The sequence below is a fragment of the Burkholderia sp. BCC1996 genome (assembly GCF_905339955.1).
Lineage (GTDB): Bacteria > Pseudomonadota > Gammaproteobacteria > Burkholderiales > Burkholderiaceae > Burkholderia.
In genome coordinates this window covers 56,484-112,880 of sequence record NZ_CAJPHM010000018.1, presented here as the reverse complement: position 1 = coordinate 112,880, position 56,397 = coordinate 56,484, and the positions used below count along the sequence as shown (strand labels likewise).

The window sequence follows — 56,397 nt, the reverse complement described above, 5'->3', positions numbered from 1 at the left end:
GCGCGCGCGGCATCTGCTGCAGGCGTGCCTGATCGCCGGCATCGCGGTGCCGGAACAGGTCGCGATCATCGGCATCGACAACGATCCGCTCACGCGCACGCTGACGCGCATTCCGCTGTCGTCGGTGATCCAGGGCAGCGAGGAAATGGGCCGCACCGCCGCGCACCTGCTGCACCGGATGCTGCGCGGCGCGCGTTTTCCCGGACAGCGCATCCTCGTGCCGCCGGTCGGCATCAACGTGCTCGAATCGACACGCCACCAGCCGCTCGCGAGCCCGCACGTGATGCGCGCGCGGCATTTCATCCGGCAGTACGCGTGCCAGGGGATCAAGACCGAACAGGTCGCCGACTATGTCGGCGTGTCGCGCTCGCTGCTCGAAGAACACTTCCGGCGCGAACTGCAGCGCACCGTGCACCAGGAAATCCTGCGTCACAAGCTCGAGGCCGCGCAGGCGCTGCTCGCGAGCCGCAACGCGTCGAGCGCGGAAGTCGCGATCCGCTGCGGCTTCACGTCGTTGCAATACATGTACGCGGTATTCCGCCGCGAACTCGGCTGCACCCCGCGCGAATACCAGGAGCGCACCGCGCCCGCCCACTGAATTCACCGCTCACGAGCGAACCCACTCATGCATATCGACACCGACTCTCCCCGCCCGGCATCCGACGTGGGCCGCATTCCGTCCGAACCGTGGGGCACGCTGCCCGGCGGCGATCCGGTGCGGCGCTACACGCTGCGCAACGCGCACGGGATGCGCGTCGTCGTCAGCGATCTCGGCGCGACCGTCGTGTCGTGGCTCGCCCCCGACCGCACCGGGCGCTTCGCCGATATCGTGCTGGCGCACGACACGCCGGCCGATTACGTCGAGTCGGGCGCCTACCTCGGCGCGACGGTCGGCCGCTGGGCGAACCGGATCGCGAATGCGCGCTTCGCGCTCGACGGCGTCGACCACACGCTCGACCGCAACGAGAACGGCAACCTGCTGCACGGCGGCGCGAGCGGCTTTCACCGCGCGCGCTGGGACGTCGTCGACGACCGTGGCGGGCTGACACTGCGGCTCGATTCGCCGGAAGGCGATGCGGGATTTCCGGGTAACGTGACGGTGCAGGTGCGTTATACGCTCGACGACGACGGCACGCTGACGATCGACTACGCGGGCGTGTCCGATGCGCCGACGCCGCTGAACCTGACCAATCACAGCTACTTCAACCTGAGCGGGCGCGCGGGCAGCGACGTGCGCGGCCATCTGCTGCAGATCGACGCCGACGCGTTCGTCGAAGTGGACGATGCGCTGATCCCGACCGGCACCGCCGACGTGACGGGTAGCGCGTTCGATTTCCGGCAGAGCGCGCCGATCGGCGCGCGCCTCGACTGGCCGCATGCGCAGCTCGCGCGCGGGCGCGGCTTCGACCATTGTTATGTGCTGCGCGAGCCTGGGCGCGGCGTGCGGCCCGTCGCATCGATCTACGATCCGGAAAGCGGCCGGGAGCTTGCCGTGTCGACGGACCAGCGCGGGCTGCAGCTCTATACGGGCAACTATCTGGACGGCGTGCGCGTGAGCGGCGGCGTGGCGTGCCGGCGGCACGCGGCGCTGTGCGTCGAAGCCGGGTTCTTTCCGAACCAGGTCAACATGGACGCGTTGTGCGACGAAACCATTCTTCATCCGGGTCGGACCTATCGCCAGACGACGCGGTATCGGGTCGGCGTTCGCGGGTAGCGGTAGCGGACGCGTCGGGCCCGGTCGCATGCGGACGCGTCAGTCCGCAAACCGCCAAGTACACCGGTCGGCATGCCCGCTCCGAAACCACTGGGTCAATCACGTCAACCGGGATACCGAATCCGTCCAGGCAGCGGCCGCCTGAGGTTTATCGTTTATCCGCCGCGATGCGGTCCCACGAGGATGCGGATCCGTCGCTGAACATGCGCGAGACGCGCCAGGCTGGCGCGTCGCGCGAAAGCATCGCCAGCACGCAAACCTGTGTCAGACTCCCATGTGCGATCGAGCGTCCGTGCGCAGTCGGCCGGCGCCGGATTTCATTCAACTCTTGCGGGTTCCTTACGGATGTCTGAAGAATACGAAGTTCATGGCCCTCACGACCATGCGGTGGAACATCATGCGGCTCACGGCGGCGATCAAGGTACGTCGCGCATCGCCGTGCTGACGGCCGTGCTTGCCTGCTTCGGTGCGATATCGGCCTACCAGAGCGGTGCCGACGAAAGCCTCGCGCTACTGTACAAGAATGACGCCGCGATCCGGAAAACCGAGGCTGCGAACCAGTGGGCCTACTATCAGGCGAAGGGCAACAAGCAGAACCTCGCCGAACTCGGCGCGGCGTTGAGCCCGGACGCGTCGCCGCAGCGCAAGCGGTTCGAGGCGGACGCCGCACGATACCGCGCCGACAAGGAACCGATCCGGGCGCAAGCCGAGGCGCTCGAAAAGGAAGTCGAGAAGAACAACGCGGCCAGCGAGGCGCGGATGCACCGACACCATCGGTGGTCGCAGGCGACGACCGTCATCCAGATCTCGATCGCGCTGGCGGCGATCACGATCCTCACGCGCCGTTCATGGATGCAGGGCCTTTCCATTGGCGTGGCCGCAGTCGGCATCGTGATCGCGGGGTTGGCGTTCTTTGGGGTTTGATTGACAGCGAGGCCGTCGCAGTCCGGTCGTATCTCGACCGTGCCGTGTTGTATACGTGAAGCCACGCGCGCATCGTGCCCAACGTGCTCCCGGCGCGGCGATCATCGTCGTGGTCAGCGTGGCTTCATGCAGTCAGACGGCTCAGGATTCGCCACGAACGGCACCTGAAAAAAGCACGACTCTGCACCGGGCGCAAGATTGACCCGCCTGTCTCTCCTCACCGTCCCCACGCCTGTCGCCAGATAGTAGGCAACGCACGCGTTCTTTGCGTTGGCATCGGCGGCTGCGCTACGCTCGATCCGGCCTCTCATCGAGGCCGAAATTTAAGCGCTTAAACCGATGAAGCCCGCGATCCTGCGATCGATCGACCGGGCCCAATACTGGAGGATGACGATGAACAGACGATCGATGTTGCGCTGGAGTGTCTCGACCGCGGCGCTCGCGTGCGTCGACCTGGCCGGCGCGTTGCCGGCCGTCGCGCAAGGCGTCGCGCGCGCCGCAGGCAGCGCGGGTATCCCGTTCGCGATGGGCGCCGACGTGTCGACGCTGCCGGAACTCGAGGCGCACGGTGCACGGTACTTCGACCGCGGGCAGCCGCGCGACTGCCTGAAGATCCTGCATGCGCATGGCGTCGATTCGATCCGCATCAAGGTATGGAACGATCCCGGCAATCCGGATTTCTTCCCCGCGAACCAGAGCGATGCGGCCGGCTACAACGACGCGGCCCATGTCGTGGCGCTCGCGAAGCGCGCGGCCGCGCTCGGCATGCGCATCCTGATCGACTTCCACTACAGCGACTGGTGGGCCGACCCCGGCAAGCAATACCCGCCGCATGCATGGGCCGGCAAGAATCTCGCCGACACGTGCGCACTGCTGTCGGCCTATACGACCGACGTGCTGCGCCAGCTTCAGCGCGCCGGCGTGCGGCCCGAGTGGGTGCAGATCGGCAACGAGATCACGCGCGGCATGCTGTGGCCGCTCGGCCGCTACGACCAGTGGGACAACCTCGCGCAACTGCTGAAGACGGGCCACGATGCGGTGAAGGCCGTCGATCCGCGCATCAAGGTGATGCTGCACATCGACAGCGGCGGCGACAACGCGAAAAGCCGCTGGTGGTTCGACAGCGCGACGCAACGCGGTGTCGCGTTCGACGTGATCGGCCTGTCGTATTACCCGCAGTGGCAAGGCGCGCTCGACGACCTGCGCAACAACGCGAACGATCTCGCCGTACGCTACGACAAGGAGCTGATCGTCGTCGAGACCGCGTATCCGTGGACCACCAGCGACGGCGACTCGGAGCCGAATGCGATGACGAACACCGGCTCGACCGCGTTCCCGCCGTCGCCGGCCGGCCAGGCGCAGTTCCTCGCGGCGGTCGTCGACACCGTGAATGGCGTGCCGGGCAATCGCGGCAAGGGCGTGTTCTGGTGGGAACCGGAATGGATCCCGACACCGGGCGTCGGCTGGAAGCTGGGCGCGGGCGATCAGTGGGACAACAATACGCTGTTCGACTTCCACGGCAATGCGCTGGCGTCGCTCGACGCGTATCGCAAGCGTTGACGCTTCACGGCATCGCCGATTCACCGCACCGGCGCATCGTGCGTCAGTGCGGTGGGTTGAAGCGGTGTCGTGCGGGCGGTGTGGTGTCGCTTGTGTCGCTTGTGTCGCTTGTGTCGCTTGTGTCGCTCATACCGCTCGCTGCGCCGTTCCGCTCACACCGCCCCGCTCGCCGCGCGCATCCAGCGCGAGCAGCACGCACGCCACGAGTGCGAGCCCGCAGCACCCTGTGAACGTCGCGCGATAGCCGAACAGGTCGACGCACGCCCCCGACAGCACACCCGACGCGATCGAGCCGACGCGCGCGGTGCTGAAGAACATCGCGGTCGCGGTACCGGGGCGCGTGGGCATCAGGTCGCATACGCGCGTCATCCCGAGGCACGACGTGATCGCGACCACGCAGGCGCTCAACAACTGCAGCGGCAGGATCAGGTCGACTCGCGTCACCGCCACGAGCCCGATGAAATACGCCGCATGCACGACCGCGCATGCGGTCAGCCAGCGTGCCTTGTCGAGCCGCGTCGAGCGGATGCCGAGCCACAGCATCATCGGAATCTCGAGCAACGCGGCCAGACCCAGCGCAGCCGACACGTTCGCCGGCGTGCCGCCGAGCCCGCGCACGATGTACAGCGGCAGCACGATCATCGTCGCGTTCGCCGCGAGCCCCATCAGCGTGAGCGCGACGAGGGTCCGCAGCACGCGTGCGCGCGGCGCGACGACGACCGACGCAGCATCGCCCGACGACGCCGGAGCGTAGTCGACCGCGCGCACGTGAACGGCGGCTGGACGCCGCGCAGGCTCCGGAATCCGAGCGACGATCGCCGCGCACGCGACAAAGCCCGCCGAAGCCGCGAGAAAGAGCCCGGTGAAACCCGTCTGCGCGAGGATCAGCGCGCCGAGCGCGGGCCCGAACACCCACGCGACCGACAGCATCGTGCGCAGCGCGGCCGACGCGAGCTCGCGCTGTGCGTCGTCATCGACCGGCAGCACCGCGCGCGCGAACGCGAAGATCTGCGACAACGACACGGCCCCCGCGCCGAGCAGGATCGTGCCGGCCGCGATCACCGGCCCGTGCGCGCGCAGCACGCACAGCAGCGCGAAGCCGAGCGCGGCAGCGGCGAGCGATACGACGAGCAACGGCCGGTGGCGGTCGCGGCGATCGGACCAGCGTCCGGCCCACGTGCTGGCGACGACACCGCTCGCCGCGATCAGCGTCATGAATACGCCGGCCAGTGACGGCGACATTGCTGCCGCCTGCACGCCGAACAGCGACAGGTACGGCGCCGTAAACGACATCGCGACGCCGAGCATCAGCGCCGCCGCGGACAGTGGCACGAAATGCGCGATCCCGGCGAGGCGCGCGATACGTGACCGCAGCGACGGCAACGACTGCATCGCGTCAGTCCGGCTCGACCCATGCGGCGACGTCGACCGCGCCGAGTTCGCGGCCGCCGAGCACGAAACGCGCACCGTCCGGCGCGGGCAGCGTGCACGTTGCGTCGCCGTAGTTGAACGCGAACACGACGCGCCCGCGCCGGCGCAAGCGGACGCCGTCCGGCAATGCACGCACCGGCAGTCCGGCGTCGCGCGCGCAGCGGCCGACGATCGCACGCAACAGCGTGCGATCGAAGCAGGCGGTCGCCATCGTCACGTGGCCGCGCCGCACGAGTGCGGGCACGCCGTCGTCGCAGGCCGCGAGCACGTCGACACCGGTGACCGATTCCATATCGACGTGATCGCGCCATTTCAGCGCGTGGCCGTCGATGCCGTCGAACGCGACGCGCGGGGCGAGCGACGGCCGCAGCGATTCGACCTGGCCGATCCGCACCGGCAGCACGTCACGCAGCTTGCCGGGTGCGAGGCCCGGCGCGATGGCGAATGCCGCCGTACGCGAACCCGTGCGCGGCCCGAACAACCAGTGCGCGGTCCCGCGCGCGGCCTGCTCGACGATGCGATCCGTGACGACCGGCAGCGTCGGCGCGACGACGAACGCATAACGCGACACGTCCGCACCGGCCGCGACGATATCGACGTCGATCCCGAGTTCGCGCAGCGCGCGATACCAGTCGAACGCATGTTGCTGATAGTCGAAGTCGGCGCCATGCGGCTGGATCCGGATCATCCAGTCCGCCTCGTAGTCGAACAGCAGCGCGACGCGCGCCGGACGCTCCGAACCCGCGAAGCACCCGGGATCCAGCGCAGCCAGTTCACGCGCGACGCGCGCCACTTCATGACCGCCCGGCGACAGGCGGTCGTCCGGCGCGTTGAGCCCCGAATGCAGTTGCTCCTGCGCATGCGGATACTGCCGCCAGCGGAAATACGATACGAGTTCCGCGCCATGCGCGAACGCTTCCCACGTCCACAGCCGCACGGCGCCGGCGTGCGGCACCGGGTTGTACGGCCCCCAGTTGACGGGCCCCGCCTGTTGCTCCATCACCCACATCCGGCCGTTGCCGACGCCGCGATACAGGTCGTGCGAGAACGCCGACACGTCCGGGTGCCCGGTGCGGGCCCAGCGCCGCTTGTCGGATTCGTCGAGCGGCAGCACTTCGGTGCGCGGCACCGGGTAGCTGTCCCACGCGGCCACGTCGAGGCCGCCGCGCGCGAACGCATAGTGATCGAACTCGGTGAAAAAGCCCATGAAGTTGTGCAGCACGTCGCGGCCCGGCGCGTGCGGGCGGATCGCATCGACCTGCACGGCATGGAACCGCGCGACCTCGTCCGACTGATAGCGGCGGAAGTCGAGCAGATGGGCCGGATTCGCATCGGTCGGCGTATGGCGCGGCAGTTCGATCTCGTCGAAGCCGCGATACTCCATGCTCCAGAACACGTTGCCCCACGCGCGGTTCAGCGCGCCGATATCGCCGTAGCGCACCGCGAGCCACGCGCGAAAACCTTCGAGCGCCGCACGCGTATAGCTCGGCAGCGTGTTGTGACAGCCGATCTCGTTGTCGGTCTGCCATGCGATCACCGCCGGATGCGCGCCGTAGCGCCGCGCCATCGCGTCCACGATGCGCACGCAGTGCTCGCGATACACGGGGCTCGCGATATCGTAGTGGCGACGCGAGCCGAACTGCCACACCGCGCCGTCCGCGCCGATCGGCAGGATCTCCGGATGACGATCGACGAGCCATTTCGGCGGCGCGGCGGTCGGCGTGCCGAGCACGATCTTCAGTTGCTGGCCGGAGAGCGTGTCGATCGCTTCGTCGAGCCACGCCCAGTCGTAGCGGCCGGGTTCCGGCTCCATCCGGCTCCACGCGAATTCGGCGATCCGCACGCGGGTCAGGCCGAGTTCGGCCATCCGCTTCGCGTCGCGGTCCCATTGTTCGCGCGGCCAATGTTCGGGGTAGTAGCAAACGCCGAGGTGCATCGTGGATTCCTTGCAGATGAAAGAGGATGGGACGGGTCAGCCCTTGGTCGCGCCGAACGTGAGCCCGGTGACGAAGTGCTTCTGCATCGCGAAGAACATCAGCACCGACGGCAGCGCCGCGAGCACCGAGCCGGCCGACACGATGTTCCAGGCGGTCGTCCACTGCCCCTTGAGCGCGGCGACGCCGACGGTGATCGGCGCCGCGTCGTCGCCTTGCGTGAGGCACAGCGCCCAGAAGTAGTCGTTCCACACGAACGTAAATACGAGGATCGCGAGTGCCGCGAGCGCCGGCCGCACGAGCGGCAGCACGACGCGCCAGTAGATCGCCCATTCGGACGCGCCTTCGACGCGCGCGGCCTCGATCAGCTCGAACGGCAACTCGCGGATGAAGTTGCGCAGGAACAGCGTGCAGAAGCCGGTCTGGAACGCGGTATGGAACAGCACGAGCGCCCACACGGTGTTGTACAGGCCGACGCCGAGCATGATCTGCCGCACCGGGATCATCAGGATCTGGATCGGCACGAAGTTGCCGGCCACGAACAGCCCGAGCAGCACGAGATTGCCGCGGAACCGGTAGTTCGCGAGCGCGTGCCCCGCGAGCGACGCGAGCAGGATCGATGCCGCGACCGACGGCACCGTGATCAGGATGCTGTCCGCGAAGTAATGCAGCATCGGCGTCTGCGTGAGCGCGGTGCCGTAGTTGTCGAGCAGCGCGAACTGCTTCGGCCAGTCCCAGTAATGGCCGGCCATGATCTCGTCGGTCGAGCGGACCGACGTGACGAGCACCGCGAGCAGCGGCACGAGCCACAGCGCGAGCGCGCACGGCAGCGACAGGCGGTACAGCAGGCGGGCGGGACGTCCCCAGCGGGACACGGGCATCGGATACATGTTGGTTATCCTTACGACTCGACGCGCACCAGCTTGCGCAGTTGCCACACGATATAGACGAGCATGATCGCGAACAGCACGACCGCGATCGCGGCCGAATAGCCTTCCCGGTAGTACTTGATCGCCTGGTCGACCATGAAGTACGCGAGCACGGTCGAGCTGTCGAACGGGCCGCCTCCCGTCATCACGGAGATCAGGTCGAAGCTGCGCAGCGCGCCGATCACGGTCAGCACCACCGCCATGAAGGTCGCCGGCCGCAATTGCGGCAGGATCACGTGCCACAGCAGCGTGAAGCCGCGTGCGCCTTCCATCCTCGCCGCTTCGACGATCTCGCCGTTGATGCCGGTGAGCCCGGTCAGGTAGAGGATCATGCAGAACGGAATCTGCGGCCACAGCGCGGCGACGATCACGCCGTAGGTCGCATAGCGCGGATCGCCGAGCACCGGGATCCCGTGTCCGACGATCAGCTTCAGCAGTCCGAACGTCGGATCGTAGAACCACGAGAACACCAGGCCCACGACGACGCCGGGCAACACGAATGGTGCGAAGAACAGCGACTTCACGAGCCGGATGCCGAACACGTTCTGGTTCAGGTACAGCGCGAGCGCGAGGCCGAGCGGCGGCGCGGCGAGGAACAGCGCGAGCCACAGCACGTTGTTCTTCAGCGCGACGTAGAACGTATCGGACTGCAGCAGCTCGCGATAGTTGTCGAGCCCGGCATACGTCATCGGCGTCATCCCGTCCCAGTGATGGAAGCTCAGCCAGATGCTGCTGACGATCGGATACAGCACGAACACGGTGAAAAGCGCGAATCCCGGCAGCACGAACCACAGGGCCGCGCGGTTGCGCCGGCGCGCGAGCGACGCGCGCGCATGCCGCTGCGGGCCGGCTTCGCGGCGCACGGCGCTTTCGGACAGGCTGGTTGACATGAGGTGACCTTCGACGAAACGAACCAAACGAACCCAACGAACGAGACGGTGACAACGACGCACCGGACCGGCATGCGCCGGCCCGGCCGCGCGGTGCGTTATTTCCGGTAGATGCGCTTGCGAGTCTGCTCGAGGCGCTGCAGGATCGCATCGAGCTGCGTCGGGTCGGACAGGAACTGCTGCATCGCCTTCATCCCCTCGTCCGCCATTTCCTTCGTCATGTCGCGATCGTAGAACTGCGCGATGCCGCCCGGCGTTGTCGCGAGCGTGCGGAAGCCGATCTTCGAGATCGGGTCCTGCGGCTCGGGCGCCTTGTTGTTCGACGGCAACTGCCCCATTCCCTTCGCGAACTCGCCGCTCACCGCCGGTTGCCCCATGAACGCGAGGAAGCGACGCGCGTCCGTCTTGTTGTGCGCCTTCGCCGGCACGATCAGCACGTTGACCGGGCCATCTTCCGCAAGCGGCACCGACGCATCGATCACCGGGAAGCGGAAGAAGCCGATCGGGTTGCGCGCCGCACTCAGCAGGCCCGCCGAATACCAGGTGCCCATCAGCGTCATCGCGGCCTGGCCGTTGACGATCAGCGGGCTCAGCGAATCGACGTCGTAGGACAGCGCGTTGTCGATGAAATACTTGTCGTCGATCAGCTTCTTCCATGCCGCGTACACGGCCCGCACGCGCGGATCGGTATACGCGACGTCGCCGGCCATCAGCTTCTGGTGGAATGCATAGCCGTTGATCCGCAGGTCGAGATAGTCGAACCACGCGGCGAGCGTCCACGCATCGCGCGCGGCCACCGCGACCGGCGCGATGCCGGCCGCCTTCAGCTTGCGGCACGCGTCGAGAAACTGCGCCCAGTCGGCCGGCTCGCCGTGAATGCCGGCCTTCTCGAACATGTCCTTGCGGTAGAACAACCCATACGCGTCGTAGCCGAGCGGCAAACTATAGAGCTTGCCGCCGTAGGTCGACGACTGCTTCACGGCCGCATACGTGTCGTTCCAGCCGTTCTTCTGCCAGTCCGCGCTCAGGTCCTCGATCAGCCCGCGCTTCGCGAAGTACGCGAGCCGTTCGCCGTTGTTCCAGCTCAGCACGTCGGGCGGATCGGTCGCGAGCCAGCCCGACATCTGCACCTTGTACGCCTCCTCGCCCACGTAGCTGACCTTCAGGTCGATATCCGGATTCGCCTTGTGGAACTGGTCGAACGCCGCCTGCCACGTCGCACGCTGGTTGCCGCGCGCGGCGACGTTCACCTTCAGCGTGCCCGCATCGGCCGTCCCCGCGGCGCATGCCGCGGCAGTCGTCAGGGCAAGCAGCAATCGGCTCGCACGAAGTCTCATCGTTGTCTCCTGGTATTGGTGTGATGGGTGCCGCGTCGCGCGCGGCGGGTCGGCAGTGCGCCGCTACGCGAACGCCGCTTCGGCGTGGACGGCCGGCAACGCGATGCCGGCCTCGTCGAACAGGTGGCAGCACGACGGCGACACGCGGAATGCATGCCGTTCGCCGCGCCGCAACGCGGCCTGGCCCGGCAGTTTCGCGAGCAGCGGCACGCCGCCGGGCTGGTCGAGATGCACGTACGCGGCTTCGCCGAGCTGCTCGACGAGTACGACGTCACGCACGATCGCCGGCAAGTCGGCATCGCCCGCCGTGGCGACCGTCAGATGCTCGGGACGAATCCCGAGCGTCACGCGCGCGCCGCTGCCGACGTGGCGCGGCAACGGCCGATCGTGCAGCGTCAGCGTTTCGCCGGTTCCATCCAGGCGCAGCCGGCAGCCATGCGCATCGCCCGCTTCGACGACCGCCGGCAGGAAGTTCATCCGCGGCGAGCCGATGAATCCCGCGACGAAGCGGTTGGCCGGCCGGTGATACAGCTCGAGCGGTGCACCGGCCTGTGCGATGCTGCCGAAGCGCGCGACGTCGTCGCCCGCGTGCAGCAGCACGATCCGGTCGGCCAGCGTCATCGCCTCGATCTGGTCGTGCGTCACGTAGACGGAGCTCGATTGCGTGAAGCGTGCGTGCAGGCGGGCAATCTCGACGCGTGTCTGGCCGCGCAGCGTCGCGTCGAGATTCGACAGCGGCTCGTCGAACAGGAACACGCGCGGCTCGCGCACGATCGCGCGGCCGATCGCGACGCGCTGCCGCTGGCCGCCCGACAACGCCTTCGGCTTGCGATCGAGCAGCGCGTCGAGCTGCAGCACGCGCGCGGCTTCGGTCACGCGGCGCCGGATTTCATCCTTCGGCGTGCCGGCGATGCGCAGGCCGAAGCCGATGTTGTCGAACACGGTCATGTGCGGAAACAGCGCATAGCTCTGGAACACCATCGCTACACCGCGCTCGGCAGGCGGCGTGTCGTTCATGCGCGCACCGCCGATCCGCAGTTCGCCGTCGGTCACGTCCTCGAGCCCGGCGATCATCCGCAACAGCGTTGACTTGCCGCAGCCCGACGGACCGAGAAACACGCAGAACTCGTGCGACGCGATCTCGAGGTTCACATCGCGCAGCACCGGCGCATGGTCGCCGTAGCGCTTCGAGACGTCCTTCAATGAAATGGCGGTCATCGCGCTCTCCTCTTCCGGTCAGGCGCTACGGATCGAGAAATTTAATCGCTTAAATTTCAGTGGTGCAGTTCGCCCGGTTCGCCGTACCATGTCGTCTCCTTGATCTGATGTGCCCAGAAATTAGCGTATCGCCTGTCCTTGTGCAACTAGTGGGACGCACTCCCAGAATATGAGCAGACACTCCCCCGCTTCGCTTCCGTCGCGCCTCATCTTCCGACCACCTGGCGGCCGCGCATGGTGACGCTCGCGCAAGTCGCGCGGCGCGCGAACGTCACTGCTGCGACCGTCTCGAACGTGCTGCGCAATCCGCAGAAGGTGAAGCCGGCGACCGTCGAACGCGTGATGGCCGCGATCCGCGAACTCGGCTATCGGCCGAACCTGACCGCGCGCGCGCTGGCCGAGGGCCGCACGTCGACGCTCGCGCTGATGCTGTCGAACATCACGAACCCGTTCTATCCGGAGTTCGTGCTGGCCGCCGAGCGCGAGGCGCGCAAGCGCGGCCATTACCTGCTCGTGTCGAATACCGACGACGATCCGGCCATCACGCGCAACTACCTCGAGCGGATCGCGGGGACGCTCGCCGCCGGCGCGATCGTGATGAACACCGACCTCGCCGAAGCCGAGCTGGCCGACATCGCACGCCACGGCGCGTCGATCGTGCTGTGCATGTGGGAGCACGTGCATGCGTCGCGCACGCTGCCGTGCGTGACGGTCGATTTCGCGGCGGCGGGGGCGCTGGCGGCCACGCACCTGTCCGGGCTGCGGCATCGCGCGTTCGGCGCGCTCGTCGGCAGGGGATCGGGCGGCCCGCAGTCGGTGCGGCTGCGCGGCTTCGCCGACGAACTCGCGGCACGCGGCCATCCGGCGGACGCGTTGACGACCGTGTCGGCGCACGACTCGATCGAAGGTGGCTACGAAGCGGCTGCTGCGTTACTGAGGGCGCAGCCGGGCCTCACCGCGCTGTTCGCGACCAACGACCTGATGGCGATCGGCGCGATGCAGGCGGCCGCCGATCTCGGCTTGCGCGTGCCGGTCGATCTGTCGGTGATCGGCATGACCGATATCCAGCTCGCGCACCAGTTCCGCCCCGCGCTGACGACGGTGCGGTTTCCGACGTCGCAGATCGCCGCGCGGGCGATCGCGCTGACGCTCGACATGATCGACGGGATCGAACCGGCTGCCGCCGTGCATACGATCGGGGCGCCGGAGCTGGTCGTGCGGGAGTCGACGGGGGTGGCGCGGGGGTGAGGGTTCGATTCGGCCGGCGGAGCCATCTGTTCGCCGGCGCAGGTGGCGAACGTGCCGCCTCGATGTACAGCCTGATCGGCACGGCACGACGAGGCGATTCGGGAACGTGCGTCGTGCCGGCCAATCGTCGCCGAACGCCTGCTGCCACTTGACGGCCTCGGCATCGTCGGCCCGGCGACGGCAAGATCCACATGCCGGACCGATCTTCGAACCATCAAACCGCAACGTGCCCTCGTACGCGTCGCGGTTGTCGAGATAATCGTGACGGGTCAGTGGTTCAGTTCCTCGAGCCGCACACCATTGGTCTTCGGTCCAAAGAGGCCGATTGACACCGCGACCATCAGCATACATGCCGTGATGCCGGCAAATACCCCTGGCACGCCGAAATCACGGAGAAGAAATGCGATCAAAAAGCCCGACATCATCGCACCGACCCGGCTGGCCGAATACACGATGCCGTTGGCCCGGCCCCGTATCGCTGTCGGGAACAACTCTGCCTGGTACGCGTGATAGCAGACCGAGATGATCTGGCCGGCGAAGCTGATCAACACACCGAGGATGATCAGCGGTGCCATCGTCCTGGCATGTGCGAACGCCATCCCGCATAGGATCACGATCAACGCACCGCCAACGATCAGGTATTTGCGCTGGATCCTGTCGGCGACCGCCATCGCCAGCAGCGGCCCGATCGGCAACGCGAACGCGATGATGAACGAATAGAGCAGGCTTTTCGTGACGGTAATGCCCTGGCTGATCAACAGCGTCGGCACCCAGCTCGCAAAACCATAGTAGCCGATCGCCTGGCAGAAGTTGAAGACAATCAGAATCACCATGCGTGATCGATAAGGTTGCTGCCACAACTCCGCAAGCGATGCACGTCGATGCTTCGGCTGCACCACGACCTGCGACGGGGGCGGCAGCGACCGCCCCGACTGACGCTCGACGATCGCCTCGATGTTCCGCACGATCGCGTCGCTCTCGTCGAGTTTTCCGCGTATGGCGAGCCACCGCGGGCTCTCGGGCACACCGCGCCGGATGAACCACACCAGCAACGCGCCGGCCGCGCCTGCGAGCACCACGACCCGCCACCCTTCGATACCGAACACCGTGGTCGGTACGAGCCAGTACGACAGGATCGCGGCGACTGGAGCCGCCGCGAACATCACACTCTGGTTGAACGCCATCGCGCGGCCGCGCATGTGTTGCGGCACAACCTCCGTCACATAGCTGTCGATCGTGATGATTTCGACCCCGACGCCGATGCCGGTGATGAAGCGCCAGAAAATCATCCCCTCCGGGGTGGTCTGGAAGGCCATGATCACTGAACCGACCGAATACCAGAGCAGCGAGACCGTGAACACCGAGCGCCGGCCGTATCGATCGGGCAGCCAGCCCAGTCCGAACGTCCCGACGAACAGGCCGGCGAATGTCGCGGCGATGAAGCCGGCGATCCCGGTGAAGCCGAAAAACGCGTGCGTGGTCGTTTGCAGCACCCCGCTCTTCGTCATGCCCGGCGCGATGTAGCCGGTGAAGATCAGGTCGTAGACTTCGAAAAAGCCACCCAACGAGATCAGCAGCACCAGCATCCATAGATGGCGGGTGATCGGAAGGCGATCCATACGCGCGGCGATTGCGGCACCCGGCGAGTTGTCGACGTTGACGACGAGTTGATCGTGCGGACGGGAATCCGCGGTTGCTGTGGAATGCATGTATGTCTCCTGGATACGGCAAATGTCGACGGCCTTGTTGTTGGATCGTGGTCCGTCTGCCGGTGTATCGCGCTCCGCGCACGTCATGCGTGGAGCGCGTTGTTCAACTGTGTTTCCCTACGACACCTCGGCGGATCTGATCGCGCTCGATCGATAAAGCGGTGCGCCACCGATACCCTTGATGGCAGGCAATCGCAGCCACGGGCGATGCGAACTCGACGAATTCAAATCCCGTCAACCCCATTGGGTTATCAAACAAATCTGCCATCTCTGTATCTCCGAAGTGATCAGACGGCCAAACCGACCTGATCGGGACGGTGGCGATGAACGTTGGCGCGGCGCACGTCATCCGCCGCGTTCTCGAGCAGGTTCGCAACCTGTTCGTCCGTCGGTTCCCGCACCGCTTTCGCGAGTGCGCCTGGAAGGTCATGCGCTCGCTCGTCCGCGCAGTCGCGAAAGAATCTCGTGCGTGTGTTCGCCGACCCGGGCGAGCGCCTGCCGTACGCCCGGCCGCCGACCTCCCATCGTCAGCGGCAACAAGACAACATCGGTCATCGTGCCGTCGTCGGTCTCCATCGGCACGAGTCCGCCGCTGGCCTTCAGATGCGGGTCGTCGAACAGCTGCTCCGGTCGCACGATCGGCGCGTACGGAATGCCCGCGGCCTCGAGCTTCGGCATCAGTTCGTCGGCACGGTGGTCCTTGAGCACGGCGCCGAGCGCTTCGAGCAATTCGGGCCGAACCGCCACACGCAATGCGTTGCTCGCGAAGCGCGGCTCCGCGGACAGATCCGGGCGGCCGAGGACGTCGCACAGCGTGACGAACTGCTTGTCGCTAACGGCGCCGATGAACAGCTGTTCGCCGTCGGCAAGCGTGAACACGTCATACACGCTCCATGCGGACACGCGCGCGGGCATCGGCGGCGGCGCTTCATGCGTCATTGCATACTGCTGCATGTGCTGCGCGGAGAGGAACACGCAGTTTTCGAAGAGCGCGCTCTGTACTTCCTGGCCGCGTCCGGTGACATCCCGTTCGCGCAACGCGGCCAGCACGCCGATCGCGCCGAACATGCCACCCATGATGTCGTTGACCGATGTTCCCGCACGCAACGGCCGGCCCACCGGCCCCGTCATGTACGACAGTCCACCCATCATTTGCACGACTTCGTCGAGCGCGAGACGCTTCTCGTAGGGGCCGGGCAGGAACCCCTTGTGCGACACGTAGACGAGCCGTGGAAACGCATTCGAAAGCGTGTCGTAGTCGAGACCGAGCTTCGTCATCAAGCCCGGGCGGAAGTTCTCGAGCATCACGTCGCACGTGCCGATCAGCGCGAGCGCGGCGTCCCTGCCCTCCGGTGTGTTGATGTCGAGAACGACGCTCTTCTTGTTGCGGTTGAAGGTGCGGAAGAAGCCGATGCCGAGGCCCGGCAGCTTGCGCGTCTTGTCACCGCCGGGCGGCTCGATCTTGATGACCTCCGCGCCGAGATCCGCGAGGATCATCCCGCACGTCGGCCCCATGACCATGTGTGTAAACTCGATCACTCGCACACCGTCGAGCGGAAGTCTTGCGTTGGTTTCCATGAGGTCCTCAGGCATTGAGCGCCGTCGATGCAAGATGCGTTTTCGGCAGACCGGCACGCCACAGCGCGCCATGCAGCATTTCGCCGTCGAGCCAGCGCGCGACCTTGGCGCGCAGCGCCAGCAGCGCCGTCAGGTCGATGCCGGTGTCGATGCCCATCTCGTCCAGCATGAACGCGAGGTCCTCGCTCGACGCGTTGCCGCTTGCGCCCGGTGCATGAGGACACCCGCCGATTCCTGCGAGCGTCGCGTCGAAACGCGCGACACCGGTTTCCAGCGCGGCATAGATGTTGGCGAGCGCGAGGCCGCGCGTGTCATGAAAGTGGCCGCAATAGAAGCGCTCGCCTGCCATGCGGCGCGCACGCTCGAACAGGTCACGAACGGCCGCGGGCCCCGCATAGCCGACCGTATCGGCGATGCTGACGCGATCCGCGCCCGCATCGAGCAGCGCCTGCATGCAACGCAAGACCTCGTCCGGTTCGACACGCCCCTGGATCGTGCAGCCGAATGCCGTGCCGATGCCGCCTTCGATCAGCGTCGTCGATCCGGCGGCGTCGCGCGCGGCGCGGATATGCGCAACCTCGGCGATCACTTCGTCGGGCGTCTTGCGCAGGTTCGCGAGGCTGTGTTCGCGGCTCGCGGACACCGGCACGAGCAGCAAGTCGGCGCAAGTCTCGATGGCGCGCTGCGCGCCTTTCAGGTTGGGCACCAGCACCGACACGGTGAGGCCCGGTAGCGTTTTCGCGTAGGCGACGAGTTCGGCCGTATCCGCAAGTTGCGGCAGAAGCCGTGCCGGCACGAAGGAACCGACTTCGATCTCGCGCTGGCCGGCTGCGTACGCATCGGCAATCCATTCGATCTTGCGCTCGGTCGGCAGAACGGCCTGGATGCTCTGCAGGCCGTCACGCAATCCGACCTCGCGAATCACGACATGGGAGGGAAAAGAAGGCATGGGGTCGCTGTCTCCGCAATCTGTGGCCGGTCATTGCACGCCGGCGATAGCCCTTACTCTATAGATTCCAAAAGCGACGTAAAGTATCGATTTGGAAGCTATAGCGTTCCGAAACGGAATCTCAGAAATGTCGCCGCGTCCGCGTCGCGAACGGGCCGGCCGTCGTCACGAAATCTTCTGAAGAAACCCCGCACGGCGCGCCGGCGGGACGTCGTCGTGGTAATTTCCGACGTTCCCGGAGAACACGGATACCGGCCGAAACGGGCAGAAAACTTCCGACCCGGAACGTATCGACTCATGGAGACAGCACCGTTGCGCGACCTCGACCTCAAGACACTCCGACTGTTCGTGGCCGTGTGTGATCACGGCAACATCGCGCGAGCCGCGAAGGAAGCGCATATCGAGCCATCGGCGATCAGCAAGCGCATCGCGCAGCTCGAGAGCGACCTCGGCGCGCCGGCGCTGACGCGGTCGCGACGCGGCGTTACGCCCACGCCGGCCGGCGTCGCGCTGCTCGAGCATGCGCGCAGCATGCTGTTCACGATGGACCGGATCGCGGCCGACGTCACCGCGATCGGCGACGGGCTGCAGGGGCGCGTGAGCATCTGCGCGTCGGCGTCCGCGATCGCGGAAGTGTTACTGGACGACATCGCATCGTTCATGCGCGACCCCGCCAACCGGAACATCAAGGTCGACGTGGAAGAGCGGCTGTCGCGCGACCTCGTCCGGCAGGTACGCGAAGGAGCATCTGCGGTCGGCGTGTGCTGGGACAACGTCGACTTGCAAGGACTGCAGGCGCGTTCATATCGGCACGATCGGCTGGCGCTCGCCGTGCACCCGGAGCATCCGCTTGCCGGGCTTCAATCGGTCGGTTTCGACGACACGCTCGACTTCGATCACGTCGGACTGCCGCCCGCCACAGCGGTTCACACGATGCTCAGGCGAGCAGCCGCGGATCGGGGCCGGACCGTGTCGTATCGCGTGATCGTGTCGAGTTTCGACGCAGCCTTTCGCGTCGTGGCCGCCGGTTTGGGGATCAGCGTCATCCCTGTCGAAGTTGCAGCCGCTTACCGGCAGTCGCTCGGCGTACGGGTCATCCCCCTCACCGATTCATGGGCCCGGCGCCGCTTCGTCGTCTGTTTCAAGACCTTTGACACTATCCAGCCCGCAGCACAAAGAATGGTCGAACATCTAGCGAAACGCGCCGAGTCGGAAACGAAGGTCGGTGAATAACGACCGCTCCGGCCATGCAGGGGCAAGTCCACCGCGTGGCCGAGGTGCAGATTGTCCCGACGCCGCGACCACATCCGGCAATGAACTCGCGACGATGCCTGTGACCGGGCGAACACCCGCAGCCCCGAATGACAGCATTTGCCGGCAGGCTCCGGCCGCGGGCCGTACGTGGCATTGGTGAGCGACGTGTTCGCCCGTCGCATCGCCGGCTGGCGCGTGGCGGCAGCTACGATAACGCGCTGGCTGAAACGATCAACGGTTTGTACAAGACGGAACTGACCTGATCGATTTCTCGTGTTCGTGTCGAACGTGCATGCCAATGGAATCGCCCGCTCACGAATACAGCGTCGCAAGCGGCCGAAACGACGCGCGAGGATTCCGTGTATCGACAAGCTGAAAAAACAGAACGTTGACGCGGGCTATGAGGCGGGGATGCTGCCCACCGGTTCACGCATGACGCGGCGAGTCCTTGCCGGAATGCGCCGCTTGTGCGGGCGGGCGACGCCAGGCCGGCCGCCCATCCCGCCCTTCGCCCCCTCGATCCCGATCCGGTCAGAACTTATGCCGGATCCCCGCATGCACCATCAACTGCTTCGACGTCGACGACAGATCGGCCGCCCCCGGGACATACGCCTGATCGAGCGACGAGCCGGTCGCGTCGCCGGCAACCCGCTGGTACGCGCCCATCAGGTAGACGTCGGTGCGCTTCGACAGGTTGTAGTCGGCCATCAGCCCGATCGAATGGATCTTCGGTTTCGCGCTGCCGGTGGTCGCTTCATAACGCACGGTCGTATACACATACTGCGCGCCCACGAAGAACGCCGGCGTGAACTGGTATTTACCGTTCACTTCGAAGTTCTGGTACTTGATCGCCGTGACCGTGCCGCCCGCGAGCGGCCCCGTGACGGGTTCGATCGTCTCGTCGCCGAACAGGTAGCCGACGTTCGCGGTCGGCCGCGTGACGTTGCTGTTGGTATACGCGAACCCGACCGTCGCGGGCCCTGCCGTGTAATTGACGCCCGCCCCGAAAATCCGCAGCCGCGCCGACGCGAAGTTCGCATCCGCGCCGACCGACCCCGAGCCAGCGATCGCGCCGCCGCCCGTCGCGCCCGGGTTGTCCGCATTCAGGAACGCCGCGCCGACGAGCAGGCCGCCCTGCTCGTACTGCGCACCGACACTCCACTGCCGGTTGTTCGCGAACCCGGTGTCGTTGCTGAAGCTGTACGTGCCGCCGAACGAGAAGCCGGCAAAATCCGGGCTCGCATACTTGACCGTGTTGTTCACGCGGAACGTGTTGCCGGTGTTGTCGTTGTCGAGCGGATGCGAGAACGGATAGGTGCCCCAGCTGCCGTTCGCGGTCGTCGGCGCGAGATAGTCGACGACCGAGTCGTATTGCCGGCCGAGCGTCAGCGTGCCGAAGCGCGTGCTGCCGAGCCCGACGTAAGCCTGCCGCCCGAACATGCGGCCACCCTGCGCGAGCGTGCCGCTGTTCACGTTGAAGCCGCTCTCGATCTGGAACAGCGCGGTGTAGCCGCCGCCGAGATCCTCGGTGCCCTTCAGCCCCCAGCGGCTGCCCTGCGCGAAACCGCTCGCCATCTGCCAATCACTGTGGCCGCCGACGTTGTTCGTATAGTCGATGCCCGCATCGATCAACCCGTACAACGTGACGCTGCTTTGCGCAAACGCCGGTGCCGCGCACAGTGCCGGCATCGCGACGAAAAACAATCTCCAGTTCATTCGTTTTCCTTATTGATTTGACGATTCCCACTCGCTCGCTACGCTGCGGTTCGGCTTACTTCGTGCCGTAGATGTCGAAGTCGAAGTACTTGCGGTTGATCCGCTGATACGTGCCGTTCGCGAGGATCGTCGCCAGCGCGCGGTTGAATGCATCGCGCAGCTCGGTGTCCTGCTTGCGCAGCCCGAGGCCGTCGCCCTGTCCGAAGTACTTAGCATCGTCGATCGCCGCGCCGACGAACATGAAATCCTTGCCCTGCGGCTTCTTCAGGAAGCCGTCGCTGGCCGCGATCGACGCCTGGAACGCCGCGTCGAGCCGCCCGCTCACGAGATCGGCATAGACCTGGTCCTGGTTCTGGTACGACTCGATCTGCACGCCGGCCGGCTGCCAGTTCGCGATCGCATAGTCGGCCTGCGCGGAACCCTGCTCGACGCCGACCCGCTTGCCCTTCAGCGACGCGGCCGTCGGCAGCAGCGGCGAACCCTTGCGCGCGACCAGCCGCGCCGGCGCGTTCGAGATCCGGTTCGTGAACGCGATCTGCTGCATGCGCTTCGGCGTGATCGTCATCGACGACGCGATCACGTCGAACTTGCGCGCGAGCAGCCCCGGAATCATCCCGTCGAAACTCGACTCGACCCACACGCAGCGCGCGCGCAGCTCCGCGCACAACGCGTTCGTGATGTCGATCCCGAAGCCGGTCAGCGTGCCGTCGGGCTGCTTGTATTCGAGCGGCGGATAGGTGGGATCGACCGCGAGGCGGATCTCCTTGCCCGTCCAGTCGCCCGCATGCGCGGCGCCTGCCACCGTCGTTGCCGTCAGCGCCACCGCGAGCGCCGCCATCCATTGTTTCATTGCCAGTCTCCTTGTTGCCGTCGTTGAAGGTAAATCGAATCGGTCCAGCCGCGTCACGCGAGGTAGCGCTCGGCGAGCGCGATCCAGTAGCTCGCGCCCGTCGCGAGGCACGCATCGTTGAAATCGTAGCCGGGGTTGTGCAGCCCGCAGCCGGCCGCGCCGTCGCCGTTGCCGATCGACAGGTAGCTGCCCGGGCACGCGTCGAGCATGAACGCGAAATCCTCGCTCGCCGCGATCGGCCGCAGATGCGGAATCAGCGCATCGTCGCCACCCCATTCGCGCGCGACATCGCGCGCGAACGCCGTTTCCGCCGCGTGATTCACGAGCACCGGATAACCGTGGCGATAGTCGATCTCGGCCGTCGCGCCATAGCTGTCGGCCTGGCCGTGCACGATCGCGCGAATGCGCCGTTCGAGCAGCGCGCGCACGTCCGGCGACAGCGCCCGCACGCTCAGCTCGATATCCGCATGCGGCGGAATCACGTTCGATGCGGTGCCCGCGTGGATCGAGCCGGTCGTGACGATCGCCAGTTCCTGCGGATTGACGTTGCGCGACACGACCGTCTGCAGCGCCATCACGATCGACGCGCAGACGACCACCGGATCGATCGTCGTATGCGGCGCCGCGCCGTGGCCGCCGCGCCCGGTCACGCGCACGCGCACCTCATCGGCCGACGCCATCGCCGGGCCGTCGCAGAAGCCGAGCACGCCGGCCGGCAGGCCCGGCACGTTATGCATCGCGAACACGGCATCGCACGGGAACTGCGTAAACAGCCCGTCGTCGAGCATCCGTTTCGCGCCGCCGAGCCCTTCCTCCGCCGGCTGGAAAATCAGGTTCAGCGTGCCGCTGAAGCGCCCGCGCTCCGCGAGGCAACGAGCGGCGGCGAGCAGCATCGCCGTATGGCCGTCGTGGCCGCAAGCGTGCATCACGCCGTCGTGCCGGCTCGCATGCGGCAGCCCGGTCGTTTCGCGGATCGGCAGCGCATCCATGTCCGCGCGCAGCCCGAGCCGCTTCCCTGCGCCGCGCGTGAGCGTGCCGACCACGCCGGTACCGCCGAGGCCGCGCGTGACCCGATAACCCCATGTTGTCAGGCAATCGGCGACGAGCTCGCTCGTCGCGTGTTCGTCGAAACCGAGTTCCGGATGGGCATGCAGCCGGCGGCGCAGCGCGATCATCTCCGTCTCGATGGCCGCCATTTCAGGCGGAATGCGTACTCGATCCAACCCCGTTACTCCTTTCCAGGTGCCGCGTTGCGACTGCCGGAATGGCAGGTCGTGGGCGAGATCGTAGGCAGCGAAAAAGCCGGCGAACAGCCGCAGTTTCGTTATGATGACAACCTTTCGTTGTCGGCTATCACACCCTTTCGCACCCTTTCACACCATGAGCACGATCAAGCTGCATCAGTTGCAGGCGCTCGTCGCGAGCGCGGAGGCCGGGAGCATCCGCGGCGCGGCACGCACGCTCGGGCTGTCGCAGGCGGCCGTCACGCGTGCGTTGCGCGAGCTGGAGGCCAGCGAGCGCCTGCCGCTGCTGGTGCGCGCGCCGGAAGGCATCGGCTTCACCGAATACGGGAAGACCCTGCTCACGCACGCGAAACTCGTGCTCAAGCAGCTCGAGCATGCGCAAAGCGATCTCGAACGGATGCGCGGGCGCGTCGAGGGGCGGCTGAGCGTCGGCGTCACGCCGTGGCTGACGATGACCTTCCTCGCGGAAACCGTGCTGCAGTTTCGCGAGCGGATGCCCGACGTGCGCCTCGAACTGTACGAAGCGCTGATGGCCGTCGCGCAACCGCTGCTGCGCGACGGCAGCATGGATTTCGCGCTCGGCCACGTGCAGGCCGGCAGCGGCGCGCAGGAGTTCGCGTTCGAGCCGCTGCTGCGCTACGAGACGTCGGTGATGGTGCGCGCCGGGCATCCGCACGAACGCGCGACGTCGGTACACGACCTGCTCGATTGCGACTGGGTGCTGAATTCGTCGGCCGACGGCCAGGCCGCGCTCGTCGACTACCTGTTCACGCGGCACGGCGCGCAGATCGACGAGCGGCGCATCGTGCGCGCGCAGTCGGTCGCGATGCTGCAGACGATGCTCGAGCAGGCCGGCATGTGCACGTGGTGCCCGACAATCCTCGCGGCAGTGCCGCCGTTCGGCGAGCGGATGCGCGTGCTGTCGCTGAAGGAGACCTTCGAGCCGAGCGAACTCGGCGTCGTCACGCGCCGCAGCAGCACGCTGAGCGACGCCGCGCGCTGCTTCATCGACTGCCTGCTGCAGGTGATCCGACGGCATGCGCGCTCGGCGCGCAAGGACGATCTCGCGCTGTTCCGCACGCTTTCGCTGCTGATCTGACGCCGATCGCGCGCCGGCATCGGGAACCCTGCCGGCGGAGGCACTGCGGCATCCGGGCACGACCGGGTATACCTCCGGCACCGCATTGTTCTATACTGCCCCCCAGTATCCGGAAACCACGATCCCATGCCGCATTCCCCCGCAGAGAAAAAACGCGTCCTGACCCGCGTGCGCCGTGTCCGCGGGCAGCTGAATGCGCTCGAGCAGGCGCTCGAGGAAGGCGCCGACTGTGGTCCGGTACTGCAGCAGCTGGCGGCGATCCGCGGCGCGATCAACGGCGTGATGGCCGGCGTGCTCGAAAGCCATCTGCGCGAGGAATTCACCCAGCTCGCGGAGGCCCCGCGGCCTGCTTCCGAATCGATCGACGATATCGTGACCCTCGTCCGGTCCTACCTGCGTTGACCGGCGCAGGATCGTCGACGCTCCGCTCCATTCGATGATTTTTTCAACAGGATTGTCATGAAATCACGTGCCGCAGTTGCGTTTGAAGCGGGTAAGCCGCTCCAGATCGTCGAAATCGACGTCGAACCACCCCGCAAGGGCGAAGTGCTCGTCAAGATCACCCATACCGGTGTCTGTCACACCGACGCGTTCACGCTGTCGGGCGACGATCCCGAAGGCCTCTTCCCCGCCGTGCTGGGTCATGAAGGCGCCGGCATCGTGGTGGAAGTCGGCGAAGGCGTGACCAGCGTCAAACCCGGCGACCACGTCATTCCGCTCTACACCGCCGAATGCGGCGAGTGCCTGTTCTGCAAGAGCGGCAAGACCAACCTGTGCGTGTCGGTGCGCGCCACCCAGGGCAAGGGCGTGATGCCCGACGGCACCACGCGGTTCAGCTACAACGGCCAGCCGGTCTATCACTACATGGGCTGCTCGACGTTCAGCGAATACACCGTCGTCGCCGAAGTGTCGCTCGCGAAGATCAATCCGGACGCGAACCCCGAGCAGGTCTGCCTGCTGGGCTGCGGCGTCACGACGGGCCTCGGCGCGGTGAAGAACACGGCGAAGGTGCAGGAAGGCGACACCGTGGCCGTGTTCGGCCTCGGCGGCATCGGCCTCGCGGTGATCCAGGGCGCGAAGCTCGCGAAGGCCGGCCGCATCATCGCGATCGACACCAACCCCGGCAAGTTCGACCTCGCACGCGTGTTCGGCGCCACCGACTGCGTGAACCCGAAGGATCACGAAAAGCCCATCCAGCAGGTGATCGTCGAAATGACCGGCTGGGGCGTCGACCACAGCTTCGAGTGCATCGGCAACGTCAACGTGATGCGCGCCGCGCTCGAATGCGCGCACCGCGGCTGGGGCCAGTCGGTGGTCATCGGCGTCGCCGGCGCCGGCCAGGAAATCTCGACGCGCCCGTTCCAGCTCGTCACCGGTCGCCGCTGGCTGGGCACGGCATTCGGCGGCGTCAAGGGCCGCTCCGAACTGCCGGGCATGGTCGAGGAAGCGATGGCCGGCACGATCCAGCTGGCACCGTTCGTCACGCACACGAAGCCGCTCACCGGCATCAACGAAGCGTTCGACCTGATGCACGAAGGCAAGTCCATCCGGACCGTCGTGCATTTCTGAACCACACGCGAGGAAGCCGGTTGCCGCAACCGGCCCGTTTGCGCGCGTGCGCCGGCAAGCCGCATCGCTTGGCCGGCGCGATGCATGCTCCAACCCCCATCCTCTGTCCAGCCGGTAACGATCGCCGTTGCGTGATCCGTCGCCCGGCGCGCGACTCGGCTTTCGACCGCGAGCCTGTGTCGCGGCTGCCCCGTCAGCACCGCACGCGCCGCATCCGGAGCGTGGCCGACGGCGATTCCCCGAACGCGCGCTTGTAGTCGATCGCGAACCGTCCGAGGTGCGCGAAGCCCCATTTCAGCGCAATGTCCGTCACCGACGCGAGCCCCGGTGTCGCATCGTCGAGCAGTTCGTCGCGCACACGTTGCATCCGCAACTGGCGCACGAATGCCATCGGCGTGATGCCGTGGCGATTGCGGAAGCCGGCGAACAGCGTGCTCGGGCTGACGCCCGCGAGTTCGGCGAGCCGTTCGATCGTCAGCGGCTCGTCGAGATGCGCGCGGATGTATTCCTCGACGCGCCGCACGTAGAACGGCGCGAGCGGCGCCGGCGCGTGGCGCGTGCCGTTGCGCGCGGTGTTCGGGTGGCCGTACAGCAACAGGTTGAGCAGCGTCGATTCGAGTTGCTCGAACGCGAGCGGATGTCGCAGCGGATGCCCGTCCGTCGCGATCGCGTCGGCCAGCATCGGCAGCATCTGTGCGAGGCACGCGCCCTGCTGCGACGACAGGCTGAATTCCGGCTCGAACTCCACCGGCGCGCGCCGCTCGTCGCCGAAATGCCGCTGCGCATGCCGCTCCATCACCTCGCGCTCGATCCGCAGGATCACTTGCGGGCACGCCTCGCCCCACCGCATCCTGAGCGACAGCGTCGGCGACAGCAGCGACGCGGTGTCGGGCGACGACACGAAGCGCGTCGCGCCGCACTCGATCTCGGCGTCGCCGCGCAGCGGAATCTGCAACAGATAGAAGTGCTCGAGCGGCCCCGGTTCGATCGACACCTCGCCACCGTAGTCGAGCAGATTCAGCGACAGGTTGCCCCAGCGAGCATGGTGCATGCGGCTGTGCAGCGCGCGCGAATCGCCGGTCGGTGTGAGCCGGTGCGGCTTGAACACGTCCGCTACCCGCGCGCGCACCTCGTCGACGTCATCCGACTGCAGCAGCAGCGTGTCGTGATTGAAACAGGCGGCGTCACCCAGCCAGCCCGCTCCGGAAAATTGCCCCATCGAAGTTCTCCCGTCGTGCTCGATCGCACTTGCGCTGTGCACGCGTTCCCGATTCCGGGGAATCCCGTCGCACGATCCGGATAGCGGCCGGAGTATCCGGACAGTCCGCCTCGTTACACTACGCAAGCCCAGCGCACCCGATGCAAGAAGCGGACCGTTCGCGCATCGTAGAAAACTGTGCGGCGCTTCCGCATCCGCACAAACCCGCAGAGCGGCGTGTCCCGGCCCCGCTGCGGCGGGCCGGTCCGCAGGTTTCCGGAATTCGCGGATACCGGTCGAAGAAAGCGGATAGAAGCGCGCGTTTCGTCCGCCAATACTGCGCCCATGCCAGTCACGAACAGAATGGAGAGACACATGCAAGGACGACACATCGAGATCCCGTCGCCGGACGGCGGCGCGTTTCGCGCGTACCTGAGCACGCCGGCCGGCGGCACGGGACCGGGCATCGTGCTGTGCCACGAGATCTTCGGCGCGAACGCGACGATGCGCGACGTGGCCGATTATTACGCCGAAGAAGGCTACACGGTGCTCGTGCCCGACCTGTTCTGGCGCCAGGCGCCCGGCATCGAACTCGGTTACACCGCCGCCGACTTCGAGCGTGCGATGGCGCTGTACCGCGAATACGACGAAAACAAGGGCGTCGAGGACATCGCCGCCGCGCTGGCCGTGCTCACGCAACGGCCGGAATGCACGGGCCAGGCCGGCGTGCTCGGCTACTGCCTCGGCGGCAAGCTCGCGTATCTCGCCGCGTGCCGCCTGCCGGACGTGGCCGCCGCGGTCAGCTATTACGGCGTGGGCATCGAACACGCGCTCGACGAGGCCGCGCATCTGCGCGGCCGGCTCGTGCTGCAGATCCCCGCGCAGGACCGCTTCTGTCCGCCCGACGCGCAGCAACGCATCGCCGCGGCGCTCGCGGGGCGCGACGGCGTGGAAGTGTATGTCTACCCGGGCGTCGATCATGCGTTCGCACGCGTCGGCGGCGATCATTTCGACAAGGCGGCCGCTGTGATGGCGCACCAGCGCGCGATCGCCGCGTTCCGCGCGGCGCTCGGCCCGCGCTACGACCTGTCCGCGCTGTGGGAAGAACATCTCCGACACGAATTCGACACGCGCAACGTCGACGCGACGATGGACACGATGGTTGCGCAGCCGTACGTGAACCATATTCCGACACTGACGGGCGGCGTCGGCTACGACGAACTCAAGCGCTTCTACACGCATCACTTCGTGCATGCGAACCCGCCGGACACCACGATCACGCCGATCTCGCGCACGATCGGCGCGAGCCAGATCGTCGACGAACTGCTGTTCTGCTTCACACATACGACCGAGATCGACTGGATGCTGCCCGGCGTCGCGCCGACCGGCAAGCGCGTCGAGATCCCGCTCGTCGCGATCGTCAAGTTCCGCGGCGACAAGCTGTATCACGAGCACATCTATTGGGACCAGGCGAGCGTGCTCGTGCAGATCGGCCTGCTCGACGCGGCCGGGCTGCCCGTCGCCGGTGTCGAAACGGCGCGCAAGCTGCTCGACGAAACCGTGCCGTCCAACGGCCTGATGCAGCGCTGGCGCGACAGCGCGTAATCGACGGATACCCGGGCGGCACGTCGAACGCGCGCCGCCTGCGCTCAATCATTCCAGGAGACTCCCCATGACTGCCCTTGCTGGCAAAGTCGCGATCGTCACCGGCGGCGCCACGCTGATCGGCGCCGCCGTCGCACAGGACCTGAGCCGCGCCGGCGCGTGCGTCGCGATCCTCGATCTCGACGCGGAGAACGGCGCGCGCGTCGCCGCTACACTCGGCGAACGCGGCACGTTCATCGCGACCGACATCACCGACGACCGCGCGATCGAGCGCGCGGTATCGGCCGTCGCCGAACGCTTCGGCTCGATCGACCTGCTGATCAACCTCGCGTGCAGCTACGTCGACAACGGCATCCAGGCCACGCGCAACGACTGGCTCGCGGCGATGGACGTCAACGTCGTCTCGGCCGCGATGCTCGTGAAGGCCGTTCATCCCTACCTGACCCGGCGCGGCGGCGGCGCGATCGTGAACTTCAGCTCGATCTCCGCGCAATGCGCGCAGACCGGCCGCTGGCTCTATCCCACATCCAAGGCGGCGATGCGCCAGCTCACGCGCAGCATGGCGATGGATCTCGCCGCCGACCGGATTCGCGTCAACTCGGTGTCGCCGGGCTGGACGTGGTCGCGCGTGATGGACGAGCTCACGCACGGCGACCGCGCGAAGACCGATCGCGTGGCCGCGCCATTTCATCTGCTCGGGCGCGTGGGCGATCCGTCGGAAGTCGCGCAGGTCGTCACGTTCCTGTGCAGCGATGCGGCAAGCTTCGTGACGGGCGCCGACTACGCGGTGGACGGCGGCTACTCCGCGATGGGCCCCGAGCAGGCGGTGCCGGCGATTCCGCGTCTGGCCGAATAACCGCCGGCCGTTCCTTCCCGCCCACATTTCATTCCATTTAATTCGTCATGCAAAGGATTGCATCATGAAACGCATCGCTATCGTCGGCGCCGGCCAGTCCGGCCTGCAACTCGCCTTCACGCTGCTCGACCAGGGTTATCACGTCACGCTCGCGACCAATCGCGACGCGCAACAGATTCGCGCCGGCAAGGTCATGTCGAGCCAGTGCATGTTCCATACCGCACTGCAGATCGAACGCGATCTCGGCCTGAACGCCTGGGAAGAAGCGTGCCCGTCCGTCGACGGCATCGGCATCGCGGTGCCGCATCCGCAAGGCAACGGTCGCAAGGCGATCGACTGGTCGTCGCGGCTGACCCGCTACGCGCAATCGGTCGACCAGCGCGTGAAGATGGCCGACTGGCTCGACGCGATCCGGCGCCGCGGTGCCGACGTGCGTATCTGCGACGTCGGCGTGCCGGAACTCGAGGCGCTCGCACGCAGCCACGATCTCGTGCTGCTCGCGGCCGGCAAGGGCGAAATCGTGAACCTGCTCGGCCGCGACGACGCACGCAGCGCATTCGAGCGCCCGCAACGTGCGCTGGCCCTTACCTACGTGACTGGCATGACGCCGAGCCAGCCGTATTCGCGCGTGCGCTTCAACCTGCTGCCCGGGATCGGCGAATACTTCGTGTTTCCGGCGCTGACCACGACGGGCCCGTGCGAAATCATGGTGTTCGAAGGGATCCCCGGCGGCCCGCTCGACTGCTGGGCCGACGTGAAGACGCCCGAGCAGCATCTCGACCGCAGCCTGTCGTTCCTGCAGCAGTACGTGCCGTGGGAATTCGAGCGCTGCCGCGACGTTGCGCTGACCGATCCGAACGGCACGCTGTCCGGGCGCTTCACGCCGACCGTGCGCAAGCCGTTCTTCCGCCTGCCGTCGGGCCGCACCGTGTTCGGCATGGCCGACGCGGTGGTCGTCAACGATCCGATCACCGGCCAGGGTTCGAACAATGCGGCGAAATGCGCGAAGGTGTACGGTGACGCAATCCTCGCACGCGAAGCCGAGCCGTTCGACGAAGCCTGGATGCACGACACGTTCGAACGCTACTGGGCCTACGCACAGCACGTCGTGCGCTGGACCAACTCGCTGCTCACGCCGCCGCCGCCGCACATCCTCGAGCTGCTCGGCGCCGCCGGCCAGCTGCCGTCGCTCGCCGCGACGATCGTCGACGGCTTCGACGATCCGCGCCGGTTCGCGCCGTGGTGGTTCGAGCCGGCGGCCTGCGCCGCGCTGATCCGCGAACACGCCGCCCGTTCGGAGTAAGCGACATGAACGCCACCGCTTCCAGCAATCCGGGCCTCGACCCGCAGCAATTGCGCGCCGCGTTCGGGCAGTTTCCGACCGGCGTCACCGTGATCACCACGCGCGCGCCGGACGGGCGCAAGGTCGGCCTCACCGCCAATTCGTTCTCGTCGCTGTCGCTCGACCCGCCGCTCGTGCTGTGGAGCCTGCGCAAGGTCGCGCCGAGCCGTCCGGATTTCGTCGCGGCCACGCACTTCGCGATCAATATCCTCGCGCACGACCAGATCGAACTGTCGCGCCGTTTCGCGACGCCGAGCGCCGACAAGTTCGACGGCGTGCCGCACATGGATGCCGATGCGGGCGGCGTGCCCTGTCTCGACGGCGCAAGCGCGCGTTTCGTGTGCCGCCATGTCGGCCATTACGAAGGCGGCGACCACCTGCTGTTCATCGGCCAGATCGAGGCATTCGATGCGTCCGGCCATGCACCGCTCGTGTTCCATGCGGGCCAGTATCGCGCGATCTCGGCACACCCCGATATTTCTCGTGCCGCTTGATTAGTTATACAAACAAATATTCAGGAGATGGTGATGATGAAATGCGGCTCTCGCCTGCTTGCGATCGCAGGCCTCGTGTGCTTCGGCCTGACCGGACACGTGCCGGCGCATGCGACCGACCTGCCATCGGTCAACCTGGGGATGACCAGCTTCCTCGACGGGATGCCGCCGGCCGGTGCCGGCTGGTACGGCACGCAGTATCTCGAGTACTACACGGCCGGACGCGTCAACGACAATGCCGGCAACAAGGTCGGGCTGCCGAAGCAGGACATCGACCTGTTCGCGGGGCTGAGCCAACTCGTCTACCAGTCGCCGCTGGCGTTCGGCGGCATGCATCCGGGGCTCGACGTGATCCTGCCGTGGGTGGCGTCCGTGCACACGAACGACGGGATCGGCAACGTCGCGCTGAATTCGCGGGCCGGGTTCGGCGACCTGCTGATCGGCCCGTTCATCCAGTTCGATCCGGTGATGGGCCCGCAGGGGCCGCGCTTCGCGCAGCGGGTGGAATTCCAGTTCATCGCGCCGACCGGCGCATACGACCCGGCGCGGGCAATCAATCCGGGCAGCCATTTCTGGTCGTTCGATCCGTACTGGGCCGCGACGTTCTGGGTCACGCCGAAGTGGACCGTGTCGTGGCGCCTGCACTATTTGTGGAATGCGACCAATCACGAGCCGGCGACCGCGCTCGGGCCCGACGTGACGTCGACGCAGGCCGGCCAGGCCGTTCATGCGAACTTCGCGACCGAGTACGAAGTGCGGCCCGGGCTGCGGTTGGGGCTCAACGGCTACTGGCTGCGCCAGACCACCGACATGAAAGTGAACGGGCAGGACGTGTCCGGCACACGGGAATCCGTGCTCGCGATCGGGCCCGGTGCGATGGTCAGTTTCTCGCCGCAGGATCACCTGCTGTTCAACGCGTACTTCGAGGTCCTTGCGCGCAACCGGCCGCAGGGTTCGCGGATGGTGTTGCGGTACGTGCATCATTTTCAGTGACGCGCAAACCCGGCCGGCCTGGCTGGCCGATATCGTATGACGAATGCATCGCACACCTTCGGCGCCTGGATGCGTGTCCTATAGTTTCGGGGATGGCAAGGAGACCACTGAAACACAACAAGGAAGGGAACACGCGATGGCGACCTCTGCTCCTCCCCGGCTTTACCCGCGCGCCGCGCAGCGGCTGGTGCATCACCTGGCGACGGTTGCACCGGCGCTGGCCGTCGGCATCGCCGTTTCCGCCTGCGGCGGCGACAGCTCGCTGAACAGCGACGAGCCTGCCTACACCACCCAGGCGCGCCCGCAGATCAATGCGCTGCTCGCGAACACGATGACGCCCGGCGCGGTCGTCTACGTGCAGTCGCCGCAAGGCAACTGGCTCGCGTCGTTCGGCACGGCCGTGCGCGGCACGAACTCGCCGATCCCGACGAACGCGCACTTTCGCATCGGCAGCGTGACGAAGACATGGACGGGCACCGTGATCCTGCAACTCGTGCAGGAAGGCAGGCTGCGCCTGACCGATCATGTCAGCCAGTACGTCGCGAACGTGCCGAATGGCGACACGATCACGATCGAGCAGTTGCTGACGATGCGCAGCGGTCTCTACAACTACTCGACCAGCCTTGCGTTCAACCAGTCGCTCGACGCGCAGCCGGACAGGGTGTGGGCCGTCGACGAACTGCTGGGTATCGCGGAGAACCAGCCCGTCTATTTCGCGCCGGGCGCGGATTTTCGCTACTCGAACACGAATACGGTGCTGCTCGGCCTGATCATCGAGCAACGCACCGGCATGAGCGCCGCCGATGCGATCCGGACGCGGCTGTTCGCGCCGCTCGGGCTGACCGAGACATCGCTGCCGCCGCAGGACAACACGGCGCTGCCCGCGCCGGCGCCGCGCGGTTATCAATGGGGCACCAACGTGGAGACGATCGATGGCGACGCGCTGTCTCCCGCGCGCCAGGCCGCCGCGAAGAACGGCACGCTGCAGCCGACCGACGTGACGACGGTCAATACGTCGTGGGCATGGACGGCCGGCTCCGGCATCTCGACCGCGGCCGAACTGGGTGCGTACGTGCAGCGGATGGTCGGCGGCGGCTACCTGAATGCGGACCTGCAGGCGCAACGCCTCGCGAGCTGCACGCCGATCGATCCGTCGAATCCGGCGTCGGCGAGCTACTGTATGGGGCTCGCGAAGTTCGGCACGTTCTACGGGCACACCGGGGAAATACCGGGTTTCAATACGTTCGCGGGCTACGATCCGGCAACGAAGACGACGATCGTCACGTGGGCGAACACGGCGTCCGGCCCGGACGGACGCGCACCGGCCAACGAGATCGCACGGATCATCATGGGCGAGCTCAGCAAGGCGGCGGATGTGCCGAGCGAGGGGCGGCCTTGAGGGGAAGCCGTAGGGGGCCACCCGCGCGGGCAGTGGACTACGGCTGCGTCCAGGGTCGACCATGGGTCCGGGTTGCGTTGACGCCGCTATGATCGACCTGTCTCGCGGCGCCGCCCGGGGGGAGAAGGAGCCTCCCATGAAGACGGTGACCGTGCCGCCAGGCGACGCCGGGCCGGCACGCACATCCGGTTCGCGCGGCACCCCCGCCGCGCTACTGCCCGATGCTGGTGAAGGTCGGCAGCAGCACGCGATACACGTGAATCATCGCCGGCCCGAGCAACACGCACATCAGCGCCGGGAAGATGCAGAAGATCAGCGGGAACAGCAGCTTCAGCGCGATCTTCGCGGCACGCTCCTCCGCGCGCATCCGCCGCCGCGTGCGCAGCATGTCCGAGAGCACGCGCAGCGATTCCGCGATGCTCGTGCCGAAGCGATCGGCCTGGATCAGCATCGCGCAGAACGATTCGATATCCTCGACGCCGGTCCGCAGCGCCAGGTTGCGCAGCGCGGTATCCTTCGTGAACCCGGAACGCATCTCGAGCAGCAGCAAGTCGAGTTCGCCTGCGACCACTTCGCTGCGAAAGCGCAGTTCCTCGCTCACCCTCATCAGCGCCGCATCGAGCCCGAGCCCTGCTTCGACGCATACGGTCAGCAAGTCGAGCGCATCCGGGAAGTCCTCGAAGATCACCTGCTGACGCTTCGCGATCCGGCGCCGGAGGATCACGTTCGGCACGTAGTAGCCGATCCCGGCGAGCGCCACGAGGAGGAACGACAGCAGCATGCGTTGACCCGCGAGGCGGGTCGTGGCGAGCGCCAGCAGCGCAGCGCCCGGCAGCGCCAGCGCGAGTACCGTCTTCGCCGCGAAGTAAAGCGCGCCCGCGTTCGCATCGCGCCAGCCGGCATTCATCAGCCGGATCCGCAGCGGCGAGTTCTCCCAGCCCTCCTGCGGCAGCGACAGCCGGGAAATCGGTTTCGACAGCTCGACGAGTTTCGCGACCCAGTGCGATGTTTGCCCGCCGCCGTCGTTCGCACCGGTGCCGATGCCCACGCTCGCTCCGCTCGCCTGCTGGATCCGGCGCTCCATGTTGCGCGGTGCAAACAGCAGCATCGCGACCAGCACGCCGCCGGCGACGAAAAGGAACAAGCCGGCCAGCATCACGGTATGTACTACGCTCAGGTTTTGCATGACAGCCTCGATTCGGTTCGTGAAGCCCGGGACACGCGTCAGACGCGAATGCGGATGATGCGGCGAATCCACAGCAGGCCGAATGCCATCGACCCCAGCATCACGCCAACCATCTTGATGCCGGCCGGATCCTCCCAGAGCACCGACAGGAACTCGCGGTTCAACACCGCCATCATGCCCGCGGTACCGAACGGCAGCAGGCCGAGGATCCAGGCCGACAACCGCCCTTCCGCGGACAGCACGCGGACCTTGTCGAACAGCTTGAAGCGTTCGCGCACCAGCGACGCGATGCTGTCGAGCAGTTCGGCCAGGTTGCCGCCGGTCTCGCGCTGGATCAGCACCGCGATCACGAAGTAGCGCAGGTCATGGGCCGGCACGCGCGTGGCGAGGTTCACCAGCGCATCGTGCAGCGATACGCCGTAATTGATCTCGTCGAACGTGATCCTGAATTCACTGCCCATCGGATCGGGAAACTCCTCGCCGACCATCCCGAGCGCGCTCGTAAACGAGTGGCCGGAGCGTAGCGCGCGCGCGATCATGTCGCAGACATCCGGCAGCTGGCGCTCGAGCTTGAGCATCCGCCGGTTGCGATGCCGCATCACGTACATTACCGGGATGCATGCGGTCAGCAGCGCAATCGGCACCACGATGATCAGCGGCAACGCGGTCAGGGTCAGGGCCAGCATCGTCGCCACCGGGAATGCGGCGCAGAGCGTGACCAGTTTCGCGACCGTCCAGTCGAGCCCGGACTGCTGCAGCAGGAGGTCCAGCGACTGCACGCGCGGCATGCGCAACAACAGCCGGTCGAACGGCTTCGACTCGTCGAGCATCCGCTTCTTGAGAATCGACAGCCGCTCCTGCTGCACGCTGCCGCCGGCCGACATCGCGCGCAGGCGCGACTCGATCCGGCGCGCCGCGGCACCGTGGCGCGTGTTCCACCATTGATAGACGCCTTCGATCGCGAGCACGACCGCGACGAAGGTGAGAATCACAAAACCGTAAAAGATCGAGTCCATGAGGCCTCCCCGGAATCAGACGACCGCGCGTCGTCACTTCGTCTCGTAACGCTGCGCCGGGTCGTACAGCGAATCCGGCAGGTTGATGCCGAACGCCTGCAGCCGCTCGGCGAACTTCGGCCGCACGCCGGTCGCGCAGAAGTGTCCGCGCACCGTGCCGTCGCGATCCATGCCGGTGCGCTTGAACGTGAAGATCTCCTGCATGTTGATGATGTCGCCCTCCATCCCGGTCAGCTCCTGGATGCTGACGATCTTGCGCTTGCCGTCGGTGAGCCGGGTGGCCTGAACCACCACCGAGATCGCCGACGCGATCTGCTGGCGCATCGTCTTCGGCGGCAGCGTCAGGCCGCCGACGCTGATCATGTTCTCGAGCCGGGTGAGCGCATCGCGCGGCGTGTTGGCGTGGATCGTCGCGAGCGAGCCTTCGTGGCCGGTGTTCATCGCATTGAGCATGTCGAGCGCTTCCGCGCCGCGCACTTCGCCGAGGATGATCCGGTCCGGCCGCATCCGCAGCGCGTTGCGCACGAGCGTGCGTTGCGTGATCTCGCCCTTGCCCTCGATGTTCGGCGGCCGCGTTTCGAGCCGCAGCACGTGCGGCTGCTGCAGTTGCAGCTCGGCCGCGTCTTCGATCGTCACGATCCGTTCGGATCGCGGAATGAAGCCCGACAGGATGTTGAGCAGCGTCGTCTTGCCGCTGCCGGTGCCGCCCGACACGAGCACGTTCACTTTTGCCTGGGCCAGCGCGTCGAGCAGTTCCGCCATCGGCGGCGTGAGGCTCTGGTAACTCACGAGGTCGTCCATCTTCAGCGGATTGACCGCGAAGCGCCGGATCGACATCAGCGGCCCGTCGATCGCCGACGGCGGAATGATCGCGTTCACGCGCGAGCCGTCCGGCAGACGCGCATCGACCATCGGAGTCGATTCGTCGATGCGGCGCCCGACCCGCGACACGATCTTCTCGATCACCTTCATCAGGTGCGCGTCGTCGTAGAACGTCACGTCGGTCAACTCGAGCTGGCCGGCGCGCTCGACGTAGACCTGTTTGTACGTGTTCACGAGGATGTCGGAGATGCCGGGGTCGCGCAGCAGCGCCTCGAGCGGGCCGAAACCGAACATCTCGTCGTACACGTCGATCGCGAGCTGGCGCCGCTCGATGTCGTTCGCGAGCAGGCGCTCCTCGTCGAGGATGCGCGAGATCAGCGCCGAGATTTCCTGCCGGACCTGTTCCTGCGGCAGGCGCGACAGACGCTCCAGCTCGACGCGTTCGAGCACCGCCAGGTGAATTTCGCGGCGCAGCTTCTGGTAGGCGTTGCGTACCGACGAATGCGTCGCACCTGCCGGTTCGGTGCCCGCCGCCTGCGGCTGCGTCCGGTACAAGGACATCTGTTCGCGCAATGACATGATGGTTTCCCCGCAAGATTCACATGGACTTGAGCTTCGGCGTGGCCTTGCGGCCGAACAGCCGGGACATCAACGGTTCGCTGCTGGACGTGCCGTGCCTGGTGCGCACGTCCCCTTCGACGATCTGCTTCGCACACGCCTGCAACGCACGCGTGACCGCCGCGCCGCGCGCGACGCGCGAGGCCGGATGCCCCTGGTCGAGCGCTTCGCGCACGGTGTCGGCGTCGTCGGGTATCGTGCTGCTGGCGTGCAGGCCGAGCACTTCCTCGAGCGCGGCGCGGGACCGCTCGCTCGCTCGCGTCATCCGGTTCACCACCAGCCGCAACTGGTCGGTCGGGTAGCCGAGCGACACGAGAATCTCCAGCAGCCGGCGGCCCGCGCGCACGTGCGGCATCGTGGGCTGCAGCACGAGCTGGATCTGGTCGCTTCGATCCAGTGCGATCATCGACAGCGGATTGATGCTGACGCCGATGTCGAAGATCACGAAGTCGTAACGCGGCGCCGCGACGCCGAGGATCCATTCGAGCGCGTCCTCGCGCATCTCCGCGGCCTTCACCGGGTCGCCCGCGCCGGCGAGCACGTGAAACGTCGACGTCACGTGCGCGACGCTCGCGTCGAGAAACGCGCCGTCGAGCCGTTCGATCTGCGCGCACAGCTGCGGCAGCGTCGACGGCGGCGTCTCGTCGCTGACGAGGAACGCGGCATCCGCGAACTGCTGGTTCAGATCGACCAGCAGCACGCGGCGCTTGTGGCCTTCGGCGATCTCGTACGCGACGTTGCTCGCGGCGAAGCTCGTACCCGCGCCGCCCTTGCACGACATGAACGACACGAAGCGCGTATCGTCGCTGTCGCGCCGCGTGCTTTGCGCGGCCGCGCGTTCGAGCGCGCGGGCGAGCGCCGCGGGGTCGATCGGCCACTGCAGCACGTCGCGCGCGCCGGCGCGCATCGCGTCCAGCAGCACGTGCGGAGCCGCATCCGCGGTCACCAGGATGCCGGTCAGCCCCGGGTGCAGCCGGCAGATCCGCTCGAGCGCCGACAGCTCGGCCGCGTCTGTCGTCGCGCCGTCGATCAGCAGGATATCGAACGAATCGAGCCCGTCGGTTCGATGCTCGATCTGGGACGGTCGTCCGTGCGCGCGCGTCACGCGATAGTGTCCGCTGTCGGTGACCAGGCGCGCGATCTGCGTGAGCCGGGCGGTATCGTCGGCAGCTACGAGGATATTGATCATGACAGTGCCTCGTCGGTTCGATTATTGACAGGCGCTTCCGCCCGTCGACGAATTCAGGCTTTCCCGCGACAGCGTGGTGGTGAACGACGGCATCGTGATCGCGACGTTCGCGATCGGAATCATCGTCCTGACCGTCACGTTGGTGATGCTGACCGTCACGAACGAACAGGAACTCACGTCGCAGCCCGACGGCGTGTAGCTCACCGACACGTTCGCGTTCGACAGCATCGGCATCAGCGACTTCACGCGCTTCACGACGCCGGCGGCGTTCACGTCGCAGACGATCGCCGTGCGTGCGCCGAGCCGGATCGCCTCGGTCGCGGTGTTCCAGTAGAACAGCACGCGCCCGAATTCGAACACGCCGATCAGCAGCATGATCAGGATCGATGCGATCAGCGCGAACTCGACGATCGTTGCGCCGCGTTGAGTGCGCCGGCGCAACAGCGGAAAGGGGCGCGCGTTCATGACACTTGCCTCATCACGGTGACGATGTTGCCGAAGGTGATCGAGGACAGCCCCGGGTAGGCCGGAATCGGCTGGTACTGGTAGCCCTTCACCTTCACCTCGACGACGTTGATGCTGCCGGTCGCCGTGCCGCTTGCCGCGTTGTTGGTCGAGTCGTACGTCGGCAGGTTCGCGAACTGCGGCGGGTCGGACGCATCGGCGCAATCGGTCGAATGCGCGGCGTCGCAGACGATCACCATCGACGTCGTGAGCCCCGGCACCAGCTCGGTGCCGGCGGAGCCGCACGTGGTGCTGCCGTACACGACCAGGCACTGCGCCTCCGCGAGCGGATACGCGCTGTCGGTCGGCAGAAAGACCGACAGGTAGCGCGCCGCGTTTCGCGTCGCCTTGGTGAGGGTCTCGTACTGGTAGATCGCGCGGCCGAACTCGGCCACGCCGGTCGCGAGCACGATCATCGGCATCAGCACGAGCGCGAATTCGACCGCGGCGACACCGCGCATGCGTGACCGGCGAATCGGGAGCCTTTTCATGATCGCGTCTCCACTATTGAACGAGCATCGGCACCTTGATGCCGGCCGAACTTCCGGTACCCGGCAAGCCGTGCGTCGCGCAGGGCGTCGTGCCCGATGCCGTCGTGCCGAGGTATTCGAGGTGTGCCGTCACCCCGCCTGCGCCCGGGCTGAACGGCAGCGGATCGAGCATCAGCACGCAGTCCCACTGCGTGACGTGAAGCTTGCTGCTGCTGCCCGACAACGTCGAGCAGTCGCCTTCCGGTGCGAGCGCGAGCCGGCGGTCGCCGCCGAACGTCTGGTAATTGCTCGCCGTTGCCGTCCCGTTGGTCGAGATGCCGCTGCCGGTGGGCGGTGCGCCGTCGCCCTGGTAGGACTTGAAGCTTGCGCGGTCGAGCACGAACTGCGTGTATGCGTCGCCGACGATGCCCGCGGTTCCCGGCGGCCCGTACTTGGGGCCGACGTACGCGTAGCCGGTGAAGTCCGGCTGGCCGCTCGAGCCGTTGGCGCCGTTCGTGTAGATCCCGAAGCGGGTGTTCCAGGCACGCAGCGACGCGGACTTCAGGCCCGTCGACCCGAGGTCGGGCGGCGACGTGATGTTGCAGCTATTGCCCGACAGTTCGCTGGCGATGGTCGTCTCGTTCGTCGAACCGTCGAGCGCCGCCCAGCCGAAGTTGCCGGGCCCGTAAGTCGACGACGAGCCGGACGGCGACGAGATCCAGTCGCCGACCTTGTAGGGCGCGGCGGCAGCCGCACGGCACACGAACACCGGAATCGCGCAGGCCGTCTGCCCGGCGCCGACTGTCGCGATCGCGCTCGCCGCGACCTGGGCCGCGTTCGCGACCTGCACGCCGGGAATCGTGTTGAGCACCTCGATGAACCAGTGCGCGATGTTGCTCAACTGCGCGGTGCACTTCACGTACTTGATGTTCGCCGGCGTGGTAACCGCCGTCTTGGTCAGGAACGGATTGCTCAGCGAATCGCTGAACGTGACGTTCGAATCCGTCTGCATCTGTACCGCGTTCTGCTGAAAGAACGCGAAATTCGAGTGGCCGGCGGCGATGCCGTCCGCTTCCGAGACCTGCAGGCTGATGGCCGACGTAAGGTCGCGCGCAGCGGACAGCGCGCATGCGTCGGCGCTGTTCTGCAGTTCGCTGCGCGTGACGTACAGCTTGCCGAGGTCCAGCGCGAGACCGACGAACCCGATCATCACCGCCAGTGCGAGACCGACGATGATCGCGACGGCGCCTCGCTGGCGATGCATACCGCGACGCGTGAGATTCGGATGACGAGCTGCGCTGGACATGGCGTTCTCCCTGAGCTTGCCTGCGTGTTACTGCGCCGACTTGCCGATCCCGATCACGAATGCATTGGCTTTCGGCTCGGGCTGCTTGAACGACTTTTCGTAGTTGTCGAGTGCGGACGCGGCGGCGCTGCCGTTGACCCCCGGGTTCGATGCCGCGTGTTCGGCGGCATGCGGATCGATGATCTGGGCTTGCGTGACGGCGCGGACCGAATCGCCGAAGCGGGTGTCCCACACCGGCGTCGACGACATGCAGCCGGCGAGCGCGAACGCGAGCGGGACGGCGAGCGCCGCGCGGCGCACGAATACGAGGTAGGCGGATTTCATGAGCTTCCCCTTGAATGGCTTCAACGATCGGTGGACTGGGGTTCCGTGCCCGCCCGCGCGATCTGCGCGTGCGCGGCGGCCGGCAAGCCGTGCTTCGAACGCGGCGCGGGTTTTGCCGGCGCGGCGGAGCCGGCGGCCGCGAGACGCGCGGCAGCCGCTTCGATGCGCGCGATCCGCGCCGCGGTAGCCGCGGTGGCCGCTTCGGCCTGCGGCTGCGACTGCTGTTGCGACTGCTGTTGCGGCTGCGACTGCGGCTGCGACTGCGGTTGCTCTTGCGGCTGCGCGGCCGGCGCCGGTTCGGCGCTCACCGTCCCAGCCGCGTCGGCAGCCTCGGCCTTCTGCGGCTCCGCCGGCACCGGCGCCGGTGCCTCGGCGGGCTGCGGCGCACGCGGTGCGGGCAATGCGGCGGCCGGTGCGGCCGGCTCAGCCGATTGCGGCGCCGGAGCAGGTGCGGGAGCCGGCGTCTGCGGTGCATCCATCGCGCCGCTCGCCGGTTGTGCGCCCGCCCGGCGGACACCCTTGCGGCCTTCCATGTTGCCGGTCGCATACACGTCGGCTTCGTTCGGCTTCGAGAAGCTGTCGGTCGGCAGCGGCACGTCGGCGGTCTGCAGCGGCCTCACCAGGTGCGGCGTGATCACGAAGATCAGCTCGGTGCGATCCTGCTGGAACGACGTGCTGCGGAACAGCGCGCCGAGCACCGGCACCTCGCCGACGCCGGGGATCGCCTTCAGCGCGCCGCTCGCGTTGTCCTTGATCAGCCCGCCGATCGCGAACGACTCGCCGTCGCCCATCTGGACCGTCGTCGACGCGCGCCGCGTCGTGATCAGCGGCAGGATCGACGTGCCGCCGATGTTGGATGCGCTCAGCGTCACGCCCGTCTGCGACAGTTCCGACACTTCCGGCGCGACCTTCAGGCTGATCCGGCCGTTCCCGAGCACCGTCGGCGTGAACTTCAGCGCGACGCCGAACTCCTCTTCCTGCAGCGTGATCGACGACGTGCCGTTGCCGCTGCTCTGCGGCACCGGGATGAAGATCTTGCCGCCGGCGAGGAACGTCGCCTCCTGGCCGCTGATCGTCACGAGATTCGGCTCCGCGAGGATCTTGACGAGGTTGTCGGTGTTCTGCACATCGGCCGCGATGCTGAACGGCCTGTTGTTCGCCTTGTTGAACACCGCGCCGCTTGCGACGCCCGCGAGCAGGTTGCTGACGAGCGCACCGCTCCACGAGCCGAAGCCGCCCTGGATGTTGAACGCGCTGCCCATCTGGTTGATCAGCGTCTTCGACACTTCGGCGACCTTCACCTCGAGCATCACCTGCTGCGGCGACGTGACGGCCAGCATGTTCAGCACGCCGGCGCCCTTGCCGCCGCCGTCGCCGGCGCTGTCGCTGTACGCACGGGCGATCTGCACCGCCTGCTGCGCGGCCTGCGAGTTCGATACGTTGCCTGCCAGCACGATCGTGCCGGCGGCGGTCGATACGTGAATGTCGTGTTCGTTCGGCATCAGCTGCATCAGCGAAGCCTGCAGGCCGCCGGCGTCCGCGCCGACCGCCACGTCGATCACGCGGCACGCACCGCTGCGACCCTGCACGATCATGTTGGTCGTGCCGACCGACAGCCCGAGGATGTACAGCGTCTGCGGCGACACCATCGTCGCCTGCGCGACGGCCGGGTTGCCGATGGTCCGGTTGCGGACCGGCTCCGGCATCGGCACCAGCAGCGACTTGCCGAGCGGCACGCTGACGCTGGTCGACTCGCGTACCGCGCCCACGCAGTTCGGCCCGCGCAGCGGCCCCGGCGCCGCGGCGGGCGCGGCGGCCGGAGTCGGCGTCATGCTGATCGTCATCTGCATCGGCCCCTTGGCGGCCGCCGCCGGCGCGGCGGCACCGCCCTTCATCAGCGCGGCCGATTCGGCGGCTTCCTGGGCCAGGGCGCTGTATACGGTCAGCGTTCCGGCACAGAGGATCGCGGCCATCATCGCGCCCCGTGCGATACGCGTGCGCACCGGGCCGGTACCTGAATGTTGCGGATTGATCTTCATTTCGTCTGATCCCCCGAGTGACCGGCGAGGCGCCGGTTGTCGACTTTCAAGGCCGCCGTGCCCTGACGGCGGCCGATCTGGTTAATGTGGTTATTTGCACGTGTTCTACGAATTCAGAAACATTCGACGCTGCCGTGTACCCCGGTCAGCACGCCGACGCAATCGCGGCGTGCTCCCGGTGCCGCATGGGATGCGACACGCACGCGCACGGTCTTCACCGGCGCGGGTGCGGGCGCTTCCGGTACCGGTGCCTTGCCGAGCAGCGTGAGCTTGGTCGCGCCGTCGGTGGTCAGCGTCTTCTGGTCGACCTGGTTGCGCAGCACGAGCGACAGCGTGCCGACGCTGCGCGCGAGGTCGAGGCGCTCGGCCTGGTCGGGCGTGACTTCGAGCGTCACCGCGTTGACGACCTTCGGTGCGGTGTCGTCGCGGCTAACCTGCTGCGCGACGGCCAGCACGAGGATGTGCTCGAGCACGATCTTGGAGATGCTCTGCCCGTCGGTCTTGCCTTGCTGTTCCTGCGTGTTGACGATCACGTCGACGTAGTTGCCCGGCAGCGCGAAGCCCGCGACGCCGACCACGTCGTTCACCCGCACGGTGATCGCGCGGCTGCCGTCGGCGATCACCGCGGACAGCCCGCCCTTCGTGCCGACCGGCGCGAGCTTCGACTCGATCACCGGCTCGCCGCGGGCGAGGCTCGTGCGCACGACGCGCCCTTCGAGTTCCTTCGTGTCGGTGAACGCGCCGGTCGGCACGCTGCCCGACGGCCAGCTCACCATATGGATCTGGTTCGGCCCGAGCGGCTCGCCCAGGTTCAGGTCGGTGGTCGCCACCGCGACCGACGTGATCGAGCTGGTGGAGGTATTCATCAACCAGCGGGACGCGAACACGACCGCGGCAAGCCCCGCGACCATCGCGACGATCAGCATCATGAGCGCTCGACTGTTTTTCATGGCAATGCTCCTCAACGAATCGTGAAAGAAACGGCTCAACCGGTTACGTGCGTGCGACCGCCGTGGTCGGCAGGCGGCAGATACACGCCGTCGCGCTCGGGCGCCGTGCCGAAATAGCTGGCCCATGCGTCGTGCAGCGCGTCGTGCGTCACTTCGAGCGGATCGCCGCGATACCGCGCGCCGGCGGCGACGAGGCGCAGCAGATCCATCGGGAAGCATGCGAGATAGGCCTTGCCGGTCGGCAGGTGCAGCCGGTGAAGCAGATAGTCGAATGCGTCCTGCGTCGATACCAGGCCGAGCGACGCACATGCGGCGTCGAACACCGCGCGGTAGTGGTCGATCGACAACGCGCCGACGTGAAGCTTGGAGCCGAGCCGGCGCAGGAACGCGTCGTCGGCGAACTGCTCCGGCGCCAGGTTGCTCGAGAACACCGGCCAGACGTCGAACGGCAGCACGAAGCGGTTGCCGGACTCGAGCGTCAGGAAATCGACGCCGCGATCGAGCGGGCGCAGCCAGCGGTTGAGCAGGTCGCGCGGCTCGACACGCTGGCGGCCGAGATCGTCGACGATGTACATGCCCATGTTCGCCTTCATGTGCGGCGGCGCCTGGTAGAAGCCCGCCGCGTCATCGCGGCGCAGGTCGAGCTCGTCGAGCGTCAGCTCGCCGCCGGACATCACGACCGGCCGCTCGCACAGGCGCCAGCGGCGATCGACCGATTGGCCGTCCGCTTGCGCTGCCGCATCGACATGCACGAGCGGGTCGTAGATCTGGATCACTTCGCCGGCGGCGCAAATGGCGTACGGCACCGGCACGTGGCCGCCCATCAGCGCGCCGAGCCGCTCCGCGAGGAACGTCTTGCCGCTGCCGGCCGGGCCGTAGATCAGAAGCGGACGGCCGGAGTTCAGCGCGGCGGCCGCCGAATCGAGGATCGCCGTATCCATGACGACGCCGTCGAAGATGGCCCACACGTCGTTCTGGGCCACGCGCAGCTTGCGCACCGAATGGGTGGACACGCAGTCGAGATACGCGTCGAGCGTCACCGGCGCAGGGCCGCTGTAGCTGCTGCGCGCGCGCTCTTCGAGCGCGGCCAGGCGGCCTGCCTCGGTCAGGCGGAACGTCACGTCGAGGTCCGTCTTGCCGCGATGGGTCAGTTCGACCAGATGCTCGCGCACCAGGAACGCGAAGATGTCGTCGAGCACGGCGAGCGGGAGACAGTGACGCTCGATCAGGTCGCCGTAGGACGGGCGGCCGAGCACCAGCGTCGACTTCAGCACGAGCCCTGCGATGAACGCCTGGCTCAGTCCGGTTTCCTCGAGCGAGCGCGGCGCCGCCGGCAGTTGCGCGCCCGGCTTCGTGTGCGCCTCCCGCATGGGCGACGGAAGCGGCAGGTGTGCAACCTGCGCGTCGCGTCTCGGTTCGGTGGGATTCGTGTTCATGTTCGGTCCATCCTCGTTGCAGGTTCGGCGCGCTACGCGCACGATACGAACAGCATGCCCAGCGTGCCGGCGGCAATCGCCACGCCATACGGCAACGCACCGACCGACGCGAACTCCACGGGGCCGTCGGTTGCCCCTGCACGCGCCCCGGACGCGCGACGCGCGATCAGCGCCACGACGTTCGCCCACATCTGGCGCACGCGTCCGCGCAGCAGCGCGAAACCGATCGCGCCGATCCCGCCGGCCAGAAAGGCGGCCAGCACGATGTAGAACGTCATCTGGGCGCCGACCCACGCGCCGATCGCGAGCATCAGCTTCACGTCGCCTGCAGCCATCCCGCGCAACAGATAGAACGGCAGCAGCAGGCCGCAGCCGGTCGCGGCGCCGGCAAGCCATGCGAGCGCGCCCGCCTGGATGCCGTGCAGCGCGCACTGGGCAACCAGCGCACCGGCCAGCCCGAGCGCGACGAGCCGGTTCGGGATGCGTCGGCTCGTGATGTCCGTGCTGGCCGCGACGACGACGAGCAGCGTCACGCACAACGGGACCGGGTAAGGCAGCGCGGCAGGCAACATGGCGAACCTCGACGGGATGTAATGATCAGGATCACTGACCCAGTGCGGTATTCACCGCCGCGGTCACGATCGACGCGATCGCGTTGTACATGTCTTCAAGCGAACCCTTCAGTACGACCACGCTTCCCAGCACGATGGTGGCGAATACTGCCGCGATCAGCGCATATTCGATCGACGTCACCCCCTGCTCGTCGGCGATCCATCGCGATACCGCTACCGCACATCCCCTGGTCCGCATGACGACCTCCGATTCGGTTGATCAAGAGAGCGGGGGAGACTCGAGCAGTGCACCGGCCGAGTCATCCGCCGTTCGGTTCATTCGACATCCGTTGGTTGGGTGTCCGGCCCTGATCGAGCGACGGGATGACGACGAACGGGCCGGACTCACCGTTCGCCGCCCCGCCATTCAGATGGCCGCGTTGAGGTCGTCTGCGATCGTGTTGAACACGGTCTTGAGATCGTTTCCGACCAGCGTCAATGCTGCAACGAGGCCGACTGCGATCAGCGCGGCGATCAGGCCGTATTCGATGGCCGTCACACCTTGCTCGTCTTGGACGAAACCGCGGACTTTCTGGATGAACGTGGACATGGCTAATCTCCTTTCGCACTACTATTGAAATCCCGTTGTCGGGTATCGACGCGGGGAGCTGGCACTACCGGCACAACGGCACAACAAATGGATTCGGATGCGGTGCTCAGCGACGGACACGGCAGGGTACGAGCCTGGCCGGGCGAACGATTGTCGGTGGGCTGATGCGTGCGATATCCATGCGCGCTGCGATCTGGCGAATGGCGCGATCGAGCAGAGCGAGAACGGCGCAACGACCGCCCCGTGCATGGATACGGATTGAACGGATGACGCAAGCGCGTCGATGCTGCTGCGGATATGCTTCGCGGCATGCGAGCCGCGACGTGCTCTGGTCTTTCATTTTTATTCCCCAAATGCTGTCATGTGATTCTTGTTGCGCGGACGATGCCGTCGCCTATTCGCTCGGTCGACGTTTCCGGCGGTTTTCACGGCCTGGGCGGCGTATTCCCCGACGCGCCCTCGATCCGTTGCTTTCCGCAGGTGATTGAGTCCGGTCTTGTCAGCCTGTTGCTTCAACCGGTCGTTCATCAAGTCGTCGACTTTCGTGCGGACCATGACGCAAAGAGCAGGCCAGCCAGAAGGAAATCCAGACGCAGCAAGGGTTCCGGCGCCCCCCCCGTCAGTCGTGTTTCGGCGCGCTGCACAAAATGTTTCAGATTTGATATACGCACGCAGGCCGGCCCGGGATGCCGGCGGGGCGCCGCCGTGCTGTGCAAGGGCACCCAAAAATTTTCTCGGGATTTTCCCGAATCCATGCAGCCCGTCGCCCGACACGAATTCCGCACACCGCCGGACCGGCGAAAAACCCGGAATGTTTCAAGCGAGAAACATCATTTGCGCCGCTACGGTTTTCTCAGACGTGAAAACCCGGTTTTCCGCGCTGTCGCTGCCGAATCGATATCTCACGATTCAGCCCGCGGTTTGCGTCGCGCGATTTTTTCTCCAACAATGCATTCACCGGACAGCGCCATCGAACGCGATTCGATCCGGATACACAGCAACACAAAAAGGCTGCGGCAGAGAAGCAGCCTTCACCGCAAACGGGGCATCATGTACACAGCCAATCGTGGAGTGCGCTATCGCGCCAAACGCTGTGCTCAATGGCTGACAGCCGACCGGATCATTCCGTACAGCTGCATCATGCTGATGCTGTGTGTTGGATTCCTGATCACCTGGGGCTTCGTGACGGATGCCTTCACGTCACAGACCACCGCACGGCCGGGTGTCGACTTCTCCGTCTTCTGGACCGCGTCGCAGCTCGTGCTGCAAGGCAATGCCGCCGCGATCTACGATCCGGTCCTCTTCTCCCATGCCGAGGTAGCGCAATTCGGTGCCTACATTGGCCACCAGTCGCTGCCCTGGCTTTATCCGCCGACGATGCTGCTGTTCATCGCGCCGGTCGCCCTCGTGCCTTTCCTGCCCGCGTATTTCCTCTTTTTTGCGGGCAGTCTTTTATGCTATGCGTACGCAGTCCTGCGACTGTCGGGTCTGCGTGCGCACCTGCCCGCTCCGCGCGCCGCCGCGCTCGTCGTGCTCGCCTACTCGGGCGTGTTCGCGTCCGTCCTGTACGGGCAGAACAGCATCCTGACCGCCGGCATCGCCGCATTCGCGCTGCATTTCCTCGGCCGACGCCCGATCGTCGCCGGCGTGCTGATCGGGCTGCTCGCCATCAAGCCGCAACTGGCGGTGGTGTTTCCGTTCGTGCTGGTCGCGACCCGCTCGTGGCGCACCTTCGCGTCGGCAGCGATCACCACGGTGCTGTTCACCGTGGCCGGCATTGCGCTGACCGGCACCAGCTCCCTGCACGGCCTGGCTCAGGCGATGTCGATCGTGCGCGGCATGCATTTCACCCTTCCTGCCTACTGGTTCGTTTCGCCCACGACGTTCGCGGCGCTGCGGCTTGCGGGCGCATCGATTCCGGTCTCGCTCGCCGCCCAGGCCGCCGTCGGGCTGCTCGCAATCGCCGCCGCCGTCCAGGTGTGGCGTCGCACGGCCGACATTCGACTGCGCGGCGCGGCGCTGGTGATCGCCACGCTGTTGACGACCCCCTATCTGTGGCATTACGAACTCGCGTGGCTCGGCATCGCGTTCTTCTGCGTGATCGCCCACGGGCTCGACGAGGGCTGGCTGCCGGGAGACCAGATCGTGATCGTGCTCGCGTGGCTGCTGCCCATATTCGAGATATTCAACCGGATCACGAAGCTGCCGCAGATCGGCCCGGTCGTGCTGCTCGCCGTCCTGTTCGTCGTCGTGCGGCGCTCGACCCTTGCATCGGGGAATGCGTGATGAGATCGCCGCGCTCCCTTCTGCACGGCGATTCGGTGCTCGACGCACACCCGGAACTGCCGATCGCCGGCCCGCGCCGGTTCCCGCATTGGCTCAATCGCGATCGGGTACGCCTCTATGCGGCAGCGGTACTGCTGACCGAGTTGCTGTTCCTCTGCGTGTACCTCGTACGCGTGCATGCGTCGCATACGTCCGTGCCCGGGCCGCTCGCGCAGGATCTCGCGCCGATCTGGAGCGCTGCACGGCTCGCCGCGCACGGCCACGCGATCGACGCGTGGCATTTCCCGTCGCTCTTCGCGATCGAGAAACTCGCGATTCCGACGATGAATGCCGCGGACGGCTCGCTGCCGTGGCTCTACCCGCCCACCATGCTGCTGTTCGTGCTGCCGCTCGGCTGGCTGCCGTACATGTTCGCGCTCGTCCTGTGGATCGGCGTCGCCTACGCGCTGTTCGCGGTGACGATCCGCGCGACCGTGCAGCGCGATGCGGCGCTGCTCTGCGCGCTCGCCTTCCCCGGCGCGTTTCTCACGGTGATCGTCGGGCAGACGAGCCTCCTGAGCGCGACGCTCGCCGGCTGCGGGCTGCTGATGCTGAATCGTCGTCCCGTCATCGCCGGTATCTGCTTCGGATTGCTGACGATGAAGCCGCAAATGGCGATCCTGTTCCCGCTCGCGCTGCTGTGCGCCGCTCAATGGCGCGCGCTGGCCGCGTGGGCGGCAACGATCGCCGGCGGCTTCGCGCTGTCTACGCTCGCGTTCGGCCTCGGCGCGTGGTTCGCATTCGCACACGGAATTCACGACGCAGCGCAGCTCGTCGGCGCCGGCCACGCACGGCTCGCGCGCATGCCGACCGTCTTCGCGCTCGCCACCCTCGCCGGCTGGCCCGCCTACGTCGCGCGCGGCCTGCAGCTGCTGTCGGCCGCGACCGCCTTGATCGTCGTCGTGTACTCATGGCGCGGCGCGTGTTCGTATGCGCTGCGCGCCGCGACCGTCGCGTGCGCGTCCCTGATCGTCAGCCCCTATCTGTACGACTACGACCTGACCTGGTACGGGCTCGTGATCGCATGGTACGCACGCTATGCGTGGACGCACGGCTGGCGGCGCTTCGATCGCGAATGGCTGCTGCTGATGTGGGTGATGCCGCTCGCCGGCCTCGTGCTGGTGCCGCATCTGTCGTTCCAGTTCATGCCGCTGGTCACACTGGCCTCGCTGGCACTGCTCGTCAGCCGGATTGCACAAGAAAGGCACGACGTGCCGTCGATGCCCGACGCACGCGACAACTCGACCGAGACCGGCTTCCCGCATCCGGTCCGCTCACACCACCGCCCGGCGCACGGACTGCGCCGCAGCGGCCGCCCGACCTTCGGCGTCGGCCGCTGACACGTCATCACAGGGGACCCATCATGCGCGAACCGCTCTACACACCGCTCGTCTCGCTGGTCGTACCGTTCTACAACGAAGGCGAAGCCGTCGAACGCTTCTTCGACGTCGTGATCCCGCTGATGGCCAGCCTCGACGCGATCCGCTTCGAGATCGTCTGCGTGAACGACGGCAGCCGCGACGACACGCTCGACCGCCTGATCCGCGCGAGCCTGAACGACCGCCGTGTGCGCGTGATCGATCTCACGCGCAACTTCGGCAAGGAAGCGGCGCTGACCGCCGGTCTCGACGAAGCGGCCGGCGACGCGGTGATCCCGCTCGACGCCGACCTGCAGGATCCGCCGAGCCTGATTCCGGTGATGCTCGAGCACTGGCGCGACGGCGCGGAAGTCGTCGCCGCGAAGCGCAGCAACCGCGCGTGCGATTCGTTCGCGAAGCGCACCGCCGCCGCGATCTACTATCGCGTGCACAACGTGCTGTCGGACGTGAAGCTGCCGGAGAACGTCGGCGACTTCCGGCTGATGGACCGCAAGGTCGTGAACGCGCTGCGCAGCCTGCCCGAGCGCCATCGCTTCATGAAGGGGCTGTTCGCATGGGTCGGCTACCGGACCGTGATCGTCGAGTACCAGCGCGACGCGCGCAGCGCCGGGCATTCGAAGTTCTCCGGATGGAAGCTGTGGAATTTCGCGATCGAAGGAATCACGAGCTTCAGCACCGTGCCGCTGCGCAGCTGGACCTACATCGGCCTCGGCATCGCCGCGCTCGCGTTCCTCTACGGCGCGTTCATCGTGGGACGCACGCTGCTGTTCGGCAATCCGGTGCACGGCTACGCGTCGCTGCTGTCGGTCGTGCTGTTCATCGGCGGCATCGAGCTCATCGGCATCGGCGTGGTCGGCGAATATATCGGGCGCATCTACGACGAATCGAAGCAGCGTCCCGTCTATCTGATCCGCCGCCGCTACCAGACGCAAGGCAAGGTGGTCGAGCTGCCGGTCGCGCGCGATACGCGCCGCGCGGCCGCACGCCGCCGCGTCCAGCCGGCCCGCATGCGGGTCGGCGCCCGCTGAATCGGTGCAGCCTGCGATGTTTGCACTGCTCTACGCCGAGCGCGTGCGGCTGGCGCGCTTCGGCCTGTCCGGGCTCTGCTCGACCGCGCTGCACGTGCTGATCGCGTCCGCGCTGTACGCGCTGTTCGATGCGACGCAAGTGATCGCGAACGCCGTCGCGTTCGTCGGCGCGACGGCGTTCTCGTATCTCGCGAATACGCTGTGGAGCTTCTCGTCGACGGTGCACTCGCGCAACCTGGTGCGCTATCTGACCGTGGCGCTGGCCGGCTTCGCCGAAACGATGGCGCTCGCGCGCGCCGCCGAACTGCTCGACGTACCGCGCGGCTGGGCCATCGTCGCGATCGCGCTGCTGATCCCGCCGACGATGTTCGTACTGCACCGGGTGTGGACGTATCGGTGAATCCTTCACGCCGGCATCGCGACATGTGATTCAGGCGATTGCAAACGCGCAATCGATACAAGGTCCGCCGGCGCGGCCGGCTGCATGCCGTCGTGACATCGATCGCCGAGCCATTCCACGCATCGCGACGAACGCATCCGCATCGGATTGCGTCGTCGGGGAGCAGGCCCGGTTCATCGCGAAGCCGGTCGCCGGATGCGCATGGACGATGTCGAGCATCGCGTTCGGGACGGCCCGTGGTAGGGTCGAAGCATTCATCGATCCGTCACGGAACCATCGCACCCGAGACGAGCGATGCCTGCTAGCATGGCGCGTGGCCTGCCCGAATCGCGAGGCTGCCGGCAAACATGTCGCGCGGCGGTGCGGGTCGCGCCGTCGCATCCGTGTCGGTCATGCCGCGGCACGTCGACGCGGACGCTTCCCGCGGCACGCATCGTGCGCCGCCATCATTCGCCTTCCACCCGACGGCCGGCTTCGCCGCATGCTGTCGCGCGCGCCGCCGGCACGAGATCCGTCCATGCCCAGGAAAAAATCCAGCCTCTGGCTACGGCCTTTCGACCTGTTGACCGCCGCGACGCGCGCGCGGCCCAAAAGGAAGACCGCCAAGCCGGCGCCATCGGCGAAACGCCCCGCCACCGCACGCACCACGCGTCAGGCCCGCGCACCGGCGCCCGCCGCCCGCACATCGCCGCGCCAGGCACCGGGCACGTGGCTGCGCTCGTTTCATTCCGCGCGCCCCGCCGCCGGCCAGCTCGTCAACCATCTTGCGTACGCGCTGTACCTGCCCGCCGTACCGGCGACGACCGACGGCCTGCCCGTCGTCGTCATGCTGCACGGCTGCAAGCAGACCGCCGAGTCGTTCGCCGCTGGCACCCGTATTTGCCGCGTCGCGGAGCGCGCCGGATTTGCCGTGCTGTTTCCCGAACAGGCGAAGACCGCCCACGCCCATCGCTGCTGGAACTGGCATGGCGATGCGTCGCAGTCGGAGGCCCCGGCGATCGCATCGCTCGTCGACGCGATCGTGCGGGAGCGCGGGTTCGATCGCGACCGTGTCTATCTGGCCGGCATCTCGGCCGGCGCCGGGCTGGCCGCGCGTCTGGCGCTCGACTTTCCCGATCGCTTCGCGGCCGTCGGCCTGCACTCCGGGCCGGCCATCGCGCCGCCGTTGTCGACGATGGCCGCGATGAGCCTGATGCGCCGCGGTCTGCGCGACGATCCGATACGCGTCGTCGATGCCTGCGTCGACGGGCGCGCTTATCCGGGCATGCCGGCACTCGTCGTGCACGGCGGACTCGATGCGGTCGTCGCCGAGCAGAATGCACGGCAGCTGGGAGTCGCGTTCGCGCGGATCAATCGGCTCGTCGACGCACAGGGTGAGCTGCGCGTCGGCGAGCAACATACGTACGCGCACGACGATGCGGATTACACCGACTATCTGCGCGGCGGCACGCTGATCGTGCGGGTCTGCATCGTGCGCCGCCTGGCGCACGCGTGGAGCGGCGGCGATCCGCGCGAAGCATTCCACTCCGCGACCGGGCCGGACGCGACCGCGATGTTCTGGAATTTCTTTCGAAGGCGGCGGCGCAAGCGGTAGCTGAGCGACGCGTCGCCTGTCATTCACACGCGTTGCCCGACTGCCGCCGCCGCGTCCGCATGGCCCTGCGCGCGCCGGATCGGCAGTCGAACGCGGAACGTCGTGCCGCGCCCCGGCTCGCTCGTCACGTCGATTGTGCCGCGATGACGCTCGACGATCCCGTGCGACACCGACAACCCGAGCCCCGTTCCCTGCCCGACCGGCTTCGTCGTGAAGAACGGATCGAAGATCCGCCGGACGATATCTGGCGTCATGCCGGTTCCGGTATCGCTGATCGCGATCGACACCTGCTCGCCGTCGCTCGACGTGCGGATCGTAATCACGCCGCGCGTCGGCATCGCATGCGCCGCGTTGACGAGCAGGTTCATGAACACCTGGTTCAGCTGCGACGGAAGACATTCGACCAGCGGCAGGTCGCCGTACTCGCGCACGATGTCGGCCTTGTACTTGAGTTCGTTGTGGACGACGTTGAGCGTGCTCTCGAGGCCCGCGTGGATATCGGCCACGCTCCACTCGCCGCTGCCCGGCCGCGAGAAATCGCGCAAGTCCTGCACGATCCGGCGCACGCGCACCGCGCCGTCGATCGATTCGTCGATCAGCGTCACGATCTCGTCGCGCACGTAGTCGAGATCGGCCGCGCCGCGCAGCGCCGTCAGCGCGTCGCGCGCCGCGGGTTCGAGCTGCGGCAGCGCGGCTTCGTGCGCGGCGATCACGTCGAGCAGGCTGCGCACCCATGTCCTCAGCGTATTGAGGTTCGCGCTGATGAAGCCGATCGGATTGTTGATCTCGTGCGCGACGCCGGCCGCGAGCTGGCCGATCGACGCGAGTTTTTCCGATTGCAGCAGCTGCACGTGGGTTTCCTCGAGCGCGCGCAGCAGGCGCCGCTGTTCGTCCTTCTCCTGTTCGAGCCGACTCTGCGCCGCGCGGCGCTCGTCGATCTCGCTCGCCATGTTCTCGCGCGTGCGTTGCAGCATCGCCGTCGTCTGCTCGTAGCGCCGCAACGCCGTTTCGAGTTCGGCGGTACGCAATCGCACCAGCCGTTCGAGCGTGTCCGTCATGCCGCGCAGAAAGGTTGTGCGCGCATCGAAGCGGCAGACGAGCAGCGTGACGATCAGCGTCGCCGTCGTGAACAGCGCGATGGTCGTCGCGAGCCACGGCGCGTCGATGCCGTTCGCGGCGCCGCAGCGCGCGTCCGGCGCGAAATGCGCGGCCGCCATCGCCGTGTAGTGCATGCCCGTGATCGCGATGCCCATGATCAGCGCGGCGCCGATGCGTTGCGCGGTCGCATGGCGCGCCTGTTGCGCGCGCAACGTCTGCGCCATCCAGAGCGCGGCGGTCGACGCGATCACGGCCACGCCGATCGATGCCGCGAACAGCACGGGCTCGTAGCGAATGCCCGGCGCCATGCGCATCGCGGCCATGCCCGTGTAATGCATCCCGACGATCCCGGCGCCCATCAGCGCGCCGCCCGCGAGCAGGTGCCGGCGGCTCAACCGCGCACGCGTGACGACGTTCAGCGCGAAATACGACACGAGCACCGCGATCGCGAGCGACGCGCCGGTATCCGGCAGCGCATAACCGAGCGGAATCGGCAGCGACAGCGCCAGCATCCCGACGAAGTGCATCGACCAGATTCCGGTGCCCATCGCGGCCGCGCCGCCGGCCAGCCACGCGCGCTTGAGCCGCGGGTCGTCGAGCAGCGAGATGAACGCCGCCAGGTCGAGCGCCGTATAGGAGGCCAGTGTCGCGATGACGAGCGACAGCAGGACCAGCAGCAGGTTATAGGTGCCATGCATGATCGGCGTCCCGGTCGAAATGAACGCGGTGCCGCGGCGCGCGGTCGCGCGCCCGCCGCGGCGGTGCGGCCCCGCGCAGCGTCACGCGGGCGGCGCGGCGGCGCTCGCCTGCGTCGACGCGGCCGCGCCGGTCTGCACGAGAATGTCGAACGACGTGCCCTCGCGTGCTTCGAAGCGCCGCACGAGCTCGATCTGGTGCGCCGACATCACGCTGCCCTTCGTCATCAGCAGCACGCCGCGATGCGTGCGCAGATCGTCGGCGAGCTGCATCCCTTCGCGCAGTTGTTCGGACCGGATCTCCGCGACGGACGCCGCGATGCGCAGGCTCGCCGGATCCCGCACCAGCTCGATGAAGCGCGCGACGAGCAGCGGGTCGTAACGCACGCCGGCCTGCGAATGCAGCACGTCGATCGCCTGTTCGACCGAATGCGGCGAGCCGATCTCGCCGTTTCGCAACCCCTCGAAATCGCGCGCGATCGCGACGATCCGCGAGCCGAGCGGGATCGCGTCGCCCGCCAGGCCGTCGGGCGTGCCGCGGCCGTTGAAGCGCTCGTACTGATGCAGCACGATCGACGCGACCTTGTGCAGCTGCGCGACCGGCGTGAGCACCATCTGCGCGCGCAGCGGATGCTGCTGGAACAGGCTGTGTTCGTCGGTCGTCATCTTGACGAGCGGCTTGTGCAGCAGTTCGTCGGGCAGCGACAGCTTGCCGATGCCGTGCAGCAGTCCCGCGTAATACACGTCCTGCGCGTGCAGGCTGCTCATCCCGGCCGACAACGCGAGACGGCGCGCGATTTCGCCCACGCGCATCGCATGGCCGCTCGCCGATCCGCAGCGCATTTCGATCATGCTCGCGCAGACCTGGACCATCGCGGTGAAACTGCTTTTCAGGTCGTGCTGCGCGGCTTCGAGAAACATCACGGTTTGGCCGAGTTCCTCGGTGCGCGCGCGCACCTGCGTTTCGAGTTCCGTATTGAAGCGGCGCAGCGCTTCGTTCTGCGCTTCGGTCAGCGCGGCCAGCCGCGCGGCTTCGCCGCGCAGGCGCCGCTGCTCGAGCGCCTGCTCGAGGGTCATCAGCAGGTCGTGATCGTCCCACGGCTTGTTCAGGTAGCGATACACGCCGCCTTCGTTGACGGCCGCCACGATCGATGCGATGTCGGAATAGCCGGTCAGCAGGATGCGCATCGTGTCCGGATACAGCGCGCGGGCGCGGGCGAGAAACGACGCGCCGCTCATGGTCGGCATGCGCATGTCGGACACGATCAGGTCGACTTCGGTCGACGCGAGGATCTCGAGCGCGGCTTCGCCGCTTTCGGCGGTCAGGATCTGGTAGCGCGCAGGCCGCAGCACGCGCCGCAGCGCGGACAGCACGCTCGGCTCGTCGTCGACCAGCAGGATCGACGGCGCGGCGGCGGGGGTGTCGGATGCGGCGTCGGCGATCGATTCGGGTGGTGTAACGTTCGTTCCGTTTGTCGCGGATGTCGTCATGGCAGGCCTCGGATTGTTTATCTTCACCACCTCTGTGACATCGGCGCGTGCCGCGTATTCCGTATTGGGGAAAACGCTGATTCGTATGAACCGAAGCGGCACGCGACGCACGACAGGCAGCGCGCGAGCCAGTCATCCGGAACGCGTGATGCCGACTTCCGGTATCGTTGCGGGACGCGTCGATCGCGGCGCCCCGTCGCATCGCGATCCGTTCGCCTCATTCACCCCACAGGAGCATTCATGATTCTGGAAATGGCATCGCTCGAAATCGATCCGTCGCAGGCCGAGCCATTCGAGGCGGCGGTTCGCCAGGCCCTCCCGCTGTT

General features: G+C 67.0%; 53 protein-coding genes (2 of these 53 running past the window's edge). 23 read left to right on the top strand and 30 right to left on the bottom strand.

What is annotated here, in order from left to right; all coding sequences use genetic code 11:
- From U4Z64_RS25020 to U4Z64_RS25005, 4 genes are all read left to right on the top strand, one after another.
- Positions 1-598, top strand: the 3' portion of a protein-coding gene (locus U4Z64_RS25020; RefSeq protein ID WP_321821386.1) for a DNA-binding transcriptional regulator. The gene continues 596 nt to the left of window position 1, outside the view; the window shows 598 of its 1,194 coding nt (coding positions 597-1,194); the start codon falls outside the window, past its left edge; it ends in the stop codon at positions 596-598.
- Between the two features lie 27 nt (positions 599-625).
- On the top strand, positions 626-1,714 hold the full coding sequence (locus tag U4Z64_RS25015; RefSeq protein ID WP_321821385.1) for an aldose epimerase family protein: 1,089 nt from the start codon (positions 626-628) through the stop codon (positions 1,712-1,714).
- 345 nt (positions 1,715-2,059) lie between these two features.
- A complete protein-coding gene (locus tag U4Z64_RS25010) occupies positions 2,060-2,638 on the top strand; it encodes a DUF4337 domain-containing protein (protein WP_321821423.1) in 579 nt (192 codons plus the stop codon).
- A gap of 393 nt (positions 2,639-3,031) precedes the next feature.
- Entirely contained in the window at positions 3,032-4,198 is a 1,167-nt protein-coding gene (locus U4Z64_RS25005) for an arabinogalactan endo-1,4-beta-galactosidase (protein WP_321821384.1), read from the top strand.
- Between the two features lie 126 nt (positions 4,199-4,324).
- Here U4Z64_RS25005 and U4Z64_RS25000 read toward each other — a convergent pair whose 3' ends face one another.
- From U4Z64_RS25000 to U4Z64_RS24975, 6 genes are all read right to left on the bottom strand, one after another.
- Entirely contained in the window at positions 4,325-5,590 is a 1,266-nt protein-coding gene (locus U4Z64_RS25000; RefSeq protein ID WP_321821383.1) for a sugar efflux transporter, read from the bottom strand.
- Positions 5,591-5,594: 4 nt separating this feature from the next.
- Positions 5,595-7,565 (bottom strand): beta-galactosidase, encoded by a 1,971-nt coding sequence (locus U4Z64_RS24995; RefSeq protein ID WP_321821382.1) that lies wholly within the window; start codon positions 7,563-7,565, stop codon positions 5,595-5,597.
- A gap of 36 nt (positions 7,566-7,601) precedes the next feature.
- Positions 7,602-8,453 carry a carbohydrate ABC transporter permease gene (locus U4Z64_RS24990; protein ID WP_321821381.1) on the bottom strand — a complete coding sequence of 284 codons (852 nt, stop codon included), beginning with the start codon at positions 8,451-8,453 and terminating at the stop codon, positions 7,602-7,604.
- Between the two features lie 11 nt (positions 8,454-8,464).
- Positions 8,465-9,382 (bottom strand): sugar ABC transporter permease, encoded by a 918-nt coding sequence (locus U4Z64_RS24985; RefSeq protein WP_321801951.1) that lies wholly within the window; start codon positions 9,380-9,382, stop codon positions 8,465-8,467.
- 98 nt (positions 9,383-9,480) lie between these two features.
- On the bottom strand, positions 9,481-10,719 hold the full coding sequence (locus tag U4Z64_RS24980; RefSeq protein ID WP_321821380.1) for an ABC transporter substrate-binding protein: 1,239 nt from the start codon (positions 10,717-10,719) through the stop codon (positions 9,481-9,483).
- A gap of 63 nt (positions 10,720-10,782) precedes the next feature.
- Positions 10,783-11,937: a sn-glycerol-3-phosphate ABC transporter ATP-binding protein UgpC gene (locus tag U4Z64_RS24975; RefSeq protein WP_321801949.1), complete on the bottom strand. Its 1,155-nt coding sequence runs from the start codon at positions 11,935-11,937 to the stop codon at positions 10,783-10,785.
- A 234-nt stretch (positions 11,938-12,171) separates the two neighbouring features.
- On the opposite strand from U4Z64_RS24975, the gene U4Z64_RS24970 reads away from it, so the two are divergent.
- A complete protein-coding gene (locus U4Z64_RS24970) occupies positions 12,172-13,185 on the top strand; it encodes a LacI family DNA-binding transcriptional regulator (protein WP_321821379.1) in 1,014 nt (337 codons plus the stop codon).
- Between the two features lie 269 nt (positions 13,186-13,454).
- Here the strand turns inward: U4Z64_RS24970 and U4Z64_RS24965 are convergent, their stop codons facing one another.
- The 4 genes from U4Z64_RS24965 to U4Z64_RS24950 form a co-directional block, all read right to left on the bottom strand.
- On the bottom strand, positions 13,455-14,894 hold the full coding sequence (locus U4Z64_RS24965) for an MFS transporter (protein ID WP_321801948.1): 1,440 nt from the start codon (positions 14,892-14,894) through the stop codon (positions 13,455-13,457).
- A 103-nt stretch (positions 14,895-14,997) separates the two neighbouring features.
- The gene (locus tag U4Z64_RS24960; RefSeq protein WP_321801995.1) at positions 14,998-15,162 is read right to left on the bottom strand and encodes a hypothetical protein; all 165 of its coding nucleotides are present in this window, start codon (positions 15,160-15,162) and stop codon (positions 14,998-15,000) included.
- Positions 15,163-15,320: 158 nt separating this feature from the next.
- The gene (locus U4Z64_RS24955; protein ID WP_321821378.1) at positions 15,321-16,472 is read right to left on the bottom strand and encodes a CaiB/BaiF CoA-transferase family protein; all 1,152 of its coding nucleotides are present in this window, start codon (positions 16,470-16,472) and stop codon (positions 15,321-15,323) included.
- Positions 16,473-16,479: 7 nt separating this feature from the next.
- Positions 16,480-17,421, bottom strand: coding sequence for a hydroxymethylglutaryl-CoA lyase (locus U4Z64_RS24950; protein ID WP_321821377.1), 942 nt, complete (start codon positions 17,419-17,421; stop codon positions 16,480-16,482).
- A gap of 312 nt (positions 17,422-17,733) precedes the next feature.
- On the opposite strand from U4Z64_RS24950, the gene U4Z64_RS24945 reads away from it, so the two are divergent.
- Together U4Z64_RS24945 and U4Z64_RS24940 are read left to right on the top strand one after the other, a co-directional pair.
- On the top strand, positions 17,734-18,654 hold the full coding sequence (locus tag U4Z64_RS24945; protein WP_321801945.1) for a LysR family transcriptional regulator: 921 nt from the start codon (positions 17,734-17,736) through the stop codon (positions 18,652-18,654).
- Positions 18,655-18,782: 128 nt separating this feature from the next.
- Complete coding sequence (locus U4Z64_RS24940; RefSeq protein WP_321811538.1) at positions 18,783-18,938, top strand: hypothetical protein; 156 nt, start codon at positions 18,783-18,785, stop codon at positions 18,936-18,938.
- Positions 18,939-19,206: 268 nt separating this feature from the next.
- On the opposite strand, the gene U4Z64_RS24935 is transcribed toward U4Z64_RS24940, so the two are convergent.
- From U4Z64_RS24935 to U4Z64_RS24925, 3 genes are read right to left on the bottom strand one after another with little or no spacing between them, the layout of a single operon-like run.
- Positions 19,207-20,391, bottom strand: a complete 1,185-nt coding sequence (locus U4Z64_RS24935) for a porin (RefSeq protein WP_321821376.1) — start codon at positions 20,389-20,391, stop codon at positions 19,207-19,209.
- 55 nt (positions 20,392-20,446) lie between these two features.
- A complete protein-coding gene (locus U4Z64_RS24930; protein ID WP_124519884.1) occupies positions 20,447-21,241 on the bottom strand; it encodes an ABC transporter substrate-binding protein in 795 nt (264 codons plus the stop codon).
- Positions 21,242-21,294: 53 nt separating this feature from the next.
- Positions 21,295-22,464: a M20 aminoacylase family protein gene (locus U4Z64_RS24925; protein ID WP_321821375.1), complete on the bottom strand. Its 1,170-nt coding sequence runs from the start codon at positions 22,462-22,464 to the stop codon at positions 21,295-21,297.
- Between the two features lie 157 nt (positions 22,465-22,621).
- Between U4Z64_RS24925 and U4Z64_RS24920 the strand changes: the two genes are divergently transcribed.
- From U4Z64_RS24920 to U4Z64_RS24910, 3 genes are all read left to right on the top strand, one after another.
- The gene (locus U4Z64_RS24920) at positions 22,622-23,584 is read left to right on the top strand and encodes a LysR substrate-binding domain-containing protein (RefSeq protein WP_044844289.1); all 963 of its coding nucleotides are present in this window, start codon (positions 22,622-22,624) and stop codon (positions 23,582-23,584) included.
- A gap of 126 nt (positions 23,585-23,710) precedes the next feature.
- Positions 23,711-23,986, top strand: coding sequence for a formaldehyde-responsive transcriptional repressor FrmR (frmR, locus tag U4Z64_RS24915; protein WP_044844290.1), 276 nt, complete (start codon positions 23,711-23,713; stop codon positions 23,984-23,986).
- A gap of 57 nt (positions 23,987-24,043) precedes the next feature.
- Positions 24,044-25,153, top strand: coding sequence for an S-(hydroxymethyl)glutathione dehydrogenase/class III alcohol dehydrogenase (locus U4Z64_RS24910; protein ID WP_124487304.1), 1,110 nt, complete (start codon positions 24,044-24,046; stop codon positions 25,151-25,153).
- 193 nt (positions 25,154-25,346) lie between these two features.
- Here U4Z64_RS24910 and U4Z64_RS24905 read toward each other — a convergent pair whose 3' ends face one another.
- Positions 25,347-26,372, bottom strand: a complete 1,026-nt coding sequence (locus U4Z64_RS24905) for an AraC family transcriptional regulator (RefSeq protein ID WP_321801942.1) — start codon at positions 26,370-26,372, stop codon at positions 25,347-25,349.
- Positions 26,373-26,726: 354 nt separating this feature from the next.
- Between U4Z64_RS24905 and U4Z64_RS24900 the strand changes: the two genes are divergently transcribed.
- The 6 genes from U4Z64_RS24900 to U4Z64_RS24875 all read left to right on the top strand — a co-directional run bounded on the left by U4Z64_RS24900 (position 26,727) and on the right by U4Z64_RS24875 (position 33,040).
- Positions 26,727-27,956 carry a dienelactone hydrolase family protein gene (locus U4Z64_RS24900; RefSeq protein WP_321801941.1) on the top strand — a complete coding sequence of 410 codons (1,230 nt, stop codon included), beginning with the start codon at positions 26,727-26,729 and terminating at the stop codon, positions 27,954-27,956.
- A 67-nt stretch (positions 27,957-28,023) separates the two neighbouring features.
- Positions 28,024-28,812 (top strand): SDR family oxidoreductase, encoded by a 789-nt coding sequence (locus U4Z64_RS24895; protein ID WP_044844294.1) that lies wholly within the window; start codon positions 28,024-28,026, stop codon positions 28,810-28,812.
- 64 nt (positions 28,813-28,876) lie between these two features.
- Entirely contained in the window at positions 28,877-30,115 is a 1,239-nt protein-coding gene (locus U4Z64_RS24890) for a styrene monooxygenase/indole monooxygenase family protein (RefSeq protein ID WP_321821374.1), read from the top strand.
- A 5-nt stretch (positions 30,116-30,120) separates the two neighbouring features.
- Positions 30,121-30,648 (top strand): flavin reductase family protein, encoded by a 528-nt coding sequence (locus U4Z64_RS24885; protein ID WP_321821373.1) that lies wholly within the window; start codon positions 30,121-30,123, stop codon positions 30,646-30,648.
- Between the two features lie 33 nt (positions 30,649-30,681).
- Positions 30,682-31,641 (top strand): transporter, encoded by a 960-nt coding sequence (locus U4Z64_RS24880; protein WP_044844297.1) that lies wholly within the window; start codon positions 30,682-30,684, stop codon positions 31,639-31,641.
- 136 nt (positions 31,642-31,777) lie between these two features.
- Complete coding sequence (locus U4Z64_RS24875; RefSeq protein ID WP_321821372.1) at positions 31,778-33,040, top strand: serine hydrolase domain-containing protein; 1,263 nt, start codon at positions 31,778-31,780, stop codon at positions 33,038-33,040.
- Positions 33,041-33,251: 211 nt separating this feature from the next.
- Here the strand turns inward: U4Z64_RS24875 and U4Z64_RS24870 are convergent, their stop codons facing one another.
- The 14 genes from U4Z64_RS24870 to U4Z64_RS24805 form a co-directional block, all read right to left on the bottom strand.
- A complete protein-coding gene (locus tag U4Z64_RS24870; protein WP_124646148.1) occupies positions 33,252-34,226 on the bottom strand; it encodes a type II secretion system F family protein in 975 nt (324 codons plus the stop codon).
- A 38-nt stretch (positions 34,227-34,264) separates the two neighbouring features.
- Positions 34,265-35,242, bottom strand: a complete 978-nt coding sequence (locus U4Z64_RS24865) for a type II secretion system F family protein (RefSeq protein WP_321821371.1) — start codon at positions 35,240-35,242, stop codon at positions 34,265-34,267.
- Positions 35,243-35,275: 33 nt separating this feature from the next.
- The gene (locus U4Z64_RS24860; protein ID WP_257774246.1) at positions 35,276-36,643 is read right to left on the bottom strand and encodes a CpaF family protein; all 1,368 of its coding nucleotides are present in this window, start codon (positions 36,641-36,643) and stop codon (positions 35,276-35,278) included.
- 19 nt (positions 36,644-36,662) lie between these two features.
- Positions 36,663-37,871: an AAA family ATPase gene (locus U4Z64_RS24855; protein ID WP_044844300.1), complete on the bottom strand. Its 1,209-nt coding sequence runs from the start codon at positions 37,869-37,871 to the stop codon at positions 36,663-36,665.
- A gap of 21 nt (positions 37,872-37,892) precedes the next feature.
- Positions 37,893-38,336, bottom strand: coding sequence for a TadE/TadG family type IV pilus assembly protein (locus tag U4Z64_RS24850; RefSeq protein WP_124646146.1), 444 nt, complete (start codon positions 38,334-38,336; stop codon positions 37,893-37,895).
- Entirely contained in the window at positions 38,333-38,866 is a 534-nt protein-coding gene (locus U4Z64_RS24845; RefSeq protein WP_124487327.1) for a TadE/TadG family type IV pilus assembly protein, read from the bottom strand. Before U4Z64_RS24845 ends, U4Z64_RS24850 begins: the two co-directional genes overlap by 4 nt.
- Before the next feature lie 13 nt (positions 38,867-38,879).
- On the bottom strand, positions 38,880-40,151 hold the full coding sequence (locus U4Z64_RS24840) for a pilus assembly protein TadG-related protein (RefSeq protein WP_321821370.1): 1,272 nt from the start codon (positions 40,149-40,151) through the stop codon (positions 38,880-38,882).
- Between the two features lie 27 nt (positions 40,152-40,178).
- Complete coding sequence (locus U4Z64_RS24835; protein WP_044844304.1) at positions 40,179-40,475, bottom strand: hypothetical protein; 297 nt, start codon at positions 40,473-40,475, stop codon at positions 40,179-40,181.
- 20 nt (positions 40,476-40,495) lie between these two features.
- Complete coding sequence (locus U4Z64_RS24830) at positions 40,496-42,514, bottom strand: type II and III secretion system protein family protein (protein WP_321821369.1); 2,019 nt, start codon at positions 42,512-42,514, stop codon at positions 40,496-40,498.
- Positions 42,515-42,627: 113 nt separating this feature from the next.
- Positions 42,628-43,464 (bottom strand): Flp pilus assembly protein CpaB, encoded by an 837-nt coding sequence (gene cpaB, locus U4Z64_RS24825; protein WP_321821368.1) that lies wholly within the window; start codon positions 43,462-43,464, stop codon positions 42,628-42,630.
- 35 nt (positions 43,465-43,499) lie between these two features.
- Entirely contained in the window at positions 43,500-44,900 is a 1,401-nt protein-coding gene (locus tag U4Z64_RS24820) for an ATP-binding protein (protein WP_321821367.1), read from the bottom strand.
- Between the two features lie 32 nt (positions 44,901-44,932).
- Positions 44,933-45,472, bottom strand: coding sequence for a prepilin peptidase (locus tag U4Z64_RS24815; RefSeq protein ID WP_321811481.1), 540 nt, complete (start codon positions 45,470-45,472; stop codon positions 44,933-44,935).
- A 31-nt stretch (positions 45,473-45,503) separates the two neighbouring features.
- Entirely contained in the window at positions 45,504-45,710 is a 207-nt protein-coding gene (locus U4Z64_RS24810) for a Flp family type IVb pilin (protein ID WP_044844309.1), read from the bottom strand.
- 168 nt (positions 45,711-45,878) lie between these two features.
- Positions 45,879-46,061 (bottom strand): Flp family type IVb pilin, encoded by a 183-nt coding sequence (locus U4Z64_RS24805; RefSeq protein WP_011880534.1) that lies wholly within the window; start codon positions 46,059-46,061, stop codon positions 45,879-45,881.
- 1,050 nt (positions 46,062-47,111) lie between these two features.
- Here U4Z64_RS24805 and U4Z64_RS24800 point away from each other — a divergent pair.
- From U4Z64_RS24800 to U4Z64_RS24780, 5 genes are all read left to right on the top strand, one after another.
- Positions 47,112-48,347: a glycosyltransferase family 87 protein gene (locus U4Z64_RS24800; RefSeq protein ID WP_321811534.1), complete on the top strand. Its 1,236-nt coding sequence runs from the start codon at positions 47,112-47,114 to the stop codon at positions 48,345-48,347.
- On the top strand, positions 48,347-49,726 hold the full coding sequence (locus U4Z64_RS24795) for a glycosyltransferase family 87 protein (protein WP_321821366.1): 1,380 nt from the start codon (positions 48,347-48,349) through the stop codon (positions 49,724-49,726). The genes U4Z64_RS24800 and U4Z64_RS24795 overlap by 1 nt, the downstream gene beginning before the upstream one ends.
- A gap of 23 nt (positions 49,727-49,749) precedes the next feature.
- Entirely contained in the window at positions 49,750-50,793 is a 1,044-nt protein-coding gene (locus U4Z64_RS24790; protein WP_044844312.1) for a glycosyltransferase family 2 protein, read from the top strand.
- A 16-nt stretch (positions 50,794-50,809) separates the two neighbouring features.
- Positions 50,810-51,193, top strand: coding sequence for a GtrA family protein (locus tag U4Z64_RS24785; RefSeq protein ID WP_124519900.1), 384 nt, complete (start codon positions 50,810-50,812; stop codon positions 51,191-51,193).
- 517 nt (positions 51,194-51,710) lie between these two features.
- Positions 51,711-52,787, top strand: a complete 1,077-nt coding sequence (locus U4Z64_RS24780) for an alpha/beta fold hydrolase (protein ID WP_321821422.1) — start codon at positions 51,711-51,713, stop codon at positions 52,785-52,787.
- A 23-nt stretch (positions 52,788-52,810) separates the two neighbouring features.
- Here the strand turns inward: U4Z64_RS24780 and U4Z64_RS24775 are convergent, their stop codons facing one another.
- Together U4Z64_RS24775 and U4Z64_RS24770 are read right to left on the bottom strand one after the other, a co-directional pair.
- A complete protein-coding gene (locus U4Z64_RS24775; RefSeq protein WP_321821365.1) occupies positions 52,811-54,583 on the bottom strand; it encodes a histidine kinase in 1,773 nt (590 codons plus the stop codon).
- 81 nt (positions 54,584-54,664) lie between these two features.
- Positions 54,665-56,071 carry an HD domain-containing phosphohydrolase gene (locus tag U4Z64_RS24770; protein ID WP_321821364.1) on the bottom strand — a complete coding sequence of 469 codons (1,407 nt, stop codon included), beginning with the start codon at positions 56,069-56,071 and terminating at the stop codon, positions 54,665-54,667.
- Between U4Z64_RS24770 and U4Z64_RS24765 the strand changes: the two genes are divergently transcribed.
- Together U4Z64_RS24765 and U4Z64_RS24760 are read left to right on the top strand one after the other, a co-directional pair.
- Entirely contained in the window at positions 56,070-56,315 is a 246-nt protein-coding gene (locus tag U4Z64_RS24765) for a hypothetical protein (RefSeq protein ID WP_321821363.1), read from the top strand. The two genes, U4Z64_RS24770 and U4Z64_RS24765, sit on opposite strands and share 2 nt — an antisense overlap.
- Positions 56,312-56,397 carry the 5' end (the start) of an antibiotic biosynthesis monooxygenase family protein gene (locus U4Z64_RS24760; protein WP_044844322.1) on the top strand. It continues 208 nt past the right edge of the window, so 86 of the gene's 294 nt are visible here — the first part of the coding sequence; its start codon is at positions 56,312-56,314; its stop codon lies off the right edge, out of view. Before U4Z64_RS24765 ends, U4Z64_RS24760 begins: the two co-directional genes overlap by 4 nt.

What these genes read in the sequence shown, in the direction of transcription:
- U4Z64_RS25015 (WP_321821385.1), top strand. Translation starts at nt 626, where the DNA reads ATGCATATCGACACCGACTCTCCCCGCCCGGCATCCGACGTGGGCCGC.
- U4Z64_RS25010 (WP_321821423.1), top strand. Translation starts at nt 2,060, where the DNA reads ATGTCTGAAGAATACGAAGTTCATGGCCCTCACGACCATGCGGTGGAA.
- U4Z64_RS25005 (WP_321821384.1), top strand. Translation starts at nt 3,032, where the DNA reads ATGAACAGACGATCGATGTTGCGCTGGAGTGTCTCGACCGCGGCGCTC.
- U4Z64_RS25000 (WP_321821383.1), bottom strand. Translation starts at nt 5,590, where the DNA reads ATGCAGTCGTTGCCGTCGCTGCGGTCACGTATCGCGCGCCTCGCCGGG.
- U4Z64_RS24995 (WP_321821382.1), bottom strand. Translation starts at nt 7,565, where the DNA reads ATGCACCTCGGCGTTTGCTACTACCCCGAACATTGGCCGCGCGAACAA.
- U4Z64_RS24990 (WP_321821381.1), bottom strand. Translation starts at nt 8,453, where the DNA reads ATGTATCCGATGCCCGTGTCCCGCTGGGGACGTCCCGCCCGCCTGCTG.
- U4Z64_RS24985 (WP_321801951.1), bottom strand. Translation starts at nt 9,382, where the DNA reads ATGTCAACCAGCCTGTCCGAAAGCGCCGTGCGCCGCGAAGCCGGCCCG.
- U4Z64_RS24980 (WP_321821380.1), bottom strand. Translation starts at nt 10,719, where the DNA reads ATGAGACTTCGTGCGAGCCGATTGCTGCTTGCCCTGACGACTGCCGCG.
- U4Z64_RS24975 (WP_321801949.1), bottom strand. Translation starts at nt 11,937, where the DNA reads ATGACCGCCATTTCATTGAAGGACGTCTCGAAGCGCTACGGCGACCAT.
- U4Z64_RS24970 (WP_321821379.1), top strand. Translation starts at nt 12,172, where the DNA reads ATGGTGACGCTCGCGCAAGTCGCGCGGCGCGCGAACGTCACTGCTGCG.
- U4Z64_RS24965 (WP_321801948.1), bottom strand. Translation starts at nt 14,894, where the DNA reads ATGCATTCCACAGCAACCGCGGATTCCCGTCCGCACGATCAACTCGTC.
- U4Z64_RS24960 (WP_321801995.1), bottom strand. Translation starts at nt 15,162, where the DNA reads ATGGCAGATTTGTTTGATAACCCAATGGGGTTGACGGGATTTGAATTC.
- U4Z64_RS24955 (WP_321821378.1), bottom strand. Translation starts at nt 16,472, where the DNA reads ATGGAAACCAACGCAAGACTTCCGCTCGACGGTGTGCGAGTGATCGAG.
- U4Z64_RS24950 (WP_321821377.1), bottom strand. Translation starts at nt 17,421, where the DNA reads ATGCCTTCTTTTCCCTCCCATGTCGTGATTCGCGAGGTCGGATTGCGT.
- U4Z64_RS24940 (WP_321811538.1), top strand. Translation starts at nt 18,783, where the DNA reads ATGACAGCATTTGCCGGCAGGCTCCGGCCGCGGGCCGTACGTGGCATT.
- U4Z64_RS24935 (WP_321821376.1), bottom strand. Translation starts at nt 20,391, where the DNA reads ATGAACTGGAGATTGTTTTTCGTCGCGATGCCGGCACTGTGCGCGGCA.
- U4Z64_RS24930 (WP_124519884.1), bottom strand. Translation starts at nt 21,241, where the DNA reads ATGAAACAATGGATGGCGGCGCTCGCGGTGGCGCTGACGGCAACGACG.
- U4Z64_RS24920 (WP_044844289.1), top strand. Translation starts at nt 22,622, where the DNA reads ATGAGCACGATCAAGCTGCATCAGTTGCAGGCGCTCGTCGCGAGCGCG.
- frmR (WP_044844290.1), top strand. Translation starts at nt 23,711, where the DNA reads ATGCCGCATTCCCCCGCAGAGAAAAAACGCGTCCTGACCCGCGTGCGC.
- U4Z64_RS24910 (WP_124487304.1), top strand. Translation starts at nt 24,044, where the DNA reads ATGAAATCACGTGCCGCAGTTGCGTTTGAAGCGGGTAAGCCGCTCCAG.
- U4Z64_RS24905 (WP_321801942.1), bottom strand. Translation starts at nt 26,372, where the DNA reads ATGGGGCAATTTTCCGGAGCGGGCTGGCTGGGTGACGCCGCCTGTTTC.
- U4Z64_RS24900 (WP_321801941.1), top strand. Translation starts at nt 26,727, where the DNA reads ATGCAAGGACGACACATCGAGATCCCGTCGCCGGACGGCGGCGCGTTT.
- U4Z64_RS24895 (WP_044844294.1), top strand. Translation starts at nt 28,024, where the DNA reads ATGACTGCCCTTGCTGGCAAAGTCGCGATCGTCACCGGCGGCGCCACG.
- U4Z64_RS24890 (WP_321821374.1), top strand. Translation starts at nt 28,877, where the DNA reads ATGAAACGCATCGCTATCGTCGGCGCCGGCCAGTCCGGCCTGCAACTC.
- U4Z64_RS24885 (WP_321821373.1), top strand. Translation starts at nt 30,121, where the DNA reads ATGAACGCCACCGCTTCCAGCAATCCGGGCCTCGACCCGCAGCAATTG.
- U4Z64_RS24880 (WP_044844297.1), top strand. Translation starts at nt 30,682, where the DNA reads ATGATGAAATGCGGCTCTCGCCTGCTTGCGATCGCAGGCCTCGTGTGC.
- U4Z64_RS24875 (WP_321821372.1), top strand. Translation starts at nt 31,778, where the DNA reads ATGGCGACCTCTGCTCCTCCCCGGCTTTACCCGCGCGCCGCGCAGCGG.
- U4Z64_RS24870 (WP_124646148.1), bottom strand. Translation starts at nt 34,226, where the DNA reads ATGCAAAACCTGAGCGTAGTACATACCGTGATGCTGGCCGGCTTGTTC.
- U4Z64_RS24865 (WP_321821371.1), bottom strand. Translation starts at nt 35,242, where the DNA reads ATGGACTCGATCTTTTACGGTTTTGTGATTCTCACCTTCGTCGCGGTC.
- U4Z64_RS24860 (WP_257774246.1), bottom strand. Translation starts at nt 36,643, where the DNA reads ATGTCATTGCGCGAACAGATGTCCTTGTACCGGACGCAGCCGCAGGCG.
- U4Z64_RS24855 (WP_044844300.1), bottom strand. Translation starts at nt 37,871, where the DNA reads ATGATCAATATCCTCGTAGCTGCCGACGATACCGCCCGGCTCACGCAG.
- U4Z64_RS24850 (WP_124646146.1), bottom strand. Translation starts at nt 38,336, where the DNA reads ATGAACGCGCGCCCCTTTCCGCTGTTGCGCCGGCGCACTCAACGCGGC.
- U4Z64_RS24845 (WP_124487327.1), bottom strand. Translation starts at nt 38,866, where the DNA reads ATGAAAAGGCTCCCGATTCGCCGGTCACGCATGCGCGGTGTCGCCGCG.
- U4Z64_RS24840 (WP_321821370.1), bottom strand. Translation starts at nt 40,151, where the DNA reads ATGTCCAGCGCAGCTCGTCATCCGAATCTCACGCGTCGCGGTATGCAT.
- U4Z64_RS24835 (WP_044844304.1), bottom strand. Translation starts at nt 40,475, where the DNA reads ATGAAATCCGCCTACCTCGTATTCGTGCGCCGCGCGGCGCTCGCCGTC.
- U4Z64_RS24830 (WP_321821369.1), bottom strand. Translation starts at nt 42,514, where the DNA reads ATGAAGATCAATCCGCAACATTCAGGTACCGGCCCGGTGCGCACGCGT.
- cpaB (WP_321821368.1), bottom strand. Translation starts at nt 43,464, where the DNA reads ATGAAAAACAGTCGAGCGCTCATGATGCTGATCGTCGCGATGGTCGCG.
- U4Z64_RS24820 (WP_321821367.1), bottom strand. Translation starts at nt 44,900, where the DNA reads ATGAACACGAATCCCACCGAACCGAGACGCGACGCGCAGGTTGCACAC.
- U4Z64_RS24815 (WP_321811481.1), bottom strand. Translation starts at nt 45,472, where the DNA reads ATGTTGCCTGCCGCGCTGCCTTACCCGGTCCCGTTGTGCGTGACGCTG.
- U4Z64_RS24810 (WP_044844309.1), bottom strand. Translation starts at nt 45,710, where the DNA reads ATGCGGACCAGGGGATGTGCGGTAGCGGTATCGCGATGGATCGCCGAC.
- U4Z64_RS24805 (WP_011880534.1), bottom strand. Translation starts at nt 46,061, where the DNA reads ATGTCCACGTTCATCCAGAAAGTCCGCGGTTTCGTCCAAGACGAGCAA.
- U4Z64_RS24800 (WP_321811534.1), top strand. Translation starts at nt 47,112, where the DNA reads ATGTACACAGCCAATCGTGGAGTGCGCTATCGCGCCAAACGCTGTGCT.
- U4Z64_RS24795 (WP_321821366.1), top strand. Translation starts at nt 48,347, where the DNA reads ATGAGATCGCCGCGCTCCCTTCTGCACGGCGATTCGGTGCTCGACGCA.
- U4Z64_RS24790 (WP_044844312.1), top strand. Translation starts at nt 49,750, where the DNA reads ATGCGCGAACCGCTCTACACACCGCTCGTCTCGCTGGTCGTACCGTTC.
- U4Z64_RS24785 (WP_124519900.1), top strand. Translation starts at nt 50,810, where the DNA reads ATGTTTGCACTGCTCTACGCCGAGCGCGTGCGGCTGGCGCGCTTCGGC.
- U4Z64_RS24780 (WP_321821422.1), top strand. Translation starts at nt 51,711, where the DNA reads ATGCCCAGGAAAAAATCCAGCCTCTGGCTACGGCCTTTCGACCTGTTG.
- U4Z64_RS24775 (WP_321821365.1), bottom strand. Translation starts at nt 54,583, where the DNA reads ATGCATGGCACCTATAACCTGCTGCTGGTCCTGCTGTCGCTCGTCATC.
- U4Z64_RS24765 (WP_321821363.1), top strand. Translation starts at nt 56,070, where the DNA reads ATGGCAGGCCTCGGATTGTTTATCTTCACCACCTCTGTGACATCGGCG.
- U4Z64_RS24770 (WP_321821364.1), bottom strand. Translation starts at nt 56,071, where the DNA reads ATGACGACATCCGCGACAAACGGAACGAACGTTACACCACCCGAATCG.